Annotated in this window: 58 protein-coding genes, 1 tRNA gene and 2 pseudogenes (2 of these 61 cut by a window edge); 34 read left to right on the top strand and 27 right to left on the bottom strand. The window is 70.8% G+C overall.

What is annotated here, in order from left to right; all coding sequences use genetic code 11:
• From AB5G72_RS13725 to AB5G72_RS13740, 4 genes are all read right to left on the bottom strand, one after another.
• Positions 1-16, bottom strand: partial view of an organic hydroperoxide resistance protein gene (locus tag AB5G72_RS13725; RefSeq protein ID WP_069390463.1) — the 5' end (the start) only. 410 nt of this gene lie to the left of the window's left edge; the window shows 16 of its 426 coding nt (coding positions 1-16); it begins with the start codon at positions 14-16; its stop codon lies off the left edge, out of view.
• A 164-nt stretch (positions 17-180) separates the two neighbouring features.
• Positions 181-786: a hypothetical protein gene (locus AB5G72_RS13730; RefSeq protein ID WP_440220104.1), complete on the bottom strand. Its 606-nt coding sequence runs from the start codon at positions 784-786 to the stop codon at positions 181-183.
• A 142-nt stretch (positions 787-928) separates the two neighbouring features.
• Positions 929-2,152: an RNA polymerase sigma factor gene (locus AB5G72_RS13735; RefSeq protein ID WP_440220105.1), complete on the bottom strand. Its 1,224-nt coding sequence runs from the start codon at positions 2,150-2,152 to the stop codon at positions 929-931.
• Between the two features lie 13 nt (positions 2,153-2,165).
• Complete coding sequence (locus AB5G72_RS13740) at positions 2,166-2,456, bottom strand: DUF3072 domain-containing protein (protein WP_159147892.1); 291 nt, start codon at positions 2,454-2,456, stop codon at positions 2,166-2,168.
• A gap of 155 nt (positions 2,457-2,611) precedes the next feature.
• Here AB5G72_RS13740 and AB5G72_RS13745 point away from each other — a divergent pair, with 155 nt between their 5' ends.
• On the top strand, positions 2,612-3,004 hold the full coding sequence (locus tag AB5G72_RS13745) for a hypothetical protein (RefSeq protein WP_069388672.1): 393 nt from the start codon (positions 2,612-2,614) through the stop codon (positions 3,002-3,004).
• Between the two features lie 417 nt (positions 3,005-3,421).
• On the opposite strand, the gene AB5G72_RS13750 is transcribed toward AB5G72_RS13745, so the two are convergent.
• Positions 3,422-3,832, bottom strand: a complete 411-nt coding sequence (locus tag AB5G72_RS13750; protein ID WP_067716108.1) for a YciI family protein — start codon at positions 3,830-3,832, stop codon at positions 3,422-3,424.
• 194 nt (positions 3,833-4,026) lie between these two features.
• On the opposite strand from AB5G72_RS13750, the gene AB5G72_RS13755 reads away from it, so the two are divergent.
• Complete coding sequence (locus AB5G72_RS13755; RefSeq protein ID WP_440220106.1) at positions 4,027-4,815, top strand: SDR family NAD(P)-dependent oxidoreductase; 789 nt, start codon at positions 4,027-4,029, stop codon at positions 4,813-4,815.
• Between the two features lie 22 nt (positions 4,816-4,837).
• Here the strand turns inward: AB5G72_RS13755 and AB5G72_RS13760 are convergent, their stop codons facing one another.
• A complete protein-coding gene (locus AB5G72_RS13760) occupies positions 4,838-5,293 on the bottom strand; it encodes an ArsI/CadI family heavy metal resistance metalloenzyme (protein WP_440220107.1) in 456 nt (151 codons plus the stop codon).
• Between the two features lie 98 nt (positions 5,294-5,391).
• Between AB5G72_RS13760 and AB5G72_RS13765 the strand changes: the two genes are divergently transcribed.
• The 8 genes from AB5G72_RS13765 to AB5G72_RS13800 all read left to right on the top strand — a co-directional run bounded on the left by AB5G72_RS13765 (position 5,392) and on the right by AB5G72_RS13800 (position 10,452).
• A complete protein-coding gene (locus AB5G72_RS13765; protein ID WP_317468868.1) occupies positions 5,392-5,751 on the top strand; it encodes an Rv2640c family ArsR-like transcriptional regulator in 360 nt (119 codons plus the stop codon).
• A gap of 76 nt (positions 5,752-5,827) precedes the next feature.
• On the top strand, positions 5,828-6,757 hold the full coding sequence (locus AB5G72_RS13770; protein ID WP_440220108.1) for an RNA polymerase subunit sigma-70: 930 nt from the start codon (positions 5,828-5,830) through the stop codon (positions 6,755-6,757).
• Between the two features lie 177 nt (positions 6,758-6,934).
• Positions 6,935-7,495: a dihydrofolate reductase family protein gene (locus tag AB5G72_RS13775; RefSeq protein ID WP_440220109.1), complete on the top strand. Its 561-nt coding sequence runs from the start codon at positions 6,935-6,937 to the stop codon at positions 7,493-7,495.
• Positions 7,496-7,546: 51 nt separating this feature from the next.
• Complete coding sequence (locus tag AB5G72_RS13780) at positions 7,547-7,837, top strand: DUF4287 domain-containing protein (RefSeq protein ID WP_440220110.1); 291 nt, start codon at positions 7,547-7,549, stop codon at positions 7,835-7,837.
• A gap of 134 nt (positions 7,838-7,971) precedes the next feature.
• Positions 7,972-8,044, top strand: a tRNA-Gly gene (locus AB5G72_RS13785).
• A gap of 66 nt (positions 8,045-8,110) precedes the next feature.
• A complete protein-coding gene (locus tag AB5G72_RS13790; protein ID WP_440220111.1) occupies positions 8,111-8,995 on the top strand; it encodes a DUF1295 domain-containing protein in 885 nt (294 codons plus the stop codon).
• A gap of 30 nt (positions 8,996-9,025) precedes the next feature.
• Positions 9,026-10,159 carry an FAD-dependent oxidoreductase gene (locus AB5G72_RS13795; RefSeq protein ID WP_440220112.1) on the top strand — a complete coding sequence of 378 codons (1,134 nt, stop codon included), beginning with the start codon at positions 9,026-9,028 and terminating at the stop codon, positions 10,157-10,159.
• Positions 10,160-10,206: 47 nt separating this feature from the next.
• The gene (locus AB5G72_RS13800; protein WP_069388399.1) at positions 10,207-10,452 is read left to right on the top strand and encodes a DUF6480 family protein; all 246 of its coding nucleotides are present in this window, start codon (positions 10,207-10,209) and stop codon (positions 10,450-10,452) included.
• Positions 10,453-10,509: 57 nt separating this feature from the next.
• Here AB5G72_RS13800 and AB5G72_RS13805 read toward each other — a convergent pair whose 3' ends face one another.
• Positions 10,510-11,130, bottom strand: a complete 621-nt coding sequence (locus tag AB5G72_RS13805; RefSeq protein ID WP_156523575.1) for a hypothetical protein — start codon at positions 11,128-11,130, stop codon at positions 10,510-10,512.
• Between the two features lie 187 nt (positions 11,131-11,317).
• On the opposite strand from AB5G72_RS13805, the gene AB5G72_RS13810 reads away from it, so the two are divergent.
• The gene (locus tag AB5G72_RS13810; RefSeq protein ID WP_132063130.1) at positions 11,318-11,860 is read left to right on the top strand and encodes a Dps family protein; all 543 of its coding nucleotides are present in this window, start codon (positions 11,318-11,320) and stop codon (positions 11,858-11,860) included.
• 156 nt (positions 11,861-12,016) lie between these two features.
• The gene (locus tag AB5G72_RS13815; protein WP_440220113.1) at positions 12,017-13,060 is read left to right on the top strand and encodes an alcohol dehydrogenase catalytic domain-containing protein; all 1,044 of its coding nucleotides are present in this window, start codon (positions 12,017-12,019) and stop codon (positions 13,058-13,060) included.
• A gap of 46 nt (positions 13,061-13,106) precedes the next feature.
• On the opposite strand, the gene AB5G72_RS13820 is transcribed toward AB5G72_RS13815, so the two are convergent.
• The 3 genes from AB5G72_RS13820 to AB5G72_RS13830 form a co-directional block, all read right to left on the bottom strand.
• Positions 13,107-13,511 (bottom strand): excalibur calcium-binding domain-containing protein, encoded by a 405-nt coding sequence (locus AB5G72_RS13820; RefSeq protein ID WP_440220114.1) that lies wholly within the window; start codon positions 13,509-13,511, stop codon positions 13,107-13,109.
• Between the two features lie 73 nt (positions 13,512-13,584).
• The gene (locus AB5G72_RS13825) at positions 13,585-14,271 is read right to left on the bottom strand and encodes a hypothetical protein (protein WP_440220115.1); all 687 of its coding nucleotides are present in this window, start codon (positions 14,269-14,271) and stop codon (positions 13,585-13,587) included.
• A 27-nt stretch (positions 14,272-14,298) separates the two neighbouring features.
• Complete coding sequence (locus tag AB5G72_RS13830; protein WP_440220116.1) at positions 14,299-16,821, bottom strand: helix-turn-helix transcriptional regulator; 2,523 nt, start codon at positions 16,819-16,821, stop codon at positions 14,299-14,301.
• Between the two features lie 112 nt (positions 16,822-16,933).
• Between AB5G72_RS13830 and AB5G72_RS13835 the strand changes: the two genes are divergently transcribed.
• Positions 16,934-17,377, top strand: a complete 444-nt coding sequence (locus tag AB5G72_RS13835; RefSeq protein WP_440220117.1) for a hypothetical protein — start codon at positions 16,934-16,936, stop codon at positions 17,375-17,377.
• 35 nt (positions 17,378-17,412) lie between these two features.
• Here the strand turns inward: AB5G72_RS13835 and AB5G72_RS13840 are convergent, their stop codons facing one another.
• Complete coding sequence (locus tag AB5G72_RS13840; RefSeq protein ID WP_440220118.1) at positions 17,413-17,793, bottom strand: cupin domain-containing protein; 381 nt, start codon at positions 17,791-17,793, stop codon at positions 17,413-17,415.
• 225 nt (positions 17,794-18,018) lie between these two features.
• A complete protein-coding gene (locus AB5G72_RS13845; protein ID WP_440220119.1) occupies positions 18,019-18,297 on the bottom strand; it encodes a WhiB family transcriptional regulator in 279 nt (92 codons plus the stop codon).
• 127 nt (positions 18,298-18,424) lie between these two features.
• Between AB5G72_RS13845 and AB5G72_RS13850 the strand changes: the two genes are divergently transcribed.
• Complete coding sequence (locus AB5G72_RS13850; RefSeq protein WP_159148594.1) at positions 18,425-19,042, top strand: response regulator transcription factor; 618 nt, start codon at positions 18,425-18,427, stop codon at positions 19,040-19,042.
• A 99-nt stretch (positions 19,043-19,141) separates the two neighbouring features.
• On the opposite strand, the gene AB5G72_RS13855 is transcribed toward AB5G72_RS13850, so the two are convergent.
• Genes AB5G72_RS13855 through AB5G72_RS13870 form a run of 4 tightly spaced genes read right to left on the bottom strand, consistent with a single transcriptional unit; the run spans position 19,142 to position 20,825 of the window.
• Entirely contained in the window at positions 19,142-19,432 is a 291-nt protein-coding gene (locus AB5G72_RS13855) for a type II toxin-antitoxin system RelE/ParE family toxin (RefSeq protein WP_206473135.1), read from the bottom strand.
• Positions 19,429-19,662: a type II toxin-antitoxin system ParD family antitoxin gene (locus AB5G72_RS13860; protein ID WP_132064192.1), complete on the bottom strand. Its 234-nt coding sequence runs from the start codon at positions 19,660-19,662 to the stop codon at positions 19,429-19,431. Before AB5G72_RS13860 ends, AB5G72_RS13855 begins: the two co-directional genes overlap by 4 nt.
• Before the next feature lie 42 nt (positions 19,663-19,704).
• A complete protein-coding gene (locus tag AB5G72_RS13865; RefSeq protein ID WP_440220120.1) occupies positions 19,705-20,547 on the bottom strand; it encodes an ABC transporter ATP-binding protein in 843 nt (280 codons plus the stop codon).
• Positions 20,547-20,825 (bottom strand): hypothetical protein, encoded by a 279-nt coding sequence (locus tag AB5G72_RS13870; RefSeq protein ID WP_440220121.1) that lies wholly within the window; start codon positions 20,823-20,825, stop codon positions 20,547-20,549. The genes AB5G72_RS13865 and AB5G72_RS13870 overlap by 1 nt, the downstream gene beginning before the upstream one ends.
• Before the next feature lie 62 nt (positions 20,826-20,887).
• Between AB5G72_RS13870 and AB5G72_RS13875 the strand changes: the two genes are divergently transcribed.
• A complete protein-coding gene (locus tag AB5G72_RS13875; protein ID WP_440221502.1) occupies positions 20,888-21,586 on the top strand; it encodes an iron chelate uptake ABC transporter family permease subunit in 699 nt (232 codons plus the stop codon).
• Positions 21,579-22,454 (top strand): siderophore-interacting protein, encoded by an 876-nt coding sequence (locus tag AB5G72_RS13880; protein ID WP_440220122.1) that lies wholly within the window; start codon positions 21,579-21,581, stop codon positions 22,452-22,454. Before AB5G72_RS13875 ends, AB5G72_RS13880 begins: the two co-directional genes overlap by 8 nt.
• Positions 22,455-22,502: 48 nt before the next feature.
• Here AB5G72_RS13880 and AB5G72_RS13885 read toward each other — a convergent pair whose 3' ends face one another.
• The 3 genes from AB5G72_RS13885 to AB5G72_RS13895 form a co-directional block, all read right to left on the bottom strand.
• Positions 22,503-24,659, bottom strand: a complete 2,157-nt coding sequence (locus AB5G72_RS13885; RefSeq protein WP_440220123.1) for a YhgE/Pip family protein — start codon at positions 24,657-24,659, stop codon at positions 22,503-22,505.
• Entirely contained in the window at positions 24,656-25,393 is a 738-nt protein-coding gene (locus AB5G72_RS13890; protein WP_440220124.1) for an ATP-binding cassette domain-containing protein, read from the bottom strand. The genes AB5G72_RS13885 and AB5G72_RS13890 overlap by 4 nt, the downstream gene beginning before the upstream one ends.
• Before the next feature lie 184 nt (positions 25,394-25,577).
• Entirely contained in the window at positions 25,578-26,717 is a 1,140-nt protein-coding gene (locus tag AB5G72_RS13895; protein WP_440220125.1) for a plasmid pRiA4b ORF-3 family protein, read from the bottom strand.
• A gap of 69 nt (positions 26,718-26,786) precedes the next feature.
• Between AB5G72_RS13895 and AB5G72_RS13900 the strand changes: the two genes are divergently transcribed.
• Complete coding sequence (locus AB5G72_RS13900; protein ID WP_440220126.1) at positions 26,787-27,401, top strand: hypothetical protein; 615 nt, start codon at positions 26,787-26,789, stop codon at positions 27,399-27,401.
• Between the two features lie 51 nt (positions 27,402-27,452).
• On the opposite strand, the pseudogene AB5G72_RS13905 reads toward AB5G72_RS13900, so the two are convergent.
• A pseudogene (locus AB5G72_RS13905) lies at positions 27,453-27,602 on the bottom strand (helix-turn-helix domain-containing protein); the annotation flags it as partial.
• A gap of 147 nt (positions 27,603-27,749) precedes the next feature.
• Here AB5G72_RS13905 and AB5G72_RS13910 point away from each other — a divergent pair.
• Positions 27,750-27,941 carry a hypothetical protein gene (locus AB5G72_RS13910; protein WP_440220127.1) on the top strand — a complete coding sequence of 64 codons (192 nt, stop codon included), beginning with the start codon at positions 27,750-27,752 and terminating at the stop codon, positions 27,939-27,941.
• Positions 27,942-28,434: 493 nt separating this feature from the next.
• Here AB5G72_RS13910 and AB5G72_RS13915 read toward each other — a convergent pair whose 3' ends face one another.
• The 3 genes from AB5G72_RS13915 to AB5G72_RS13925 form a co-directional block, all read right to left on the bottom strand.
• A complete protein-coding gene (locus AB5G72_RS13915; RefSeq protein ID WP_440220128.1) occupies positions 28,435-29,535 on the bottom strand; it encodes a type IV toxin-antitoxin system AbiEi family antitoxin in 1,101 nt (366 codons plus the stop codon).
• 72 nt (positions 29,536-29,607) lie between these two features.
• A complete protein-coding gene (locus AB5G72_RS13920; protein ID WP_440220129.1) occupies positions 29,608-30,318 on the bottom strand; it encodes an SOUL family heme-binding protein in 711 nt (236 codons plus the stop codon).
• A gap of 48 nt (positions 30,319-30,366) precedes the next feature.
• A complete protein-coding gene (locus AB5G72_RS13925; protein WP_096907501.1) occupies positions 30,367-31,080 on the bottom strand; it encodes an alpha/beta fold hydrolase in 714 nt (237 codons plus the stop codon).
• A 136-nt stretch (positions 31,081-31,216) separates the two neighbouring features.
• Between AB5G72_RS13925 and AB5G72_RS13930 the strand changes: the two genes are divergently transcribed.
• The 4 genes from AB5G72_RS13930 (at position 31,217) to AB5G72_RS13945 (ending at position 36,332) form a co-directional block, all read left to right on the top strand.
• Complete coding sequence (locus AB5G72_RS13930; RefSeq protein WP_440220130.1) at positions 31,217-32,530, top strand: EAL domain-containing protein; 1,314 nt, start codon at positions 31,217-31,219, stop codon at positions 32,528-32,530.
• A 159-nt stretch (positions 32,531-32,689) separates the two neighbouring features.
• The gene (locus tag AB5G72_RS13935) at positions 32,690-33,817 is read left to right on the top strand and encodes an NAD-dependent epimerase/dehydratase family protein (RefSeq protein WP_096906887.1); all 1,128 of its coding nucleotides are present in this window, start codon (positions 32,690-32,692) and stop codon (positions 33,815-33,817) included.
• Positions 33,814-35,172, top strand: coding sequence for an exopolysaccharide biosynthesis polyprenyl glycosylphosphotransferase (locus AB5G72_RS13940; RefSeq protein ID WP_254050619.1), 1,359 nt, complete (start codon positions 33,814-33,816; stop codon positions 35,170-35,172). The genes AB5G72_RS13935 and AB5G72_RS13940 overlap by 4 nt, the downstream gene beginning before the upstream one ends.
• Positions 35,169-36,332: a GGDEF domain-containing protein gene (locus AB5G72_RS13945; RefSeq protein ID WP_096906885.1), complete on the top strand. Its 1,164-nt coding sequence runs from the start codon at positions 35,169-35,171 to the stop codon at positions 36,330-36,332. The genes AB5G72_RS13940 and AB5G72_RS13945 overlap by 4 nt, the downstream gene beginning before the upstream one ends.
• A 58-nt stretch (positions 36,333-36,390) precedes the next feature.
• Here AB5G72_RS13945 and AB5G72_RS13950 read toward each other — a convergent pair whose 3' ends face one another.
• Together AB5G72_RS13950 and AB5G72_RS13955 are read right to left on the bottom strand one after the other, a co-directional pair.
• A complete protein-coding gene (locus AB5G72_RS13950; protein WP_096906884.1) occupies positions 36,391-37,362 on the bottom strand; it encodes an LCP family protein in 972 nt (323 codons plus the stop codon).
• Positions 37,363-37,371: 9 nt separating this feature from the next.
• Entirely contained in the window at positions 37,372-38,514 is a 1,143-nt protein-coding gene (locus AB5G72_RS13955) for a glycosyltransferase family 4 protein (RefSeq protein ID WP_440220131.1), read from the bottom strand.
• 90 nt (positions 38,515-38,604) lie between these two features.
• Between AB5G72_RS13955 and AB5G72_RS13960 the strand changes: the two genes are divergently transcribed.
• From AB5G72_RS13960 to AB5G72_RS13995, 8 genes are all read left to right on the top strand, one after another.
• The gene (locus tag AB5G72_RS13960; RefSeq protein ID WP_440220132.1) at positions 38,605-40,110 is read left to right on the top strand and encodes a lipopolysaccharide biosynthesis protein; all 1,506 of its coding nucleotides are present in this window, start codon (positions 38,605-38,607) and stop codon (positions 40,108-40,110) included.
• Positions 40,107-40,883, top strand: a complete 777-nt coding sequence (locus AB5G72_RS13965; protein WP_440220133.1) for a hypothetical protein — start codon at positions 40,107-40,109, stop codon at positions 40,881-40,883. Before AB5G72_RS13960 ends, AB5G72_RS13965 begins: the two co-directional genes overlap by 4 nt.
• A 122-nt stretch (positions 40,884-41,005) precedes the next feature.
• Positions 41,006-42,952, top strand: a complete 1,947-nt coding sequence (locus AB5G72_RS13970; protein ID WP_440220134.1) for an O-antigen ligase family protein — start codon at positions 41,006-41,008, stop codon at positions 42,950-42,952.
• Complete coding sequence (locus AB5G72_RS13975; protein ID WP_440220135.1) at positions 42,949-43,884, top strand: glycosyltransferase family 4 protein; 936 nt, start codon at positions 42,949-42,951, stop codon at positions 43,882-43,884. The genes AB5G72_RS13970 and AB5G72_RS13975 overlap by 4 nt, the downstream gene beginning before the upstream one ends.
• Entirely contained in the window at positions 43,881-44,213 is a 333-nt protein-coding gene (locus tag AB5G72_RS13980) for a glycosyltransferase (protein ID WP_440220136.1), read from the top strand. Before AB5G72_RS13975 ends, AB5G72_RS13980 begins: the two co-directional genes overlap by 4 nt.
• Positions 44,210-45,187 carry a hypothetical protein gene (locus AB5G72_RS13985; protein ID WP_440220137.1) on the top strand — a complete coding sequence of 326 codons (978 nt, stop codon included), beginning with the start codon at positions 44,210-44,212 and terminating at the stop codon, positions 45,185-45,187. The genes AB5G72_RS13980 and AB5G72_RS13985 overlap by 4 nt, the downstream gene beginning before the upstream one ends.
• On the top strand, positions 45,184-46,308 hold the full coding sequence (locus AB5G72_RS13990) for a glycosyltransferase (RefSeq protein WP_440220138.1): 1,125 nt from the start codon (positions 45,184-45,186) through the stop codon (positions 46,306-46,308). The genes AB5G72_RS13985 and AB5G72_RS13990 overlap by 4 nt, the downstream gene beginning before the upstream one ends.
• A complete protein-coding gene (locus tag AB5G72_RS13995; RefSeq protein ID WP_440220139.1) occupies positions 46,305-48,668 on the top strand; it encodes a glycosyltransferase in 2,364 nt (787 codons plus the stop codon). The genes AB5G72_RS13990 and AB5G72_RS13995 overlap by 4 nt, the downstream gene beginning before the upstream one ends.
• Positions 48,669-48,875: 207 nt before the next feature.
• Here the strand turns inward: AB5G72_RS13995 and AB5G72_RS14000 are convergent.
• Positions 48,876-49,085: pseudogene (locus AB5G72_RS14000) on the bottom strand (VOC family protein); the annotation flags it as partial.
• Positions 49,086-49,173: 88 nt separating this feature from the next.
• On the opposite strand from AB5G72_RS14000, the gene AB5G72_RS14005 reads away from it, so the two are divergent.
• Both AB5G72_RS14005 and AB5G72_RS14010 read left to right on the top strand, forming a co-directional pair.
• Entirely contained in the window at positions 49,174-50,682 is a 1,509-nt protein-coding gene (locus AB5G72_RS14005) for a GMC oxidoreductase (RefSeq protein WP_440220140.1), read from the top strand.
• Positions 50,683-50,834: 152 nt separating this feature from the next.
• Positions 50,835-51,149: a response regulator transcription factor gene (locus AB5G72_RS14010; protein WP_440220141.1), complete on the top strand. Its 315-nt coding sequence runs from the start codon at positions 50,835-50,837 to the stop codon at positions 51,147-51,149.
• 340 nt (positions 51,150-51,489) lie between these two features.
• On the opposite strand, the gene AB5G72_RS14015 is transcribed toward AB5G72_RS14010, so the two are convergent.
• Positions 51,490-52,026, bottom strand: coding sequence for a hypothetical protein (locus tag AB5G72_RS14015; protein ID WP_440220142.1), 537 nt, complete (start codon positions 52,024-52,026; stop codon positions 51,490-51,492).
• Positions 52,027-52,400: 374 nt separating this feature from the next.
• Here AB5G72_RS14015 and AB5G72_RS14020 point away from each other — a divergent pair.
• A protein-coding gene (locus tag AB5G72_RS14020) for an IS5 family transposase (protein WP_440220143.1) occupies positions 52,401-53,331 on the top strand; the annotation gives its coding sequence in 2 pieces (ribosomal slippage) (positions 52,401-52,793 and positions 52,795-53,331; 930 coding nt in all).
• A gap of 433 nt (positions 53,332-53,764) precedes the next feature.
• On the top strand, positions 53,765-55,184 hold the 5' portion of the coding sequence (locus AB5G72_RS14025) for a polysaccharide biosynthesis protein (protein WP_440220144.1). It continues 446 nt past the right edge of the window; 1,420 of the gene's 1,866 nt are visible here — the first part of the coding sequence; it begins with the start codon at positions 53,765-53,767; its stop codon lies beyond the right edge, outside the window.

Genomic DNA, 55,184 nt, shown 5'->3' on the forward strand with positions numbered 1-55,184 from the left:
AGAGCGCATCGGACATTCAGAGATCTCCTCGGTCGGGGGCGTGCAGGTGTGGCCCAACGTACGCGGCGGCCGCGGGCGCTGCCGCCTGACCGCCGGGGGTCAGGCGAGTGGCCAGGCCGGCGATCAGAAGGGATTCGGAGCCACCTCCGCCGCGGACGTGTGCCCGCGCGGCCCGACCGATCAGAGCTCAGCCGCGACCGCGTATACCGCTGCGAGTTCCCGCAGGGTGGCGTGGTCCTGTCCGAGCAACCCCATGGGTGAGCGGCGGTCCGGCAGCGAGTCGGCCGGCGCTGTCCACCACGCGGTGGCGGCCTCGGGGTAGTGGCCGGCGTCGAGCATCCGGTTGATCATGGCGACGATGTTGTCCGGGTCGCGCGGGTCGAAGTGGTCGAGCTGGAACCGCGGGTAGACCCAGCGTCGGTCGCCGCGGAGCACGATGAGCCGGCCGTCCCTCGCGAAGGTCCGCAGCGCATCTGCGGGTGTGGAGCCGGGGACCACGCCCCGCTCGATGAGGATCTCGCATGCCTCGGTGGAGCAGGCGTGGGGTACCTGCAGCACGGCGCTGTGCACTGCGGAGGCGATCATCGCCCGACGGGCGGCAGCGGCGGGGTCGGCGGGCGGCCGGAACGGATCCCCAATCGGGAAGCGCGCTGCCCGGAGGGCTCCGTCGACCTGGTCGGCCACCCTGGCGAACGTCCTGCGCCGCCTCAATTCCCGCAGCATGACCTCGGTGAAGTGTCGGTCGTCGAGATCCCGCAGGGCACGCTCCGCGGTGTCCTCGGACACGGATCTCCGTGACGCCGTCCGGTTCTGAAGAGTCATCGCGGGCACCTCGCCTTCTCCAGCGAATTCTAGGCCGCGCGGTCGCCCGCAGCGAGGGGCTGGGCCGACTCGAAACATGCTGGAAACGTGGCCGCCGGTACGGGTCTCAGGACTCCGCCCGCCGCAGCTCGGCTGCCTTGCGGGCCAGGTACCGGCGCTCGGCCACCGACGTCGCCTCGGTGGCGGCGCGGCCGTACAGCCCGGCGGCCCCGCCGGTGTCCCCCGCCAGTTCGTGGAGGTACGCCTGCGCGGTGGTGCGCCGGGGCAGCGACTCCGGCAGGTCGACCAGCGCCGCCAGGCCGGCGTGCGGGCCGACGGCGTGGCCCACCGCGACGGCCCGCCCGAGCCGCGCCACGGGGTTGTCGCGCAGGGCGAGTAGCTCGTCGTACCACTCGACGATCTGGACCCAGTCGGTCTCGGCGGTGCGCGCGGCGTCGGCGTGCAGAGCGGCGATCGCGGCCTGCGCCTGGTACTCCCCCAGCTGGTCGCGTGCGAGCGCTGCCTGCAGGATCGCGACACCTTCCGCGATCGCCCGCGCGTCCCATCGGGTGCGGTCCTGCTCGGCGAGGGGGATCAGCTCGTCGTCGTCGCCGTCGTCGGCGTCCTCGCCAGCACCGGCGTCACCCCCGGCCCCGCCGCTCCTGAACCGCGCGGCGCGGCGCGCGTGGTGCAGCAGCATCAACGCGAGCAGGCCCCGCACCTCGGGGTGGTCGATGGCCGCCGACAGCTGCCGGGTCAGGCGCAGGGCCTCGGCGGCCAGGTCGACCTCGCCGGTGTAGCCCTCGTTGAACACCAGGTACAGCACCCGCAGCACGGTGGCCACGTCGCCGGGCCGGTCGAGGCGCTCGCCGGCGATGGTGCGTTTGGCGCGGCTGATTCGCTGCGCCATGGTCGCCTCGGGCACGAGGAACGCCCGCGCGATCTGGCGGGTGGTCAGCCCACCCACCGCGCGGAGGGTCAGCGCGATCGCCGACGGCATCGGCAGCGACGGGTGGGCGCACAGGAAGTAGAGCCAGAGGGTGTCGTCGGTGGGGTCCGGAGGCACGAGCAACGACGACGACAGCGACGACGAGCCCAGCCCCTGTTCCTCCGCCGCCCGCTGCTCCCGGCGCCGACGGGCGCCCTCGGAACGGACGATGTCGAGGAATCTGCGCCAGGCCACGGCCGTCAGCCAGGCGCAGGGGTCGCGCGGTGGGTCGTCAGGCCAGACGCGCAGTGCCTCGATGAGCGCCTCCTGGACGGCGTCCTCGGCCGTGGCGAAGTCGGCGCCGCGGCGGATGAGGATGCCGATGACCTGCGGCGTCAGCGTCCGGAGGTCGGGGGCGGTCATGGCACCGGCTCGTCTAGGCGTGGCCGGTGCGCGGGCTGTTCTTCTGCAGGCGGTCGATGTGCTCGGAGGCCTCGGCCTTCGTCAGCGTCGCCGGGAGTTCCTCGCCGGCCTCGCGGGCGAGGGTATCGAGGTAGCTCTTCTGCGCCTCCGTCATGGGCTCGTCGCCGGTGACCCAGTCGTCGGGGTCACGCTGCACCGAGCTGCCGTCGGTGGTCCGGCCCTCGGGGACGGGCGAACCGAGGGTCTCCTCTGCGCGGTTCTGGTTCTCGTCGGGCATCGGGGTGGTCGCGTCCGGGTTGGTCATGCCCGCACGGTACGCCCGGGCTCCCGATCGAACCACCGGCCAGTGCGGGGTGCCCGACACCAAAATGGGGATGGTCACTGGGACCTGCTGGGGATACGATGTGGGAAACAAGGTGGGATTCAGCAGTGACAGCCCACACGTCAGGGAGCATCACGATGGCGATACTTCATCGGCGGCCGGATCTCGCCGCGTACGAAGAGGCGAACCGGATGACGAACGCCGAGCTCGTCGGTGCACTCCGGCCACTCCTGGGTGATCGGTTGGTCGCCTACTTGGGGCAAGTCAAAGAAACCCGTGCGGTACGGGGATGGGCCGACGGCACCCGACAGATCGCCGGGCCGGAAACCGTGGAACGGCTTCGAATCGCCTACCGGATCGCTCGAATGATCTGCGAGCGCGATTCCCCGGCGGTCGCCCAGGCGTGGATGCAAGGACTCAATCCGCTTCTCGATGACAGGGCCCCGGCTCTGCTGCTCCGCGATGGTGACGTCGGAGAAACCGGCCCGATGGTGCTCGCCGCCGCGCGTCAATTCGTATCGGTCGGATGAGCCGCGAGACGGTAGTCCGTACCGACGCCGGCAACATAGTCGTCCGGAGACACACCGCCATAACAGTTCACCGCGTGGGATTCGCTCCCACACCGTGGCAGTGGGCCGATTGGGCTTACGCAGAGGACGGCCGATTCGATGGACGGTGGGACGACCCCGGAGGCTCCAGAATCGCCTCCTGGCTCCACGGGGTCACAGACGTAGACGACGTCCCACTCGACGGAATCGAATTCGCCTCCCGACACGGGGACGACCTCACCTTGTGGGCGATCTTCGAACGCTCCCGAGATGGGGACGTGTCAGCCATCCTGGCGCCGCGCTTCGACAACGCGGGTCTCGGAACGGGTGACGCGGACCTCAACCGCGCGATGGAATTGCTCGGCCTGCGCTGGGCCGACTGAGGCGGACCGGCCGCGGTCAATCCTCGATCTCGGTCGGAGCGGTGAGCAGCGGCCGCAGTTCGAGCCACTCACGAATCGGTTCGCCGCCCGGCCCCGGGGCCGCGGACAGTTCGGACGCCAGCGCCAGGGCCCGGTCGTAGTCGGCCACATCGATGATCATCCAGCCGGCGATCAGGTCCTTGGTCTCGGCGAAGGGGCCGTCGGTCAGCGGCGGGCGGCCCTCGCCGTCGTACCGCACCCACGTCCCCGACTCCGACAGTGCGTGGGAGTCCACGTACTCCCCGGAGTCCCGCAACCGGTCCGCGAAGTCCTCCATGTACTGGAAGTGGGCGGCGACGTCGTCGGGGTCCCATTCGCCCAGCGGCGGATAGGTGGGCTCCTCCGGAGCGGAGCCGCGGTAGTGCTTGAGCATCAAATACTTGGCCATGACAGAACCTCCTCGTGCTGTGCGACCCAGTGTGGTCGCTTCACCGGGGAGACGGAACAGGTCGCGGGTTCTCGACATCGGGGCCGCCGCCCACCGCCATGGCCCGAGCCGTCGCCGATCCGCCGCGCCGGGCGCAGAGTTTCTAGTAGAACTTGTTCCAGTAATCAATTTAAGAAACCGACTTAGGGATGGGCATGGGAACTCTGGACGGACGGGTGGCCGTGGTGACCGGCGCCGGGATGGGCATCGGCCGGGGGATCGCCGGGGCGCTGGCCCGCGAGGGCGCCTCGGTGGTGGTGGCCGAGATCGACGAGGCCGCCGGCACGGACACCGCGCAGTGGCTGCGGGACGAGTGGGGCGCGCAGGCCGAGTTCGTGCGCACCGATGTCACCGACAAGGAGCAGGTCCAGGCCATGGTGGACGCCGCCACCGACCGCTTCGGCCGCCTGGACATCCTGGTCAACAACGCCTGGCGGGGATCGGGGTTCGCCCGCCTGGAGAACATGACCGACGACAAGCTGCGCGCCGGCTTCGACATGGCCGTGATGGCCGCGTTCTGGGCGATGCAGGCGGCCCTGCCGGAGCTGGAGAAGCGCGGGACCGGCCGGGTCATCAACCTGTGCTCGCTCAACGGCGTCAACGCGCACATGTACTCGGTGCAGTACAACGCGGCCAAGGAAGCGCTGCGGACCCTCACCCGCACGGCCGCCCGGGAGTGGGCGCCGCGTCAGGTGTGCTGCAACGTCATCTGCCCCGGCGCGCAGAGCGAGGCCTATCGGCGGGTGGCGGAGGCCGATCCGGAGATGGCGGCGGGCATGGCGGCGGCCAATCCGATGGGCCGCGTCGGCGACCCGCTCGCCGACATCGGCCCGGTGGCGGCGTTCCTCGCGGGCGACGCCAGCCGCTACCTCACCGGCAACACCCTGTTCGTCGACGGTGGGGCGCACATCAACGGTGTGCAGTGGGCGCCGTCGGTGGACTGAGGAACGACGACGACGAGGGCCTTCAGCAGCAGGACGAGCCCGCGGTCGCGGCCCCCTCGGAACGGGTCGAGTCGGCCGGGTCGTCGAGGTGCTGTGGGCTCGTGCCGAAGGTCTCGGTGTCGGCGAGGACGGTGTAGACCTCCCACTTCTCCCCCGCCGGCCCGGTGACCCACACCTTGTCCTGGGTGGCGAAGCAGCAGGTGGTGCCGATCTCCTCGTCGGTGAACAGCCCCTCGTCGGTCAGACGGGCGATCTCGGCGTGCACCTTCTCCGACGACTCGACCTCCACCCCGAGGTGGTTGATGGAGCCACCCTTGCCGGGGTTCTCGAGCAGGACGAGCTTGAGCGGCGGCTCGGCGATCGCGAAGTTCGCGTAGCCCGGCTTGAGCTTGGCGGGCTGGACGCCGAAGAGCTTCGAGTAGAACGTCACCGCCTCGTCGAGGTCGTCGACGTTGAGGGCGAGTTGGGCGCGGGACATGGCGGCCTCCACCTGTGTGATGTATATCGAATCGGATTGCTCCTGCCAGAGTGCTCTTGGTCTTCGATATATGTCAAGAGGGTTGCTAGAATCGGCTCATGCCCAGAGCGCTCCCGGTGATCGACGTCAGCGGACCCATCTGTTGCGAGCCCGTGTCGGCCGCCCCCATGAGCGATGCCGCTGCCCTCGAACTGGCGCTGCGCCTCAAGGCCCTCGCCGACCCGGTTCGCCTCAAGCTCGTGTCGATCCTGCTCACCGACAGCGGCGACGGCGTGTGCACCTGCGACCTCGCCACGGGTGTCGACCTGGCCGAATCCACCGTCAGCTACCACCTCGGGCAGTTGCGCAAGGCCGGCATGGTCGACTCGCAGCGCCGCGGCATGAACGTCTACCACCGGGCCCGCGCAGAGTCGCTCGACGCCCTGCGCGGGGTGCTCGACCCGAACTGCTGCCGCTGACCGCCCGGCAGGCTGACCACTCAGTCGACGCGCAAACCACCCCACGGCCGTCGCGCCTCGGCGGACACTGTTTTCCGTGCACACGATCGAGGCAGAGGACTACCGGCGCGAGATCCTCGGCTACTGCTACCGCTACTTCGGCTGCTTCGCCGAGGACGCGACGCAGGAGACCATGCTCCGCGCGTGGAGGGCCCGGGACGGCGCCGGGTTCCAGGGCCGGTCGTCCCTGCGCACGTGGCTGTACTCGATCGCAACCCACGTCTGCCTGGACATGACCCGGGCTCCGCAGCGCAGGGCCCTGCCCGCGGACCTCACCGGACCCGGCCGCGTGCCCGACGACCCCACGACGCTGACCACCCTGCCCGAGACCACCTGGATCGGCCCGGCGAGCGACGCACACCTGGGGATCGACCCCTCTGCGACCGCGATCGAGCGTGAGTCCGTCCGACTCGCCTTCGTCGCCGCCCTCCAGTACCTGCCACCCCGGCAGCGGGTCGTCCTGCTCCTGCGCGACGTCCTCGACCACTCGGCCGCGGAGTGCGCCGGCCTGCTCGGCATGACCCTCCCGTCCGTCAACTCCGCACTCGCCCGTGCCCGGAAGACCCTGTCCCGGCACGAGATCGCGCCTCCCGGACACGACGTCGACGCGGGCCTGCTCGAGCAGTACGTCGCGGCGTTCGAGGCCTACGACGTCGACCGCCTGGTCGCCCTGCTCACCGACGACGCCGAGTTCACCATGCCGCCGTTCGAACTCTGGCTGCGCGGAGCGGAGGAGATCGAACGGTGGTGGCGTGGTCCGGGCGAGGTCTGCCGGAACGCGCGCACGATCGTCACCTCCGCCAACGGCCGGCCAGCCGTCGCGGTCTACCACCAGGCCGGCGACCAGCGCTGGGAGCCGTTCGCGATCCACGTCCTCGACTCCGCCGCCGGCCGCATCTCGGCCATCACCCACTTCATCGGCGCGCACCACTTCGCCGAGTTCGGCCTCCCCGCACAGTTGCCGTAGTCGCGGAGCCCCTGTGCCCCCGACCCCGCCGGCGTGCTGGCCGACCGGCGCGCCGAAGAATTTCCCGCGGCACCGATCATTTCCGCCGCCCCGTCCCGTCTACCCCTGTGAAGGCAACTCCCCCGGGCCACGGGCACCCGCTCGACCGGCCCCCGAAACCCCGCAGGAGGGATCATCATGAGCCGCAGGATCACCGCGCACATGTTCTCCACGCTCAACGGCGTGTCCGAGCACGCGGAGCGCTGGCAGTTCGACGCGTTCGGCCCCGACGAGATGCAGTCCATGCAGCAGATGACCACCACCACCACGGACCTGGTGCTGGGCCGCACGCTCTGGCAGGAATGGTCCGGGTTCTGGCCCACCTACGCCGACGACCCGTTCGCCCAGTGGGTCAACCCGGTCCGCAAGCACGTGCTCACCTCGACGCTGACCGGCGACCTGCCGTGGAACAGCACGATCGTCTCCGGCGACCCGGCGGAGTACCTCGAGGAGCTGCGCACGCGGCCCGGCGGCGGCATCGCCGTGGGCGGCGGGATCGAGACGACCCGAAGACTGGTCCTGGCCGGCCTGGTCGACGAACTCACCCTGACCATCCACCCGGTGATCACCGGCGACGGTCGCAGGCTCTTCGACGACTCCGTCCCCACCACGCGGCTGCAACTGCGGAGCTCCACCCAGACCCCGGCGGGCAACATCGTCGCCACCTACTCCGTCCGCCCGGACACCCCGGCCGCCTGACCGGCCCACCCAGCACCCACACGCACATCACCCACCAGCAAGGAGAACCCCATGTCATTCCAGGCCTACCTCGACACGATCGAGACCAAGACCGGACTCACTCCCCGGCAACTGGTCGACGCCGCCACCGAGAAGGGCTTCGGCCCCGGAACCAAGGCGGGCCCGATCCTCGCGTGGCTCAAGGAGGACTACGACCTGGGCCGTGGACACGGGATGGCGCTGGGCCACGTCATCACCAAGGGTCCGACGATCGACCCGAAGCACGTGGGGTCGGGGGGCTCCCACTCCGACGCCTCCGACCCGCTGTGGCTGGACGGGGCGGCCACCAACCCCGACAGGTGACAGGACGGCCGGCCCGTGACAGGGCCGGCGGCCGACGCGGGCGCCCGAGGGGTACCTCCCCGACGGCAGCCCGGAGGCATGGTCTAGAGTTCTTTCTCGCAACGCGGTGAGCGAGCGCGAGCCTGCGGAGCGATGCGGATGTGGCGCAGCTGGTAGCGCATCACCTTGCCAAGGTGAGGGTCGCGAGTTCGAATCTCGTCATCCGCTCTCGTGAACCACATGGCATTCGCTGTTTCCTCAACCAACAGCCGGACGCCGCTCTACCCTCCTGACATGAGTAGAGGCGCGTCCCTCCTGCGAATCACCCTCGCGTACGTCATCGCCATCGCCGCCGGATTGGCGTGGCTGGTGTGGGGTCCGGGCACCGGGCAGTTGTGGCTGGACGGGCTGATCGCCGACCTCGTGGCGACACTCGTGATCTTTGCGGCCAGCCGCATCTTCGGGAACTCCAGCACGTATGACGCCTACTGGTCGGTCATCCCGCCGCTCCTGGCGTTCTACTGGTGGGTCGCCGCCGATGCCGGCGTGAACGACGTCCGCTGGTGGCTCATGATGGCGGTGCTGGTGGCGTGGGCGATCCGCCTCACCGCCAACTGGGTCCGCACCTTCCCCGGGATGCATCACGAGGACTGGCGCTACCCGCTGGTCCGCGAGCGGGCCGGGAAGTTCGGCCTCGTCGCCGACCTCATGGGGATCCACGTCTTCCCGACCCTGGTGGTGTTCGCCGGCCTCATCCCCGTCTACGTGGTGGCTACGCGCGCGGGGCAGCCGCTCGGCTGGTTGGACATCGTCGCGTTCGCCGTCGGTATCGCCGCACTGGCCCTGGAGACGATCGCCGACCTGCAGATGCACCGCTTCCTCGCCACCCGTACGCCGGGCCAGGTCATGCAGACCGGGGTGTGGTCGTGGTCGCGACACCCGAACTACGTCGGCGAGTGCGGCATCTGGCTGTCGATGGCCCTGTTCGGCCTGGCCGCCTGGCCCGGCGCATGGTGGGTGTTCGTCGGCGCCGCCGCGATGCTCGCGATGTTCCTGGGCGTGAGCATCCCGATGATGGAACGCCGCAGCCTCGAACGCCGCCCCGAGTACGACGACGTCATGCAGCGCGTGTCCCGGTTCCTCCCGCGACCGCCCAGGAAGGCCACCGCCCGCGTATGACGCGGCGCCGCATATGACCCGGCCCCGCGCGTGACCCGCCCCCGCGTCGTGATCGTCGGCCTCGGCGACACGGGCGTCCTCACCGTCATCGCGCTGCACCGGTATGCCGACGTCGTGGGAATCACCGCCACGCCGGAGTTCGTCAGCGGCCAGGAGCTCGGCCTGCGCCTGGCCCGGCCGCAGGCGTGGGAGCGGGACTACCGCATCGCCTACCGCCGGTTCCGCGGCCTCGACCGCACGCGCATCGTGCACGGCACCGCGACCGGCCTGGACACCCGCGAGCGGCTCGTGCGTGTCACCCTCGCGGACGGCACAGGGGGCGACAGCACAGTGGCCGAGGAACCGTACGACGTCGTCGTCGTCGCCACCGGGGTGACCAACGGCTTCTGGCGCCACCCCACCCTCCGGGACGCGGCGGACGTCGACGCCGACCTTGCCTCGCCGCACCAGCGCCTCGCGGCGGCCGGGTCGGTGGCGGTGATCGGCGGCGGTGCGGCGGCGGTGAGCGCGGCCGCGCAGGTGGCCGAGCGGTGGCCGGCCACGGCCGTGGGCCTCTACTTCCCCGGCGAGCGCGCGCTGCCCCATCACCACCACCGCGTCTGGCTGCGCGTGCGGTCCCGCCTCGAGCGCCTCGGCGTGGGCCTGCACCCCGGGCACCGCGCGGACCTGCCGCCCGACCACGACACCCGCCACCTCACCGGCGGGCCCGTCTCCTGGACCACGGGGCAGCCGCCGGCCGACGCCGACGTGGTGCTCTGGGCGATCGGCCGCGTCACCCCCAACACCGCGTGGCTGCCCGGCGGGATGCTCGACGAGAGCGGATTCGTCGCCGTGGAGCCGTCGCTGCAGGTCACCAGCTATCCAGGGGTGTTCGCGGTCGGGGACGTCGCGGCCACCGACCCGCTGCGCACCTCCGCCCGCAACCGCGGACACGTCCTGCTCGCGCGCAACATCCGGGCGCATCTCGCCGGCGACCCACTACGCGCCTACCGCCCGCCGCCGCGCCGATGGGGCTCGGTGCTCGGCCCGCTCCGTGACGGCCTGATCGTGTTCACGCCCACCGGCCGAGGCGTGCGCGTGCCGGCGCGGGTCAACGACGTCGTGCTCCAGCGCCTCATCACCCGCCAGAGGATCTACGGCGGGGTGCGGCGCCGACCGCGGTGACCCGCTCGCGGCGATCGCGCCCGCGGCGAATCGTGTACACACGGGCTATGACGACTACGCCCCCGGATCCGGATCCCAGCGACTCCCCCGACCTCGACGCAGGCGGCTCCCCCGTGGGCCCCATGACGCCGGACTCGGATTCCACCTCCCTCGCCTCGGACAGCGCTCGCACGGGCCAGAGCCCGACCAAGTCGAACTCCAGGGTCGGCATCGTGGTGCTGCTGGCGATCGTCGTCCTGGTGGTGCTGGTGATGGTCTTCGGGCTCGTCGGGAGGATGTTCGGACTGGGGTGACGACGACGAGGGCCGCGGCAGAGTCCGATCCTGCCGCGGCCCTCGGTGCTCCAGGGCTCAGCTCCCGGCGACGGCGCCGATCAGCTGCCCGACGTCGATGTTGTTGATGAGGTCGGCGGAGAACACGGCGGGGTCGGCGCCGATGTCGCCCAGCGCGCTCGAGCCGGAGGTCAGCGACCCCAGACCCAGTCCCTCGAGGCTGCCGGTGACGGCTTCGGCGGGGTTGGGCTCGCGGATGGTGACGCAGGTGTTGATGGGGTTGGCCACCTTGCGGCCGCTGGCCAGGACGAGGGTGGTGGCGGCGCCGGTGTTGAGCACGTCGCCGGGGGTCGCGTCGTCGGGCACGCGGTAGGTGGTCTCGAGGGTGGCCTTGGCGTTGCCGGCGGTGGTCCATCCGGCCCCGGAGTGGCGGACGGAGTTGGTGGCGGAATCGCGGATCACGTCGTCGGTGACCGTCGACCACGTCTGGCCGCCGACCAGGTACCAGACGCTCTCCCGCGCCCGGACCAGCTCGAACCCGGCCGGGTGGAAGTCGTCGATCCGGCCGACCAGGGCCCCCGCGCCGCTGACGGTGGTCCGGAACGTCACGGTCCCGCCGGGGGCGGCGGTGCCGTCGCCCACGACCTCCTTGGTGAGGTGGTAGTCGGTCCACAGGGTGGAGGCGTCGTTGAACGTCACGGTCTGCGAGGTCGCGCACTCTGTGGCGGTGGGCTCTGCGGTGACGGGCTCGGCACCGGCGACGCCGGCCCCGGTTCCCGCGGCGAGCCCGGAGGCGACGAGCAGCGCGGCCGCGCCGGTCGGCCGCCGGGCCGCACCGTAGCGGCGATCGGTCGCAACCGGCAGCCGCCGCCGCTACGGTCGAGCCATGCCTCAATTCACTGTTCCAGGATTGTCCAGCGCCGACTCCGCCACGCTCGCCGAGACGCTGCAGAAGCGCCTGACGGCGTGCAACGACCTGCACCTCACGCTCAAGCACGTGCACTGGAACGTCGTGGGTCCCAACTTCATCTCGGTGCACGAGATGCTGGACCCGCAGGTCGAGCTGGTGCGCGGCTTCGCGGACGTGCTGGCCGAGCGCATCGCCACGCTGGGCGGTTCGCCGGTGGGCACGATGGGCGCGAACGCCGATCACCGCTCGTGGGATGACTACTCCCTCGGCCGGGACACCGCGCAGGCCCACCTCGGAGCGCTCGACAAGGTCTACGACGGCATGATCTCCGACCACCGCAAGGCCATCTCGGTGGCCGGCGACGTCGACCCGGTCACCGAGGACATCCTCATCGGCCAGACCGCGGAGCTCGAGAAGTTCCAGTGGTTCGTGCGCGCGCACCTCGAGAACGCCGCCGGCAGCCTGCCCACCGCAGACGACGCCTCGGAGAAGGCCGCCGCCAGGGACGCCTCCGCCTGAGCCGGGGCACGCGCTGAGCCGTCGGGCCGGACCCCTCCCCGGGGTCCGGCCCGCTGGCGTCTCTGGACAGCCGGCGCCTCTGGACAGCCGGGGGATACTTGTGATGGGCGTCACTCGTACGGTGCGTCCTCCGGCGATTCAGCGAGGTGCGCAGCCATGAAGGCAATCGTGTTCGAGGGTTTCAAGACCTTTCCCGTACTCAAGGACGTCGATCGGCCCTCCCCGGGCCCCGGTGAGGTTCTGCTCAAGGTGGCCGGTTCCGGTGCGTGCCATTCCGACGTGGGCCTGTTCCACGACTATCCCGGCGATCCCACGGGCTTTCTCACCCCGCCGTTCACCCTGGGCCACGAGGTCTCGGGATGGGTGGAGGAGCTGGGCCCGGGCGTCACAGGACTGATGAAGGGCGATGCCTACCTGGTCTACGGACCGATCGGCTGCGGCCGGTGCAAGCCGTGTTCGCGCGGACAGGACACCTACTGCCAGGACGTGCCGTCGGTCGGATACCTGGCCACCGGCTTGGGGCGCGACGGCGGGATGGCCGAGTACATGACCACCTACGCCCGCAACCTCGTCCCCCTCGGCGACGCCGACCCCGTGGCCGCGGCCCCACTCGCCGACGCCGGCCTGACCCCGTACCACGCCATCAAACGCGCGATGCCCCACCTGACCACGCCCGGGGCGACCGCGCTGTGCATCGGCCTCGGCGGTCTGGGCCTGGTCGGGGTGCAGATCATCAGGGCGCTCACCGGGGCCACCGTCTACGCCACCGACACCAAGCCCGACGCGATCGCCGCCGCGGAGGCCGATGGCGCGATCGGTGTCCCGACCGACGGCGCCGCCGAGAAGGTCAGGGAGCTCACCGGCGGGCTCGGCGTCAACGCGGTGTTCGACTTCGTCGGCGCCGCCCCGACCCTCGAACTCGCCGCGGCCTGCGTGGCCCAGCAGGGCTCGCTGACGGTGGTGGGCCTGGCCGGCGACGACTTCGCTTGGAACGTCTTCAAGCTGCCCTACGAGGTCGACTTCTCCTCCACCTACTGGGGCACGCTCGAGGACCTCCACGAGGTGGTGGAGTTGTACCGGGCGGGCAGGATCTCACCGGAGGTCCACGTGTACCCGCTCGACCGGGCCCTGGAGGCCTACCAGCAGCTCGTCGACGGCCAGATCAGCGGGCGGGCGGTGATCGCGCCGCACGACACGTAGCCCCGCGAGGCGACCACGCCCACCCCGCCGAAGGAGCCAGCCGGCCCTAGCGGTTGTCCCGCTCGCAGGCGATGCCGTCGTTGTCGCCGTCCATCGACGGGTCGTAGTACTCGCTGCCGCGGTGGATGGGGGCCACTCCGAGGTCCCACGCCTCGCGGCACCCCGAAAGACGCCGGGCCGGCGTGGTCGCGGGCGCACTCTCGACCGGCGCGGGCATGAACTGCGGGGCCCAGACCAGCGGGAACGGCAGGAGCGGCAGGGCGTTGGCGTCGAATCCCATCGGGACCGGCACGACGATAGGCGCGATGTCCGGCACAGCGATGACCCCCGATCCGACGGGGATCTCGGCGGCGACGGCGGAGGGGGCGGCGCCGAGCGCGACGAGAGTCGCCAGGCCGAGAGCGGTGAGGGAACGACGGATCATGGTGAGAACCTCGAGGGGGAAGGCCATGGGAGTGGCGTTGAATAGTGAGCTCAGATTAACCGAGTCATGTTCACGTCGCTGACCGTTTCGCGCGGACGCATCACACGAGCATGCGCCGGGAATGCGACCGCGAGAGTTCGTAGGTCTTGACGATCCAGAACGTCGCGAAGGCGTAGAGCGCGGCGGTCTCGACCAGGAACAGCCACAGGGTGGACTCCATCAGCCAGGCGATGAGCAGCGCGACGGCCGGGAAGAGCAGGACCAGCACCACGAGAATCCAATAACCCAGGCGATAGCTACGCTGCAGCTGCGCGTTCGGGATGGAGGCGATCGTCTCCTGCCCGTAGAAGAAGATCGACAGTGCCGCCAGCACGAAGAAGGACGTGGCCGCCACCGCGTGGGTGACGCTCACCGCGTTCAGCCCGGGCAGGGCCGGGTCCTCCGTCGGGAAGAGGGCGACGACGATCACGAGCGTCCCGGCGGCGTTGAGCAGCCAGTTCTCACCGCGCGTGTAGCCGCGGTACGCCACCAGAGCGACCCCGATCGCCACCAGCGTGCCCACGAACAGCCCGCGGGCCGGCGTGTAGTAGAAGGAGCTCAGTGAGTCCATCATCGGAAAATCGGGGTCGAGGGTGACCCACACCAGAAGTGCCACGGGAAGGCCGATGGCGGCGCCGGCGATCACCATCCGGAGCACGAAGTACGTCTCCACGATGTAGGCCGCCGGGGCCTCACAGAAGGTCGCCCGATCGCCCGGGGCTTGCCGGTCGCTCTCTGACTGCTGCACGCGCACACCTCGAATCCGTCGCCGGTCTCAGCCTCGCAGTCGGGTGCCCGTCTTGGTGTAGATCCGGTTGAGGTGCCCCTCGACCGTCCGCTTGGACAGGTGCAGCTCGGCGGCGATCTCGGCGTTGGTCAGCCCCTGGCCGACCAGGTCGGCGATCTGGGATTCGCGGCGGGTCAGCGAGACCCCGGCCGGGACCGAGACGGTCGGGGCACCGACGCGGGTGAGGCCAGCCAGTGGCCCGCCCAGCTCTGTGGTCGCGAGCATCCGCTCGGCCTGGGAGTGGAACTTCGATCCCGGCGACGCCGCGTCGCGGGCACGGTCCGCGGCGACCGCCGCCACCATGTGCAGCCCGTACGTCCGGGCCCGGCGGGCCGCGTCCAGCAACAGCCGGGGGTTGCGGGCAGACATCGCCACCGCCAGGTCGCGGACCAGCACCGGCACGTCGCCGGTGACGTCCACCTCGGTCAGCGCCCGACAGATCTCCGGGTCCGCGGTGAGGACCCCGGCCATGGCGGCGCGGGTGGCTGCGCCGTTCAGACCCTCGTCGATCAGCGACCGGACGACCTCGCCCGCCTCACCAGGGCGACCCAGGCAGATCAAGACGCCCGCCTCCACGCCGCGGATCTCCGGACCCACCGGCGAGTTGGTGTACCCCGGGATGGCGCGCATCCGCTGCAGGTACTCCTCCGCGGTGGCGGCCTGTCCGGACATCGCGGCGGCCAGTGCGTACAAGGACAGCGCACGGGAGTGGAAGTCCTCGGGACCGTCCACCTCGATGATCGCGACCGCGTCGGATGCCGCCCCCACCGCGGCCGGGAGGTCCCCGGCGGCGAGCGCGATCTCGGCGTCGACCAGCCGCCGCACGCCGTGATCGACGCGCACGTGGTCATCCTGCTCGACCGCGATGACGGGCGCGAGCTCGGCGAGCAGCGCAGTGATCCCGAAGCCGTGCAGCATCACCGACACCAGCGCCGCCAGGAACTCCTCCGACGCCCACGTCTGGTTGCCCATCGAGCGGGACCGGCGGGCCACGCGTCGGATGACCGCCAGGGCCGCATCGGACTGCCCCATGGCGTCCAGCGCGAGGGCGTGGATCGGCTCCAGGCGGCGCGCCCACTCGGCCGGAAGATCAGCGGTGAGCTCGCCGTAGGCGCGGGCCGCCTCGCGGTAACGGCCCGAGTAGCTCAGGTGCACCACGGCCAGCGCGTCGAGCACCGCGTGCCCCGGGTGGCCGGCGGGGAGCCACTGATGCGCTGAGGCGATCAGCGGCAGCGACTGCTCGGGACCCCGGTCCCGGTAGTGCGCGAGGTCCGCCCGGGCCGTGACGTTCTCGATGAGCACCCGGGTGTGGTCGGCCCCGCCGGGATCGTCCTGCAGGCAGGCCAGCGAGCGGTCGAACATCGCGGAGGCGTCGGGCAGCCGGTCGAGCAGGCGCAGGCACGAGCCCGCGATCAGCGACAGCTCGGCCTGCTGCAGCGACGCTGTGGTGAGCGCGGAGCGCTGGGCGGCGTCGTGGAGCTCCACCCCGGTGCGGTAGTCGTGGCCGTCGAGGGCGGCGCGCGCGGCGGCCACCACACATCCCGCGTCGACGGGGCGGGCGTTGACCAGCGCCCACAGGACGATTCGCGGGTCCGGCTGGAAGGGAGCCGCCATGCCGGTGATCTCGCCTGACGCCCGCCCGCCGGCCCGGTCGTCGGCCCGCTCGCTGGCCCGGCCTGCGTCACGGCATGCAGCGCGAGCGAGCACGGCCGCGTAGACCTCGCGGCGCCGCCGGTGATCGGCGCCGGCCCGCAGCGTCCTGGCCAGGACCGGCGGCTGCACCGACAGCACCTCGACGCCGCCCTCGTGCCGCTCGAACAGCAGCCCACGGGCGAGGAGATCGCTCACCACGTCGTCATCGTGCAGCCGAGCCAGGTCGTCGAGCGGGATACGTCGGGCGAGGGCCGCGGTGGTGAGGGGGCCGAGGTCCGCGGCGGCGGTGCGGGGGTCGATCCACAGGTGCGGGTCGACGGCGACGCCGGCGATCGCGGTGGCGGGATCCTCGACCAACTCCAGCCGGTCGCGGGTGCGGCGGGTCAGCCGGCGGGCGGCCAGGTCGTCGTAGGTGGCGCGCAGCGCCGTGAGATTGCCGTGCGAGGACGCCCACAGTGCCTCGACCAGCCGCGCCGACACGGGCATCCCGACGGCCGCCGAGACCACCTTCTCCGATTCGCCGCGTGTCAGCAGGCGTAGTGGAAGCCGGGTGGTGCGGGTGCTCACCTCGTCGTCGTATCCGGGAGGCAGTGCCGCACCCACCCTGGCCGAAGCCACCAGGACCGCACCATCGGGGACCTTGCGGGGCGGCGCACTCAGGCGATCCAGGTCGTCCCACACCACCACGGGGACCCCGGCGGCGCGGAGACCTGCGGCGATGTCGGCCGCGCACCGGCTGGCGCCTGCGCCCGGAGGCCCCACCACGAGCACGCCCCGCCGCGTGTCGACGCATCGTGCGGTCGCGCGTGCCACGGTGTCGGACCGCACCGCCGCACGGGTCGTGTTCCACGCGGGCACGGGGCCCTCCTAGCTGCGCCGGAAAAATCAGGTGTGACGCACTCTATCGACACCTGTCTGCGGCGGTACACGCTATAGGCAATCTGTTCCGTTCTCGTGGAGAGGTAACCGCATGACCCGCCCGTCGACCGTCACCGCCGCGTCGTGGATCTGGCTGTTCTGCGGCCTGTTCAGCACGCTCACCATCACAGGCGTGCTGGCGGCGACCGACCTGCTCGCGTTCGTCGTGCCGCTCGGCGGCACCGAGGACGCGTCGACCACCGCCCCGGGGGCCGCATGGATCGGCGCTCTCATCGCGATGGGCGTGGTGTCGGCGATAGCCCTGCAGGTGGTGTCGGCGGTGAAACTGCGCGAAGGCGAGCGGTGGGCGCGGGCGCTGCTGACGATCGCGGCGGGCCTCACGCTGGTCACCGCGCTCTGGGATATCACCCTGTGGTCGGCGTGGGTGCTGCTCGGGGCCCACCTGGTGGCGTTCGTCCTGGCGTACACCGATTCCGCCACCGCGTACCTCGAGGTCCGGTCCCCCGACCCGGCGTGGGCGCCGGTCTACGCGTAACCTGGGCAACGAGGGCCGCTGGTCACACCGGCTGCCTACTGCTCACATTTCGCGAGATCCGTCTCCTCCGTCGACATTCCCTCCGGGGTGAAGTGCGTGACCATCACTACCAGGTCCTCTGACCCCTCATTGACGGTCTCGTGCACGTACCGAGAGTCTTCGACGACCGAATCGCCGGCGCGGTAGACGCGGACGCCGCCGGGGTGGGCGTCGGCGTAGTGGGTGAGCTCGCCCTGCTCCACCACCACGACGAGTTGCCCGTGGTGGCAATGCGGGCCGGTGCCGACCCCGGGCGCGAGGGTGATACTGCGGTGCGTCACCGTCACCCCGTCGGCGCCGCCGTCCACAGCCAGCTCGATGGGTTCGTCCTGCTTGCCTTCGACGATGTCCAGGGCGCGGATGGTATCCCGCTCCACTACAGGAGGCTCGGTCGATTGCGGGCTGCACGCGGCCGTCGCCAGCACGGGTACTGCGACGGCGAGTGCGACGCCGCCTCGGATCGATGGGCGCGTCATGGTCACTCCCCCGCGTCCGCTCGGACGGTCTCGACTCACAGGCTCGGCTCCACGCTAACGCAGGTCGGACTCAGAGTGAAGGAACAATCACGAAAGCGGCCGGGGACCGCCGAGCGCCCCCGAGACCTACCCAGTCCGCTGCCGCCCCGCCAGCTTGTGCCGGTCGAGTTCACTCATCCCGCCCCAGACGCCGTAGAGCTCGCCCGCCTCGATCGCGAACTGCCGGCAGGTCTTGAGCACCGGGCAGGTGGCGCAGATCGCCTTGGCTGCGTCCTCCTTGCGACGGCGCACACCCTTGGGCTCGTCCTCGGCGCTGTAGAAGAGGTCGGGGTCCCCGATGCACGCTCCGTCGTCCCTCCAAGCCCAGTACTCCGATGTGGGTTTCAGATTCCTGAACCGTGGCACTCGTACTCCTGTCGCGGAAGGCGGAAGATCAACGACGAAGTGTCTCCCGGGACCACCCGGGCGCGCCTCACCCTTAGGGGTGTAATCGCTGGCGCGGCCGGTTGTCGTCCGTTGCTAGGCTCTGCCCATGCCGATCAGGGTCACAGTGGTCAATGACTACCTCGTCGTCGTCGCTGGGGTGAACGCCTTCCTGGCCCCCTACTCCGACCGGATCGAGATGGTGGAGAAGGAGATGGTCTCCAGCGGATCGGCCACGGTGGACGTGGCCCTGTACGACTCCTTCGCCTCATCCCTGGGCAAGGACGACCGCCTCGAGAACCTCCTGCAGGATCCGACCATCGGGGCGGTCGCCGTCTACTCGTTCACATCGGACCCGGCCGCGGTCCGAGACAGCCTCGACGCGGGCGCCCACGGGTTCCTGTCCAAGTCCCTGACCGCTCCTGAGCTGGTGAGCGGCATCGAGCAGATCGCCGCCGGGAACCGCGTCACCCTGACGGGAACGGGCCTGCCGATCATGGGTCCCGACAAGTGGCCTGCCAAGGAGGCCGGCCTCTCACACCGTGAGGCCGAGGTGGTCAGCCTGATCGTGCAGGGGCTGTCCAATGATCAGATCGCCGAGCAGTGCTACCTCTCGCTCAACACGGTCAAGACCTACGTGCGTTCGGCCTACCGCAAGATGGACGTGACCACCCGGGCTCAGGCGGTCGCGTGGGGCATCGAGAACGGCCTCAAGCCGGACCGGTAAGACTGGGGGCGAGGACGACGACAAGAACGACGACGACGACAAGGTCACCTGCCCGCCCCACCGACGCAGATGCCGGGTCGGGCGCCGGAGCCGTCTATCTCACACGTGACGGGACGGATCCATTCGCTGGTGGAGGAGCCGGATGACATCCACAGTGCCTTCCGTCTCCACATAGAACACGACGTGGCTGCCGATCGCGTAGCGACGGTACCCGGGGCGGATCTCGTCGCAGTCGCGTCCACGCGCCGGCTCCTCGGCGACGCGTTCGATTGCCGCTCGTATCTCCGATATGTACGTCTCGGCTTGCTGGATATCCCAGCGTTCCCGGGTGAAATCCCAGATCTCGGACAAGTCGCTCTGGGCTGCGGGGGTGAGCCGATAGCTCTTCATGCCCGCTTGGTCGCGATGAACGCGTCGAAGTCGAATTCCTCCGGTGCACCGCTCTCCTCGCCGGCAATGAGCGCGCGGCGCAGCGCGGCGAGCTGGGTTTCGTGGTCCTCGAGGAGCCGGAGCCCTGCTCGGACGACCTCGCTGGCTGAACGGTAGCGCCCGGAATCGACCTCGCGAGCGAGGAAGTCGATGAAGTGTTGGTCCAAGCTGATGGAGGTGTTCTGACCCATGCGGCAACGATACCAAGAATTGGTAACACCGCGGCTCCGGATTCAGCTCCGGCCACGCCGATCGAGCGGGACCACGGTGGGCGTGCCCGTCACCGGGTCGGCCGTGATCAGGCACGGGAGTCCGAAGACCTCCTCCACAAGATCTGCGGTGAGGACCTCGGCCGGGGCGCCGGTGGCCACCACCCGCCCGTCCTTCATCACGACCAGGTGCGTCGCGTAGCGGGCGGCCTGGTTGAGATCGTGGAGCACGGCGATCACCGCGCGCCCGGCCTCGTGCTGGTCTCGGAGCAGGTCCAGCACGTCGTACTGGTGCGCGATGTCGAGGTACGTGGTGGGCTCGTCCAGCAGGAGGATCGGTGTCTCCTGGGCCAGCAGCATGGCGACCCACACGCGTTGCCGCTGGCCGCCGGAGAGTTCGTCGACGAACCGGGTCGCCAGATCGGACACCCCGGTGGAGGCCATCGCGGCGGTCACGGCGGTGTCGTCGGCGCGGCTCCACTGGCGTAGTGAGCTGTGGTGCGGGTGCCGGCCACGCGCCACCAGGTCGTCGACCCGGATCCCCTCCGGAGTGACGGCGCCCTGCGGCAGGAGCCCGATCCGGCGGGCGACCGCCTTGGTCCGCAGCTTGTGCAGGTCGTGGCCGTCCAGCAGGATCCGCCCCTCGCCGGGGGCGATCACGCGCGCCAGCGCCTTGAGCAGCGTGGACTTGCCGCAGGCGTTGGGGCCGACGATCACCGTGAACGCGTCCTCGGGCAGTTCCAGGTCGAGGTCGGTGGCCACGACCCGCCGTTCGTAGGCGAGCCGCGCCCCCTCCACCGTGAACCCGCGCCCGCGCTCGAACTGGGCGCCGGCGCGGGCATCACGGTCGAGGGAGGTGCGGCGCATCAGCCCAGGATCTCCTGGACGTCGTCGAGGATCTCGCCGGCGCCCAGGACGCCGATGCCGACCATCCAGGTCTCGTCCTCGACCTCGTAGGTCTGGCCGGACTTCACGGCGGGCAGGTCGCCCCAGAGCCCGGTCACGGTCGCCATGGTCGTCGCCGACGGGTCGCCGCCGGGGTTGGTGAAGAACACGATGTCGCCGGTGATCTGCTCGTACAGCTCCGGGGAGAGCTCGGCCATGGAGTACTCGTTCCACTCGCGCTCGCCCAGGTCGAAGCCCATCTGGGACAGGATCGAGCCGGAGAACGTCTCGGGTTCCGCTGGCCAGCCCGGACATCATCGGCATCACCCAGGGCGCGTCGGCGGGCGGCGCGACGGTGATCCTCGTGCTGGGCGGCGGAATGGCGCAGGTCGCCACGGGCGCACTCGCGGGCGCGGCGCTCACCACCGGGTTCATCCTGGCCCTGACGTGGTGGCGCGGGCTCAGCGGCGCCCGCCTGGTCCTGCTCGGCGTGGCCCTGGGCGCCCTGGCGATGGCGTACGTGGCGCACCTGCTCTCCCGCGGCTTCGTGGCGAGCGCGGTCACCGCCCAGATCTGGCTCACCGGCTCGCTGCAGGGTCGCGGCTGGTCCGAGCTCTGGCCGCTGGCGTGGGTGCTGCTTGTGGCGTCGGTGGTCATCGCGAGTCGGTCCCGGGCCATGCGCGCGCTCGCGCTGGGCGACGACGTCGCGGTGGCCCTGGGCGTGCGACTGCGGAGCACGCGGTTGGTCCTGGTGGCGGCGGCCACCGTCCTGGCCGGGGCGGCGGTGGCGACGGCCGGGCCGATCTCGTTCGTGGCGCTGGTGGCTCCGCACCTGTCGCGGCTGCTCACCCGCAGTGATCGCGTCCTGCCGGCGGCGCTGCTGGGCGGGGTGCTGCTCCTGGCCTCGGACCTGGTGGCCCAGCGCGCATTCGCCCTGCCGCTCCCGGTGGGTGTGGTGACGGTGGTGCTCGGCGGGCTGTTCTTCCTGGGCCTGCTGTGGCAGGAGGGGCGTCGTGCCTGAGCAGGCGGTCCGGCGCCCGCGCAACCCCCACCGGGCGGAGAGCCGGCAGCCGACTGCACTGCGCCGGGTCCGAGTACGCGCCGTCGAACCCCTCGCTCCCGAGCTGGTGCGCGTGACGCTCGAGGGCGACGAGCTCGGGGAGTTCGCCGCCGCCAGCTCCGCATGCGCCACCGCCTCCGCCGCGGCCGGCGACACCGGCCTCGTGCCCGCCGTGCGCAGCCCGTCCTTCGACGACGTCGTGGTCTTCTGCCTGCCCGATCCCGTGACGGGCGAGGTCACCCTCCCCGTTCCCGCGCCGGGTGGCGGGCTGGGCCACCCACCGGGCAGCGCCGCGCTGGTGCGGGAGTACACCGTGCGGTCCTTGCGAGACGGCGCCCTCGCCGTGGACCTGGTCCGCCACGCCTCGGGCGCGGGCGTGCGCTGGCTCGAGACGGTCCGGCCGGGTGACGCGCTGACGATCGTCGGCCCGCGCGTGAGCCGCGCGCTCCCCGCGGTGGACCGCATGCTCGCCGTCGGGGACGCCACCGCCCTGCCCGCGCTGGCGCGGCTGATCGAGGAGCGACCGCCGACGTTGGCGCTCGACGCGCTGGCCGCGGTGCCCGACCCGTCCGCCCTCCCCCGCACGGTTCTGCCCGCGGTCTCCCCCGCCGACGCCGACCGCGTCCGGGTCCGGGTGGTGGCGGCGGCGCCCGGCTCGGCGGATGAGCTCATCAACGCGATGGCCGCGGTCGAGCTCCCCGCCGGGTTCGCGTGGGTGGCCGGCGAGTCCGGGATGGTCACGGCCGTCCGCCGGCATCTCCTCGCCCGCGGCCAGGAGCCCGACCGCGTCCAGTTCACCGGCTACTGGCGCCTCGGCGGGCCGCTATAGGCCCCGAGTCGCTCGCCCAGTTCATCACGACGGAGGAGTAACTCCGCGCTACACGGCCACCGGCGGGTGCAACCGCTCCAGGGTCCACACTCGATTGCGGTGCGCCGCCCACGTACTGATGCCGATCGCGCCCACCGTCACCAACGTCAGCACCAACACCGGAATCCACATCTGCGAGGGGCTCCCACCCATGATGGTCTGCCGTAGCCCCTGCACGGTGTAGGTCATGGGGTTGAACGGGTGGATCCAGCGGAAGAACGCGGGCTCCACCTCGGTCGGATAGATGCCGTCCGCTGAGGTCAGCTGCAGCATCAGCAGTGCCATGGACAGCACTCTGCCGACCGACGGGCCGAACACCACGTTGAGCATCTGGATGAGTGAGATGAACGCCACCGCCGACAGCGCCATGATGGCCAGTGCGCCCATCGGGTGAACCGGCATCATGCCCAGGCCGAAGCGCAGCACCAGCAGGATCACCACCGCCTGCCCGAGCGCCAACAGCAGCGCCGGCTGCAGCGAGGCCATCACGACCCGCAGCGGGTGCAGCCGGGTGGCCACGGCGCGCGGCTGGAGTGGCGTGAGCAGCAGCCAGATCATGATGCCGCCCACGAACAGTGCCAGCGGTACGAAGAACGGGGCGAACCCGTAGCCGAACGTCTCCGCCGGGTTGTCGTACATCGACGTGAGCGTGATCGGGTCGCCGATCGTGCGCGACATGTCCTCGCGGTGCTGGTCACTCCACTCCGGCACCCGGTCGGCGCCGGCGGCCAGTTCGCTCGACAACCGGCCGGTGCCGTCTTTGAGGGTGTGCGAGCCGTCGGCGAGCCGGTTCGTGCCCTCCACCAGGCGGCCGGTGCCGTCTGTGAGGTCGCCGGTGCCCTCGGCCAGGGTGGCCGCGCCCTCGTCCAAGCGCGCGGCGCCCTCGTCGAGCTGGCGCACGCCGTCGACCAGTGTGGTGGCGCCCGTGCCGAGTCGCTGCAACCCGTTGTCGAGCTGCGCCGCGCCGGCGCCCAGGGCGTTGATCCCGGTGAGGAACTCGCCCGAGGGATCGTTGAGTGCCGACGACAACTCGCGGGCGCCGTCGCGCAGCCGGTGCAGGTCCGACAGCTGCGAGGAGCCGGCGCCGAGGCCCTGCGATTCGAGTTGGTCGGCCAGCGTCTCCAACTGCACGGAGACCGGTACCCCGGCCGATCCGGCGGAGCTCCCCGATCCCGCGGACCCCTGACCGGTGGCCAGGCCGGTGGTGGCCTCGACCTGCCTCATCTGCGCGGCGGCCTGCCGCAGCGGGGCGATCGCGGCGTTCGGTGCCTGCGAGAGCTGATCCAGGACACCGGCGAGCTGGTCGACTCCGCCGCTGACCTGCGCGGCCCCGTTCCCGAGCCGCTGCACTCCGCCGTCGAGGCGCTGGACGCCCTCGTTGAGCTGCGTCGCGCCGTCGGCGGCAGTGCCGATCCCGCCGGCCAACTGGTCGACCCCGGAGCGGGCCTCGTGGATCTTGGTGGCCAGCTGGTGGTTGCCGTCCGCGAGCCTGGCGGCGCCCTGGTCGAGGGTGCGGGCGCCGGCGTCGAGTTCGGCGGACTTTTCGCTCAGCTCGGTGATGCCGTCGTCGAGTGTGCCCGCGCCGTCGTCGAGCTGCGCGGCACCGTCGGCGGCCTCGCGCAGCCCGGCGCCGGCATCCTGAACACCCACGAGGACTTTGTCGACGGCCTGCGCTGAGATGGCCGAGCCCACCGCGTTGTGCAGTTCGGCTGTGGCGCTGCGCCCGATGAGGCTGGACAGGTAGTTACCGGATTGGTCGTAGGTGACGGTGATCGCGGCCTGCCGCGGGTCGTCCCCGGTGGGTGAGGCGACGGATTCGCTGAACTCCGGGGTCAGCCGAACCACGAAGTTGTACTCGTGATCGGACAGCCCGGCTTCGGCCTCGGCGGCGTCGACCAACCGCCAGTCGAGCTGGTCGTTCTGCAGGAGTTCGTCCACCACCTGGTCGCCGGCGCGCAGTGGTTCGCCGTCGACCTGCGTCCCGGTGTCGTCGTTGACCAACGCGACCGGCAACTGGGAGGTCCGGCCGAACGGGTCCCAGAAGGCGGCGAGGTACAGGGCGCTGTAGAGCAGGGGCATGAGCACCAGCACGACTATCGCCACGCGCGGTAGCCGTCCGCGGCCGAAGCGTTTGAGCTCACTGCCGATGGACAGTCCGGAGATCATGCAAGGCCTTCCTTGGTGGCGGGGACGGTGACCATGTGGTGCTCGGGCGAACCCGCGGGCAGGGAATCCACGGAGGACAGGATGACGGTGCTCTGGTCGGCGTCGGCGATCTCGGCCAGGCGCTGCAGCGCTCGTGCGCGTTCCGCGGGGACGCGGACCTGTTCGATGTCGTCCACCACCAGTATCGGCGTGCCCTCGTAGCGGGCCAGCGCTATGCGCAGCAGCAGGCGATCCAGTTCGGTGAGGTCGCCGACGTAGGTGCGCAGCCCGGGCAGGCGGAGGTCCCCGTACACCGGGCCGAGGAGCTCCTCGAGTTGGGCTGGGCCGGTGCGGCCACGCGGGCGCCACCACGGGCTCATCCACGCGCGCTGCTCCGCCACGACCGTGCGGACCGTGACCGCCGGGTCCAGCTCGTCGATGCCCGAGAATCCGGCGATCGCCGACCGGGTGAAGATCTCGCGTTTGCCGGTGTGACCGAGTACCTCGAGCCGTCCCTCGGTGGGCGCCATTCGACCGGCCAGGGTGAGCAGGAGGCATGTGCGTCCGTTGCCGGGGTGGCCGCGCAGGACGGTGATTCCGCCGCGGTCGATATCCAGATCCAGGGGGCCGAAGACCCGGCCGTGGTCGCCCACCAGCCCGAGGCCGCGAGCCAGCACCGCTGGTTCCGGGACTTCAGGTGGCTCAGCGCTTTCGGCGGGCTCAGCGTTGTCGGGGTTCTCGCGTGCAGTGGTCATGGTGACGTCCCGGGTGGGTGAGGTCTTCATTGTTGGCGGGAGCGACCGGTGGCCGCGGCCGCGCGCTTCGTTGCGTACGCGGCGATCTCCAAAGCGGACTAGACTCCACTTTATACGTCGTTGCCGACTGCACCGAATGGCAGCTGGCCACGCCCCCCATACGGGCGGGTCACCCTCCAGTACCTCAGAACCAGTCGAGCGGTGTGCCGTAGAGCCGGTCGTGCGGGATGCTGCGGGCGATGAGGTCGGCGAGAGCCTCGCGGTCGTTCATCAGCGCCGCGCCCCGGCGGGTCGGCCGCAGCTCGCCCTTGTACTTGCGCACCAGCCCCAGCGCCCGGGCCCAGTCCCGCAGCTGCCAGATCGGGAACGTGAGGTCCTCGCGGTTGTTCTTCCCGATCCACTGGCGGTCCCAGCCGGTGTCGATCATCAGTTGCTCGACCATCGCCGGCGGCAGGTACCCGGCCGAGGTGAGCTTGACGCCGTCCCCGATCCGCTCCAGCAGGATCTGCAGCTTGGACGCCTCATCCTGCTGGACTTCCCGGAGGGTGGCGGGCATGTCAGCGATCTCTACCACGCGCTGTTGCGCATCGTCGAGGTCGAACGCTTCCGCGTCCCACCCCGCCCAGAACTCGAGGGTGTGCGGGTCCCAGCCGTCCGGGTCGGCGTCCCCGGCTATCCACTCGTTGTATGACCAGATCCCTCCGCAGTCCTCCGGTGGGCATGCCCGGCGGCCGGCCACCACGGTTGCATCCGGGGACTCGCCGTCGTCGTCGTCGGGCTCCAGGACCTTCTCCACGGTGACGCGATGCCACCAACTGTCACCGAAGTCGTACAGGTAGAGAAATCTGTCGCCCGCACTGTGCGCCAGCTCGTCGAGCCGTACGTCAGCCTCGTCGAGCTCGCCCATCTCCCCGGCGTCGGGGTAGTCCATGGAGGCGAAGCGCTCGGCGTCGCGGTCTCGGCGCGAGGATGCGTGGACGAACTCGTGCAAGTGGCTGTTCGTCCAGCCCATGGCTTCCTGCAGGATCAGGTGCAGGCGCGGCAACTCCAGGTCGCTGCGCAGGTCCAGGCGCCGCCAGATGGGCGGGGACGAGTCCAGCAGCTCGACCTTGACGCGGTAGATCACCGGCGCCTCGCGCCTCGGGTGCCGCCGGTTGACGGCCGGGCGCTCCCACGGGGACTGGTAGGCAGCCCCGGCCGCCAATGAGGCCATCAACTCGGTCTGCGGGACTCCCGCGCTCGCCAATGCGTCGAGAACCGCGTGCTTCAACTCGTCTGCGGTGAGGTCGCCTGGTCCGTAGGGGCGATCTATCGAAGGCGTCACCTCACCGACGATACGAGATGCGAGTGGCGTGCTGGGACGCCCCCGTTCGGGAAAGTAGGCTCAGCCGCCATGGACACCGACGAGCCCGGGCTGTTCGACCTACCTGAGCTCAAGCCCGAGCCTGAGCCCACCTCGCAACCCTCGCCTGCGCGGCCCCGTCCCGGCAGGAACCGCGAGACATGGTCCTGCACTGTGTCCGCGGAGGTCGCCATCGTCGATGCGGCGGCGGTGACGGCGGCACTGGCTCAGTACCGTGAGGACACGGTGGTGGTCGATGCGTTCTCCGGTGCGGTGATCGAGGACCCGGCGAGTGAGGAGGCGGGGCCCGATCCCACCCTGCCGCCGCTGCCTCAACTGAACTGGCTGATCTGGCCTACGGGCGGTGTGGAGGAACTCCTCGAAGAGGGCGCGTTCCGGGTTCTCGATGTTGAGAGCGCTGTAACCACCGAGACCTACGACCGGGGCACGATCACGTGGACGGTCACGGTCAAGCTCACCGACGTCCAGCTCCTGCGTCGCGTCGCCACGCGAGCCCACCCCGCCGACGCCGTCCTTATCGCGAGCAGTCTTTCCGTCGCGTGGCAGCGCGCTGCCGACTTGTTCGCTCCCCTGCGTTCGATCCCCGGGATCTCGTGGCGGCCGGTGTCCGTCGAGGTCGAGCACGTGTCGGCGCGGAAGCCATGACGACGACGAGGAGGTCAACCAACGCCACGGGCGGCCCGTCTCGGAGAGCCTCCGGAGCGTATCGAGCTTCACCCGATCACGTTCTCCACGTTCGATATCCGATACCCGGTTCTGCCCAACGTGCAGCTTGTGCGCGACGTCTTCTTGCGTGAGCTCACGTGCCCAGCGCAGGCGTCGCGAAATTGCCGGTCCACCCGCTATCGAAAGTTACGGGTCGGATGTCGGTCGCTCACCCAATTCGAGTAGCAGGTCCCGAGCGAGGAAGTATGCAGCAACTGCGACTTGTTCAGGTTCCCCAATCCCCTCCTCGGCGCGCCCCGCCATTGCCGATCCGAGAGCCTCCGGGCTATGAGCGAACAATTCATCGAGGAACCCGAGGGCGTCTTCTGTTGCGGCCGCGCTGAGTTCATGGGTTCGGAGCTGCGAGAACACTATGGCCAACTCATGTGTACCGAACGCCTGGAGGAGCCGGTAGGCGTCGTGCGCGTCTTTGTCGTTCAGTCGGTGCGGGGCATCAACACGCTCGGCGATCTTATGTAGTTTGGCAACCGGCAATGCTGCAGGTCCAGCTACCCGGAGGCGGGCCCGACGCTTGTCTCGCGGATCGAGCGCAGGTACATCCATTTGTTCGTTGTCGACTAAGCATGCCTCCAGTCTTCGTGCCCGGCGGGCTGCGTGCTTCGAATGCGGCGGTATCCGAGCACCTCGCGCACCGCGACCGCCTCCACCGGCAAGCTCTTCTGGGACCATGAGGTCAACCGGTATCCCTTCTCGATTGAGCCAGGATCCCGGTTGATCGGAGCGGTAGAAGCCCGCTCGCGTCATGGCGTCGTCGATGAGCGGCTCGTCTGCGACCGTGCGAGGGTCGAGCGCGACGTCACTGTCTTTCGTTGCCTCCGCGAGTGCCACCCGGAGACCGCCGGTTCGAAGGTAGACCGCTTGCGCCCCGATCAGGACGAGAGACTCCCGGTGCTCGGACAACGCCTCGGCCGCGTCCAGAAGCGCAGACCGGGCACTGACGAGCAGATCGCCACTACCCCCTCCAGGACTGTTCATGTGCCCTCATCCATTCGATCAACTCGTTCGCCTCTGCGGGTGCCCGGCCCGGCCCGGTCATGAGGTCCACAGCCACCTGGGCCGGGCGGGCGACCGTGAGCCCTTCCAACGCGGTCATGGCGCGTTCCATGACGACGGGGTAAGTGGGTTCGATCAGCAGCACGTTCGCTCCCGCTTCGGTCGCGCGCAAGCCCCAGTTCGCCGCTGCACGTTCGACGTTTCGGACGTACACCATCGCCGACCTGGCTGGTGCGTAGGCAGCCCACGCTGCTGCTGCGACGGACCCGGTCAGCGCGTAGTCGACGTCCTCTTCCTCGCGCACCGCATCGAGAAGGTCCGACAGGCCCCGGGGAGCGATCCAATGGGACACGGCATTGGACCGGAGTAACTGATAGTCGTCGCTCCATCTGCGCAGAAGAGCTGCCCAATCGGACACCAGGAATCGCCGGTCAGGCAGCCGCTGCGCAAGTTCCTGATCTTCGAGAAACTGCATCACACGGTATACCGACCCCACCGAGGCATTGGCGACGTCGGCGAGTTCCCGCACACGCCATGGCCCGGGAAGATCGAGTAGCGCTCTGACTACCTTCGCTGCGGGTTCTCCCTTGAGGGTGCCCCTCGGGCGCCCTGGCCCCCGCCAGGGATCTCTTTCGGCACCACGATCCGAGACGAAGAGTGCGGGAACGGGGGATGAAACCCTCATATTGCCGGTCGCATCGATATATGAAATGCCAGCCGCGTCGAGCCGCGCACGGTCGGCGGGCGCGAGATAGCGAGTCAAGACCAGGCACCCACTGTCCGGCACCTGGGCCATAGTGTCGCCGCACCTCTTCCGAAGCGCAGGTATGTCGCGAGCTACGACGGCGCTCTTGACGGTGACACAGAATGTTGCGGCACTACCATCGGGAGCCTCGGCGATCATCAGAGAATCTGCGCCGCCAGATGTCGACGATGTAGCGCCCTGCCTGGTATCGATCTTCCACTCCGGCGGGAGTCTCTCGCGAAGTGCCTGGGACGCGGCATCGACGAGTTCCGCCTCCGAAGGGGGTCTCGAATCTATCGTCTTGCCGTTTATCATGTTCGGATAATAGCGCCGTTCCGCAGCCAACGGAAGCGGACAATTTGCCGAACACCGCCAGCGCGACGCGAGTCAGCCGCCTTCGGGCCACACCACGTCCTGCACCACCTCGTTGCGCCGTAGAAACCACGGCGTGAAGGGCGGGTCGAATCTGGCGTACCTGGGCGGCCCGGTGGCGACCAGCCCGGCCCGGGCGATCGCGGCCTCGAGGTCGGCCAGGTGACGTCGATAGGCCAACTCGCTCCACCGTCCGGAGTAGCGCACCGCTGCCGCAACACGGCCGGGCACCTGCCTGACCCGCACCCGAGGATCGGCGGGCACCGGCGCGGTCGCGGCGGTGAGCGAGGCGGGCAGGACAAAGGCGACCACGTGCTCGCCGCCGTCGGCCTCGGTCTGGACCACGGGCGCGGTCATGGCGACCTTCTCGGAGCCGGAGGCCTCCTGGACGACCGGTGCCGTCATGGCGATGGACCCGGCGGACTTATTGTGACCGGTGATGTACCTGAAGAGAGCCCTGAACGCCTGGTTGCCGGCACTGCCGAAGGACCCGCGAACGGACACCTCCGCCGCGGCGTGGGAGGGGTACCGCCGCAGCTCGAACTCCGGGTGATGCTCGAGCACCTCGTAGGGCTGCTGCTCGGTCATGAATCGACGGTACGCGCGCGAGCGGTCAGTGGCGGCGCCGCGCGTCCAGTCACCGGAGACCGCCAGGCGGGCATGCCACTGGGCGACGTGGTGCGGGTGGAAGATCGCGACGACGACGATGACGACGACGAGGCCCACCTCCACCCGCCGGGCCCGCGGCTGCCGGGTGGCGCGGAACCGGCCGGGTCAGCCCGAGAGTCCGCGGAGCCAGTCGACGATCGCGCCGGCCAGCTCGTCCGGGGCCTCCACCGGCAGCATGTGTCCGGTCTCCGGGATCTCGACGTAGGTGACGCGACCATCCCCGGCACCATTCACCTCAGCCCACCGCCGCTGCTCCTCGGTAGGCACCACCTGGTCGTCCGACGCCCCCACGATCAGCACCGGGACACCAGCCTGCGCGGGAAACTCGCCGCGATCCGGCCGGCCGCCGATCGCCACCGAATGGGCAGCGAACCGCTCCGGCCCGTACACCCGCGCCGCGCGCAGCCGCTCGGCCCGGACCTGCGGATCGTGGCCGCGGTCGCCGTAGTACACCGCCTCCATACCGTCGAGCGCAATCTCCTCGTACGCCTCCGGGCTCAGTCCCGCGGCGCGGTCCGCCCGCGCCTTCGCCGACTCCGGATTTTCGGCACCCACCGGGGCGGTGACCAGGACGAGCCCGGCCAGCAGCGACGGGTGCCGCTCGGCCAGATGCATCGCCACCACGCCGCCGAGCGAATGCCCCACAACGACGCTGCCGGGCGCAACCCGGCCCGCCACCTCGTCGACGAGTGCATCGAGGTCGGCCACGGCCGGAAGATCCAGCGGCGTGGCGTGGACGCCGTCCGGCAGCGCGCGCATGACCGGCGCCCACGTCTGTGCGTCACCGTGGAGGCCGGGGAGGAGGACGAAGTCGGTCATGGCCGCGAGGCTACCCATCCGGCACTCGGCACCGAGTCGATCGACCTCACCCCGGGGTACGCCACGCCCGGCAGCGCTGCGTGTCGGACGGAAAATAGCTGATCGAACGGCCAGTTTCGGCTGTATGGTCATTCCGATGGTGTTACGTCTGTCGAGACTGCCGCAGGAGGCCGGGGCGCCCGGCTCCCGTGCCGATGATGTCTGCCCGGCGAACGGACTCTCGGACGCAGACCCCGAGGAGAGGATCGAGGCAGGCGCTCCGGGTCGGGCGCAGGGACCGAGTTCTGCAGGCGTCATCGTCGTGGGACTGGATCTCTCCGGCGGCTTCCTGGCAGCACACGGTTTCGCCACCTCGGCCCTGATCACGACCGCTGCACAGTCATCTATTCGCGCCGCCCTGGGGGGCCATGCCATCGTCGAGCCCGGACCCGTCGACCGCACCGTGGTGATCCGGTTCGACGCGGGCACCCACTCCGTGGACGACCTCACCGCCGAGCTGAAGGAACACCTCTCCCACCCGCTCCTCCTCGCCGACCGGGAGCACTTCGTGCAGTCACAGGTCGGTTCCGCCACTGCGGCGTCGGTGGGTACAGACGACCCGGACCTCCTGATGCGGGCGGCGTTCGCGGCCGCGCATCTCGCCATGGAGACCGGGTCGCATCTGCACGCGGCCACGCAGTCCATGCTCGAGGAACTCGCCAACGCCTCAGAGCTGAGGACTGCGATGGCGCGCGCTGCCTCCTCGGATTTCGAGATGCACTACCAGCCCATCGTCGACCTGGCCGACGCCCGCGTGCTCGGCTACGAGTCCTTGATCCGGTGGCGGAGAGGCGATGACCTACTCACCCCGCCGGCGTTCCTCCCCGCCGCCGAGGAGACCTCGCTCATCCTGCCGATCGGTAGAGCAGGGACGCGTTCCGCGCTGGAGCAGCTCGCCCGGTGGAGTCCCCATAGTGTGACCACGCCGCTGTTCATGTCCGTCAACTACTCCGCACGACAGCTCGCGGATTCGCGGCTCCTGCCGTACGTACGACGAACCCTGGACGAGTTGTCGCTGAGCGCGTCCGACGTCTGGATCGAGATCACGGAGCAGGCCCTCATCGATGTCGCCTCCCCGGCGATGCGGACTATCGAGGGGTTGGCGGAGATGGGCTGCGTCATCTGCGTCGATGACCTGGGGACGGGGTTCGCGGCACTGCGCTACCTCGCCGACCTCCCGGTGAGCGTGGTCAAGGTGGACCGCTCCCTGGTGCGCTCGGTCTCGGACCCCTCCATCCGCAAGATCATCGGCGCCGTCTGCGACATCTCCCAGACGCTCGGGATAGCGTCCGTCGCCGAGGGCGTGGAGGACGAGGGCCAGATTCCCGTCCTACGAGACCTGGGCTTCACGCATGCGCAGGGATACTTCTACGGCCGTCCGGCGCCCGCATCCCAGATCCGTATTCCTTAATAAAAGCTAAAAGGATTCCTTCGGCGAAGCGCCGAGGTCCGGACGCTCTAGGGAAGTTAAAAACTTGCACATCTCGTTAATCAAGCTACGCTTATCATGAACGCGTCGAGGCGGGCACTAGGGGACCCGCTCCGGCGACTGAGGTAGCGGAGCACTCTTATGGACAGGACAGTCATCAGCAGGCCCGGCACCGAGTCGACGTTCGCCAGGGGGACGGGATCTTTGAGGGTCCTGGTCACGGGTAATCAGGGGTACCTGGGGACCGTGGTGGCAGACGAGATCTCGGCCGCCGGCCATGAGGTCACCGGGCTCGATACAGGGGTGTACGCCGCCCGTGTCCTGGGGCCGATCCCACACGATCCGCCCACCCTCTGCGCGGATCTGCGTGAGGTCTCGGCAAAGGATCTCGTGGGATTCGACGCCGTGGTCCATCTCGCCGCCGCGCCGGACGGGGGTGGCCTCGGAACCCTCCAACGATCCGTCGGCGAGTCCGACCACCTCGTCTCGGTTCGCCTGGCGCGGGAGGCCAGGGCTGCGGGGGTGAGTCGATTCCTCTTCGCCTCGACATGCGCGGTGTACGCGCCCGGGGACGGGGACCCGGCGACCGAGTCCAGCCCCCTGCATCCGACCACCCCGTGGGCGGCGTCCAAGCTGCGGGTCGAGGAGGACATCGCGGCGCTAGCCGACAGCGGTTTCAGCCCGGCATCCCTCCGATTGGCTACGGCGTTCGGGGTCTCCCCGCGGCTGCGCTCGGATCTGCCGGTCAACCGCATGGTGGCCACCGCGGCCTTCGACGGCCGGGTCGTGCCGACGGGAGCCACCGCCACCCTGGGGCCATCGATCCACGTGAGGGACGTCGCGGACGCCTTCGTGCGGTGCCTGGAGGCGCCGGCGGAGACCGTGCGCGCAGCGTCGTTCAATGTCGGCGGCCATCCGGACTCGGTGACGAAGACCGAACTCGCCCGCATGGTGGCCGAGGCCGTGCCGGGAACATCCATCGGAGTCGCCCACCACTCCGGGAGTGCGCGCGAGCCGCGCCGAGTGGACTCCGGGGAGATCCTGCGGGCTGTCGGCTTCGAGGCCCGTCGCGGGCTCGCCGAGGGAATCGCCGAGCTCCTGCGCGCCTACACCGCCGCCGGCATGGACGCGGGCGTGCACGCGCAGGCGGCCGCGGGTGTGACCACGGACGAGTTCCTCGCCACCTTCTCCAGGACGCATCAGCAGGGCACCCCACCAGCCTTGTTCGGCTTCGGCACTGCACACCACATCGAGAGCATCGCGTCGTGACAGTTCGGGAAGTCGCTGTAGGCCAGAAGACCCGACGTCGGATGCCGCGGCACCGGTCCGACCATTTCCTGGCCGGGCTCGACGCGGTCGTCCAGACCGCGGTGATCTCCGCGCTCGTCGACTCCCCGGCAGGTGCCGTGGTGGCCGCGATTCTCGTGGTGCTGGCGGTGGAGTTCTCCGGGAACTATCGCTCCCTCCTCACGCTGTCGGCGCTCAACGACGCCCCACGTCTGGCCGCGGCTTCCATCGTCGCAGCCCTGGTCGTGGAGTTCGCCCGGGGCGGGCACGACTCCATCCGGGATCTGCTCGTGATGATCGCGGCAATCTTCGGCGCCCTCGTCCTCACACGCGTGATCTATTACGCGATCGTGCGCCGCCGGCGGCGCCGCAATCCCGCCGCCCGTCGACGCACGATCATCGTCGGGGGCGGTGTGGTCGCCGGTGAGCTTCTCGACAGCATGGACGAGTTCCCCGAGTTGGGCCTGAAACCCGTGGCGGTGATCGACTGCGACCCGCTGCTGGGCGCGGGCCGGCTCCCGGTCCCCGTCCTCGATCGCCCGTTGCACGAGGCGGTGGTGGAGCTGGACGTCGAGACCGTGATCGTGGCGTTCCAGCACCGCCCGGACTCCTCCCTCATCTCTCCACTGCGGCAGTGCGACACCCTGGACTGTGAGATCTTCCTGGTGCCCCGGTTGTTCGAGTTCGTGCACCTCAACGCGGACATGGACCGGATCCACACCATTCCGCTGATCAGGGTCCGGCGCCACATCCATCGCACGTGGTACTGGCAGGCCAAGCGGGTGTTCGACGTGGTGGTCGCCGGGAGCGCGCTGGTCCTGTTGTCGCCGCTGCTGGCCCTCACCGCCGCGGCGGTGGCGCTGTCCGACCGGGGTGCGCCGATCCTGTTCCGCCAGGTGCGCGTCGGTCGCGGCGGACGCGAGTTCGTGCTCTACAAGTTCCGCTCCATGCGGCCCGTGGATCCCGGGGCGTCGGACACCGACTGGCATCCGGAGGACCGGATCGGTCCGCTGGGGCGGATCCTGCGGGCTTCCTCGATCGACGAGTTGCCCCAGCTGTGGAACGTCGTGCGCGGGGACATGTCGCTCGTCGGCCCGAGACCCGAACGGCCGCACTTCGTCGAGCAGTTCGCCCGCAGTGTCCCGTCCTACGTGGACCGACACCGGGCCACGGTGGGACTGACGGGGTGGTCCGCGGTCCACGGCCTGCGCGGCGACACGAGCATCGACGACCGGGCACTGTACGACAACTTCTACATCCAGAACTGGTCGGTGTGGCTCGACATCAAGATCCTCCTGCTCACCGTCAGGGCGGTAGTTGCCGGCACGGGTTCATGAGCGTGCCCGCCCGCTTCTGGGAGAGATTCGACGCCAGGTCGGCCGCGATCCTCGTCAGCAGCGGGTGCGGGGCGGTCCTCCCGGTGCTCGCCCTCGGCAGTCCCACGTTCGTCCGCCCGGGAATGATGCCGGCGTTCATCGCCATCTGGGTGATCGGGGTCGCGCTGCTGCTGTTCACCGCCCGCGTCGGTCGCCTCACGGATCGCCAGTTCGCGGTCGTGGGGGTGGGCGCGATGGTCTGCATCGCGTTCTCGGCGACCATCGTGACGGATCCGGCGGCCTCACGGGCGATCGTCGCCCTGCTGGCCACGGCCCCCGCCATCGCCGCGATGGCCTCGACGATCCGGGCGACCATCGGGTTCAGCCTGACGGCCATCCTGCTCGCCTCGGCCTTCTCCGCCGTGTCGTCCACCTCGGTCATCGGCGGGCTCGTCGCGGCGGGCGCATCGATCCTCACCGTCTGCATCCCGGTCTTCATGGTGGTGGTGCTGCGGAGTTCCCTCGAGTTCGCGATGGAGAGGGTCGCGCTCGTCGGCGAGATCGACCCGCTGACCAGAGCGCTGAACCGGCGGGGACTGATCCGACGCCACGCCCGCGTGTTCGGTCACTGCGCCGATCACCGCCGGCCGGTCGGTTTCCTGCTGATCGACATCGACCACTTCAAGGAAGTCAACGACACGTTCGGGCATACCGCCGGGGACATCGTGCTCGTCAACGCGGTGCGCGTCATCACCACCGCCGCCCCGGCCGGCAGCCTGGTGAGCAGGATCGGGGGCGAGGAGTTCGTGGTGATGTTCCCGGTCGACAGCGTCGCGGAGATCAGTGCGGCGGCCTCACGCATCCGGGGAGCCGTCGCCGCCGAGGGCGAGGTGACGGTGAGCGTGGGCGCGGTCCTCGGCCCGATCGAGACGAGCGACTCGGGCCCCCCGAACGCCTCGGAGATCATGGACCAGCTCACCCGGACCGCCGACCGCTGCGTGTACCGGGCCAAGTCCCTCGGCCGCGACCGCGTGGTGATGCAGACCTCCACGCTCATCCGGTGGCGACCCGGTGTCGCCGACGAGAGCGCGGAGTTTCCTCAGGATCCGCCGAACGGTTTCGGCCTGGCGACCATCGTGGGTCGCGAGATCGTGCGCCACCGGCGCGGCACGGCCGCGTAGGTGCGGCTGCTCGCGGAGCCGCGTAGGTGCGGCTGCTCGCGGAGCCGCGTGGCACCGGTCAGGGCACGCTCGGGGCGAGGGCGACACCGGACTGCTCCACCCATTCCGGGCCCCAGTCCTCCCGGATCGCCGTCCACAGTTCGGCGGCGCGCGCCCGGTCCAGCCGGACCACGCTCTGCCCGCCCACCTGGTCGAGGCCGGCGACCGGGACCGTGGTGAACGTCAGGCCCGACTGTCCCAGGTACTGCAGGGACCGTGCGAGTTCCCTCATCTCGTCGGCACTCCACTCCTCGTCCACGACGATCGAGTCGGTGGCCGCGCCGACCAGCCGGTGGACGGTCCGCGGATCTGCGAGCGCGTCGAGGCCGAGCAGCTCGGTGGCCATCGCCCGCAGCACGTTCTGGTGGCGACGCACCCGGTCCAGGTCACCGCCGTCGAGTCCGTACCGCTGGCCGACGTAGTCGAGTGCCGCGGCGCCGTCGAGCCGGTGGGTGCCGGCGGTCCACGTGACCCCGCGTGCGCTGTCGTGGACGGTCTCCGGGATCTCGACCGTCACCCCGCCGAGCGCGTCGGTGAGCGCACGGAATCCGTCGCCGTCGATCATCGCGACGTGGTCGACGCGGATCCCGGTGAGGTCTTCCACGGTGGCCACCGCCAACGGGGGTCCTCCCAGGGGAAGCGCCGAGTTGATCTTGGCCTCGCCATATCCGGGCAGGGTCACCCAGGAGTCCCGCGGGATCGAGACGATGGTCACGGTGGATCGGTGCCAGGGGATCCGGACGAGCAGGATGGCGTCGCTGCGGCCGTGCTGCTCAGCCTCGGGCGACCAGTCCTGGCCGAGCAGGAGGAGTGTCAGGTCCTCCGAGGGCGTGGCCGGCGGGCGCGTGTCCTCGGCGGGGAAGGCGGAGACGCGGGCGACGTCCCTGCCCACCCCGTCGTGCAGCAGGAGGAACCCCCCGACGGCCGCGACGGCCAGCACGGCGGCGGTTGCGACGAACCGGATGACGACGACGACTACGTGGCGGGACATACTGCGGCCCTACTTTCCCGCGAATGCGCGGTCGTAGCGTCCCAGCGCCGCGTCGCGGGAGTACGCGCGGGCGAAGTGGCCGGCGGCGGCCTGCGAGTGGGCGGCGTTTGCGGCGGGGTCCGCCAGGTCCAGCAGGTGGGTGGCGAACTCCTCCGGTGAGTCGGCCACCAGCACCCCGGAGGTCCCGGAGAGGTCTATCCCGTGCGCCCTGATCCCGGTGGACACCACGGGGAGGTCGTGGCCGAGGGCCTCGATCACCTTGAGTTTGATGCCGGAGCCGAAGCGGAGGTGGTTGACCATGGCGGTGGCCGTGGCCAGCGCCTCGGCGAGGTCGGGGACGTAGCCCTCGAGGACGACCGAGTCGGCGTGGGCCGCCACCGCCTCCGTCAGCCCCGGGCGCGGTGATCGTCCGATGATCCGCAGTCGCGCCCTCGGCTCGGCTGCGAGCACCAGGGGCCACACGGTGGCGAGGAAGTAGCGTAAACCGTCGTCGTTGTGCGGGAGGGACAGCTGACCGAGGAAGACGTACTCGGGGCGCCCCGACGGCCGGCGGGTCCGCCGGGTGGGCTCGGCCAGCAGGGGTGGGACCGACATGATCCGGTCCTCCCCCAGCCCGGTCCGGGCACGCAGGACCTCCGCCTCGGGCTCGCTGATGAGCAGTGCCCGGTCGACGTCGTGGGCGACGCGGTCCTCGCCGCGCCGGATCAGATGCCGTTCCACGGTCAACAGGGACTGCCATCCGCGCCGGTGTGCGGCGATCGGTCGCAGGGGGGCCGGGACGAACCCGGCGAAGTTGCCCAGCGGCGCGATGTCGATGTCGGGGTGCAGCCGTGCGGTCCGCAGCATGGTGGCGTACCGCTCCGAGAACAGGTCGTCGAGGTAGCAGATCTGCAGGGCCGCGCCGCTCTGCCCGGCGTATTGCGCCATCCGGACGGTGTCGTAGACCACCGTGTCGGGACGCACCCGGTCCAGCGCCCGGCGGATCCCCTCCCCGGTCCGCGGTGAACGCAGGAGCGACTCCTGGAGGCTGGAGCGACCGGTGGTCGTGCGGGTGAGGACCTGCCGCACGGCCTCGTGCGTCCGCGGGGCGGGGACCGCGCTCGCGGCCGTGGGCCAGTCGGGCGGGGGAAACGAGCCGTCGTCGGCGCCCACGTGGACGTAGTGGACCGCCTCCGGGCCGTATCGCTCCGCGAAGTACGAGAGGAGCCCGGCGAGGACGACTTTCTTCCCCCCGGAGGCCCCATGGATCAGCCGTCCACCGCCGCCACCGCCACCCCGGACACCGGGCGGCAGTCCGCGTGGAACTACGCCGTGTTCTCCCTGAGCAAGTCCTCGACCCTCATCATGATGGTCGTCCTGGCCCGGCTGCTCGAGCCCGCCGAGTTCGGCCTGTTCGCCTTCGCCCTGCTGGTGGTCAACCTCTTCGACTACGTCAAGGACCTCGGCTTCGGCGCCTCGGTGGTGCAGTCCCGCCGCCCCTGGTCCGTCATCGCCCCCACCGGTCTGCTCGTCACCACCGTGACCGGGGTCCTGGCCGCCGCCGTGCTGGTGGTGGCCGCGCCCGTCCTCGCCGAGGTGGCCGACAGGCCTGATCTCGCGTCGCCGGTCCGGGCTCTCGCGGTCGCCCTGGTCATCTCGGCGCTCGGGGTGGTCCCCCAGTCCGCGCTGCGGCGCCGCCTGGACTTCCGGGCGCGGCTCGTCCCCGAGGCGGCCGGGGCCGCGGTCAAGACCGTCACCGCGATCTCCCTGGCGGTCGCCGGTCAGGGCGTCTGGAGCCTGGTCTACGCCCAGATCCTGGGGGTCGCGGTGACCACGGCCCTGTACTGGCGGGCCGGGGGCGCCGGGTTGCGGTTCGGCTTCGACCGCGGCGTCTTCGCAGAACTCCTGCGGTTCGGGCTGCCGGTGTCGGCGGTGACGCTCCTCGCGTACGGGATCTACAACGTCGACTACCTCGCGATCGGCGCGCGCGCCGGGGACGAGGCGCTGGGGATGTACACCCTGGCCTACCGCGTGCCGGAACTCATCGTGCTCAACCTGTGCATCGTGGTCAGCGACGTGCTCTTCAGCGCCCTGTCCCGGTTGCAGGACGATGCCGAGGAGCTGACCCGGCACTACCGCGTCGTGGTCGCCTGGGTGGTGGGCCTGACCGCGCCGGTGGCCCTGGGGCTGGCGGTGGTGGCCGACCCGCTCATCCGGACGCTGTACGGCGAGCGATATGCCGACGCGGCGCCGATGCTGGCCCTGATCAGCCTGTTCGCGCTCGTCTACGCCACCTCGTTCCACTCCGGCGACGTCTTCAAGGCCCTCGGGCGGCCGGGGATCCTCACCGCGCTCAACGCCGGCAAGCTCGCGGTGATGGCCGTGCCGGTGTGGTGGGCGGCGGGCCACGGCGCGGTCGCGGTGGCCGCCGTGCTGGTCGCGATCGAGCTGGTGAGTTCGGCCGTGCGACTGTGGGTGGTCACCCGGGTCACCGGCACGGCGGCGGGCCCGCTGCTGGCGTCGATCCTGCGTCCGCTGGCCGCGGCCGGGGTCATGGCGGGCGTCGTCTGGGCGCTGTCACTCGTCACCGGCACCCTGCACCCCGCGGCCGAGCTGGCCGTCCTCGTCGGCACCGGAGCCGTGGTCTACCCGCTGCTCGTGCGCCTGACCGCCCCCGATCTGTTCTCCTCCGGGGCCGCGCTGCTGTCGCGGGCCCGCACCACCACGACCGGCCGCACGCGCGCCGTACCCACAGGGAGCCCGAAATGACGTCACGGACACGCCGCGCCTGGATCGTCGCCGCCACCACGGTGCTGGGTGCGCTCACCGGCGCCGGGGCGGGGACCGCGTTGGCGGACGCCCCCGCCCGGTACGAATCGACCGCCACCGTCGCGGTCGTCCCCGCGGCGGGCCTGCCCGACGACCTCGCGGCCGACTTCTGGCAGGTCCTCAGCGAGGAGCAGGTGGTCCGCACCGCGGCGACCATCTACGGCAGCGACCAGTGGGCTCTCGAGGCGGCCCGGGCGCTGGACGTGCCGCCCTCGGAGGTCGTGCTGTCGGCGAGCGCGCTCGTGGACACGACGCTCGTCGAGGTCACCGTGGAGACCGATTCGGCAGCCACCTCCGACGCCGCGCTGGCGACGGTGCTGGGGTCGGCGAGCACGGCGGCGTCGACGATCCTGGCGCCCTTCGTCATCAGCGAGGCCGCCGTCCGTCCGGCGGAGACCGCGCGCGGGGCCTCGCCGGCGCAGCTGGTCGGCGTGGCGACCGTCGCCGGAGCACTGGTGGGGGCCGGCATCGGGCTGGTGATCAGCGCGATCGGGCGGCGCGGGCGCGGCGACGGGCCCGCCGCGGACGAGGGTGTCGGGGCCCCGGGAGCAGACCGTGGGACGCCCGGGACCGGGGGCGACGACGACGAGGTCGGCCGCGGACCCGACCAGTGGCGGCCCGCCGACGATCTGGCCCACGCCTCGACCCGGGAGTCCGCTGAGGGGCGACATTCCGCGGGGCAGGGCCCCGCCGCCTGGATGAGCCCGCCGTGACCGCGGCCGGCGCGCGCCCGACGCACACGGGCCAGACGCGCTCGTTGCCCACCCGTTCAGAGCCCACCCGCCCAGTGCCCACCCGCTCAGGGCCCACCCGCTCCGGGCCGACGCCCACGGGGGTGGCGACCGGTGCCGCGCTGGTGGGCGGCGGGGCGGCGGGATTCGCGGCGCTCGCCGTGCTGGGCCTGTCGCCGGCACTCGCCGGAGCGGTGGGAGCCTTCGCGGCGGTGGCCGTGTGGTGCGCGGTCGCCCGGCCGGTGGCGATGCTCGTGCTGGCGGTGGTGGCCGAGGTCGTCAACCTGCCCGGCGTCGCGGCCGGGCTCGGCGTGCCCGGTGTTTTCCAGGCCCTGCTCCTGCTGGTGACCGTGGCGCTGCTCTCGGCCCTGCGAAACGAGGAGGCCAGGGCGCGGATCAGCAGGCCCGCCTGGTGGTTCGCCGCCCTGCTACTGGTGTACCTCGCCTCCCAGGCGCTCAGCTTCCTGATCACCACAGACCTCGCGGCCACCGTGACGACGGTCGACCGGCGGGCGGTGGATGTCCTCGTCGTCGTCGTCGTCCTGCTCCTCACCGTCGCCACCGACAGCGTGTGGCGCGTCGCGGCGGCCGTCGCGGCGCCCCTGGCGGTCCTCGCCGCGCTGACGGTGATCAACCTCGCCCTGACCGGCGGCACGTGGGACATGCTCGGGTTCTCGGTGGTCACCCAGGCCTCCGGCGAGCTCACCACCACGGTGCGGTTCGGCGGGCCCCTCCCCGACTCCAACTTCTGGGGCCGGCACCTCGTGATCGGGCTGCCGCTGGCGGTCGCCCTGGCCCTGCGCGCCCACCGGCACCGGCACCGGGCGGCCACCGCCGGCTGGGTCGCGGCGGTGATCGTCCTGCTGGCGGGGATGTACCTCACCCAGTCCCGCGGCACGTACCTCGCGGCGGCGGTGGGGATCGCGGTGTTCCTCGTGCTGGCCGACCGCGCCGTGCGCCTGCGGGGACTGTGGCTCGTGCCGGTGGGGATCGGCGTGGCCCTGCTGCCGGGGATCGGGGAACGCTTCCTGTCACTCGTGGAGGACCTGGGCTCGGACGCCACCACCGGGGTGGACCCCTCGGTCCTCGGCCGGTCGGCCGCGCTGGAGATCGCGTGGCAGATGTTCACCGAACGCCCCCTCACCGGCTACGGCGCGGGAAGCTACGCCGGGCTCGTCACCGAATACGCCGACCGCGTGCCCACGCCCGTGGCCGACCCCACCGATGCGACCCACAACCTCTACGCCGAGCTCGCCGCCGAGACCGGCGTGCTCGGCCTTCTCGGTTGGGCGGTGCTCGTCACCGGCATCGGCGGGCTCGTCCTGCACCGGCTGCTCACCACCCGCGACCTCGACCAGCGCCGCCTCGCCGCCGCCGTGCTGGCCGGGCTCGTGGCCTGGTCGATCGCCAGCGTGTTCCTCCACCTGGCCTACTTCCGCACGTTCGGGCTGCTCGCGGTCCTCGCGGCCGCCCTGTGCTGCCGCCCCGAACCCCACCCGAAGCGGATCGACGGACCCCGCACGCTGCGCCGGCTCGCGGGCGCCGGGGCCGTGGTGGCACTGGCGGTCCTCGCCGCCGCCGGGACCGCCTCGGCGCTCGCCACGGACCGCGCGCGGGCGACCACGCAGCTGGTGGTGACGCCGCGCAGCACGCCCGGCACGCTGTCCGCCTGGCCGATGGACGTGCGCTCACGCGAGATCGTCATGCCCACGCTCGCCGCCCTGGTCGACCCGGGCACGCCCGACACCCGGTACCGCGGCGACCCCGTGCGCGGCCTGGTGACCGTGGACGCCACCGCCGCCGACCCCGACGCCGCCCGCGCGCTGCTCGTCGCCGCCGAGGGCTCCGCCCGCGCCCGGCTGGAGGAGTTCGGCCTCACCTCCACGTTCCAGGTCGTGGCCCTGGGCGACCCGGCCGTCACCCCGGAGCGTCACCTCACCCCCACGGCGCTGGCCGCCTGCGCCGCGGTCGGCGCGGGCGTGGCCGCGCTGGGCTGGATCGTCGTGCGTCGCCGCACACCCACACCCCCACAGCCGAGGAGCACTACATGACGTCACGAACGATCGTCCTGGTGGAGTTCTCACCGTCCGGGGGCCTCTTCCAGTTCGCCGTGCGCCTGGGCACCTCGCTGGCCGAACGCGGCGAGCACGTGATCCTGCTGACCGGCCCCGACCCCGAGATCCGCACCAGCGTCCCCGGCCTGGAGATCCGCTCGGTGCTGCCCACCTGGCATCCGGCCGAGGGGCCGCCCGACACGGCCGGGCCGCCCGGGTCGCCCGGCACGGCCGGGTCGTCCGGCACGGCCGGGTCGGCGCGCGCCGCTGTCACGAGGGCGGCGACGCTCGTGCGCCGCGGCACCCGCGCGGCCCGGCTGGTCGCCGCGTGGGTCGTGCTGGCCGCCACCCTGGCCCGCCTGCGGCCCGACGTGGTGCTGTGGTCCAACTGGCGCTTCGGATTCGAGCCCCTGTTCGTCGTCGCCATCACCCGCCTGCTGCCGCGGTCGACCTACGGGATCGTCGCCCACGAGCCGCTCCCCCGCTCCGACGCCCGCGACACGAGCACCCCGCGCGAGGGCCGGGCCCTGCGCGCGGCGTTCGCCGCCGCGTGGCGACGCATGGACATCGTGTACGTCCTGGGCACCTCCGCCCGCCGAGAGGTGCTGGAGAACTGGCGGCCCCGCGGCGAGGTGGTGGTGATCCCGCACGGGCCCGTCGAGGCGTTCGGCGACCACGACCCCGGTGCCCCCGCCGCCGCCACCGGCCCGGAGATCCTGTTCTTCGGCACCTGGACCCGCTACAAGGGCCTCGAGCAGTTGCTCGAAGCGTTCGCCGAGGTGCGCCGGACCGTCCCCGACGCCCGGCTGGTCGTGGCGGGGGCGGTGAGCGCCGACCTGGACCTCGCCGCCGTGACCGCGCTCGCCCACCGGGTGGGCGGGGTGGACCTGCGCCCCGGGTATGTGGACGCCTCCGACGTGCCGGGATGATCCGCTCGGCGCGGGTGGTGGTGACCCCGTACCTGCGCGCCAGCCAGAGCGGGGTGATCCACCTGGCGTACACGCACGCCCGCCCCGTGGTGAGCACCGACGTCGGCGACCTCGCCGAGGCGGTCCGCGACGGCGAGACCGGGCTGCTCGTGCCCCCGGGTGCGGTGTTGGCGCTGGCGGGGGCGCTGGAGCGCCTGCTGCTGGACCCGGCCCTCGCCGCCCGCCTGGGCGCCCGGGGCCAGGAGGAGCTGGCCGGGACCGGTGAGGACGCGGCGCGGTTGGTGTCCGAGGCGCTGGACCGCTGCGTCACCGCCGGGAGCGACCGGTGACGACGACGAGGCCCCGGTGGCCGGCCAGGGTGGCTGTGGCCGGTGTCGCACTCGCGCTCGTGGCGGTGCTCGCGGTGGTCGCGGCGATGTGGGCGGGTTCCGAGCCTGCCCACCGGGCGACGGCGGCGGAGCCGTTCGCCCCCGACAGCCCGTTCCGCACCCCGGTCCCCGCCGACGCCCGCGTCGACCCCGCCAGCGACCTGGTGACCGCCCACCTCACCGGCGAGGGGCGGGTCTACGCCGGGCTGGTGGAGTTCGGCATCCCCGTCTACACCGCCACCGCCGACACCCCGCGGTACCGCGTGCAATGCCTGCGGACCCAGTGGGGGCCCTGCCCCTTCGACGGGGTGGACACGCCGATCCCGGACGGGGCCCGGCCGCACACCGGCTCCGACGGCGCGATGGTCGTGGTGGACGAGGGCGCGCAACTGTCGTACGAGTTCTGGCAGGCCGCGCGGACCGTGCCGGGGTGGGTGACCTCGTTCGGCGCGATCAACCCCCTGGCGGGCAGCGGGTGGGGTGGCGCGGCCACCGGGGCGGGCGCCTCCCGGCTGGCAGGCGTGGTGCGGGTGGCCGAGATCGAGCGCGGGGAGATCGAGCACGCCCTGGTCCTGCAGTCGGACAACACGTGCGCCCGCATGTACCGGGCGCCGGCGATCAAGACCGACGGCCGCTCGGACCGCCCGGACTGCGTACCGCAGGGCTCGCGGCTCCGGCTGGACCCGGCCCTCGACCTGGACGCGCTCGGCCTGCCCGCCGCGCACCTTGCGGTGGCGCGGGCGATGCAGCGGTACGGCGGGTACGTGGTGGACCGGGGCGGGTCGCCGCTGAGCATCAGCTTCGAGCTCGCGCCGGACGCCGACGGTATCTACCCGGGCGCCGTGTACCGGCAGGCCGGCCTGGACTGGGACTACGACGGGCTCGAGCAGATCCCGTGGGACCGACTGCAGCTGCTGGAGGGGGAGACCCGATGAAGGTGCTCGTACTGATAGACGGGTTCCGGCTCGGCGGCGCGGAGACCCTGCTCATCCCCTTTGCCGCCGCCGCCCGCGAGGCCGGCGTGGAGGTGGACCTGGTGAGCCTCGTCCCGATGGAGGACGCCGCGCCCGGGTTGCTGGAGCAGTACCGGGCCGCGGGCCTGACGCCGCGCGCGGTGGGGATGCGCCGCCTCCTGCGCCCGGACGCGGTCCCGCGCCTGGTCCGGTTCATCCGCGCCGGCGGGTACGACGTGGTCCACGCCCACCTGGCGACGGCGATCACCCTCGGTGTGCCCGCCGCCCGCCTGGCCCGCCGGCCGGTGGTGACCACCTTCCACACCCTGGCCCCGGTGTTCGAGGGGCGCGCCCGGCTGAAGGAGCGGCTGGCGGTCCTCACCGCCTCCCGGTCGGACGCCGCGCTGTTCGCCTCCCGCGCCTCCCTGGACACCTACGCCGACCTGCACTACGCGGGCCGACCGCCGGGGAACTGGCGGGTGGTGCACAACGGCATCGATGTCTCCGGCTACGAGCCCGGGCCGGCGGACCCAGCAGTGCGGGCGGAGCTGGGCGGCGGCCACGACGGGTTTCTGGCCGTGCTGCCCGCGGCGTTCCGGGAGCAGAAGGGCATCCCGCACGCGATCGCGGCATGGTCGTGCGTGGTCGCGGAGCAGCCGGGCGCGGTGCTCGCGCTGGTGGGCGGCGGCGACGAGGAGCCCGTGCTGCGGGCCGCGGTGCGCGAGCACGGTCTGGACGACTCGGTAATGTTCGCCGGCGTCCGCACGGACATGGCGGCGGTGTACCGCGCCGCAGACGTGGTGGTGCTGCCCTCGCTGGTGGAGAACCTGCCGACGGTGCTCATCGAGGCCGGCGCGACGTGCCGCCCGGTGGTGGCCACCACGGTGGGCGGCATCGGCGAGATCGTGGACGACGGCGTCACCGGCCTGCTGTGCCCGCCCGCCGACCCGGAGGCGATGGCCGAGCAGCTCCTGCGCCTGGCCCGCGACCCGCGGCTGCGGGAGGCGATGGGCGCGGCGGCCACGGAGCGGATCCGGTCCTCGTTCTCCGCCCAGGTGTGGGTTGCGCGGCTGGTCGCGATCTACTGCGAGGCCGCCCGATGACCCCGACCCGCATCGACTACCTGGTCTCGCGCTTCCCGCGGACCTCGGAGACGTTCATCGTCCGCGAGATCGACGCGCTCGCCAGTGCCGGTGCCGGTGCCGGTGCCGGTGCCGGTGCCGGTGCCGGGGCCCCGATCGGCACCATCCGGTCCTTGTTCGCCTCCCCCGACACCACCGTGCACCCGGTGGCGGCCCGCTGGTCGGGCCGCGCGTGTCGGCCGGGCGCCCGCGACGTCGCCGCCGGCCTGGGGTGGGCGCTACGCCACCGGCCCGGGCCCCTGGCCCGGCTGCTGGGCGAGGTCGCGGTGGACTTCCGCCGCTCCCCCGCCCTACTGGTGCGCGCGCTCGCGGCCCTGGTGGTGGCCACCGCGCACGCCCGGGACCTTTCGCGCACGAGCGGCGTCCACGTGCACGCGCACTACGCGACCTTCCCGCTGCTCGCCGCGTGGGCCTGCCACCGACTGACCGGAGTTACGTACAGCGTCACCACCCACGCGCACGACATCTACGTGGACACCTCCGGGCTCGCCCGGCGCTGCGCCGGGGCGCAGTTCGTGGTGGCCATCTCCCGGCACAATCAGGATTTGCTGCGCAACTTGCTCGGCCCCGCCGCACCGATCGAGTTGGTGCACTGCGGCATCGACACCACGGGCTACGAGTTCCGCCCGCGCCGGCTTCCCGCAACCGGCCCGATCCGCGCCCTGTGCGTAGCGTCCCTGCAGGAGTACAAGGGGCACCGGCACCTGCTCCAGGCGATGGCCGTGGCGGGCCCGGCGACCGCGCGCCTGGAGCTGGACCTCATCGGGGACGGTCCCCTGCGCGGCGAATTGAGCGCCTTGGCCGGCGAGCTGGGCATCGCCGACCGGGTCCGGTTCCGGGGCTCGTGCCCGGAGTCGGAGGTCGCCGCGGCGCTGGCCGCGGCGGACCTGTTCGTCCTGCCCAGCATGATGGCCGCGGACGGCCAGATGGAGGGACTACCCGTGGCCCTGATGGAATCGCTGGCGAGCGGGGTGCCCACCGTCTCCACCCGCCTGTCCGGCATCGGCGAGATCGTGGTGGACGGCCACACCGGGCTGCTGTGCGAGCCGGGCGATCCGGCGGACCTGGCCGGGGCCGTGGAGAAACTCGCGGCCGATCCGGGGGCGACCCTGCGGATGAGCCGCGCCGGTCGGGAGCTCGTCGAGGAGCAGTTCGAGCTCCGACGCAGCGCGGCGGCGCTCCTCGGGCTCCTCGACCGGGTCGACCCGCCGGCCGCCGCCCCTGCGGGGCCCGCGCCTACGGAGCCCAGCCCTGCGGCCGACGCCTTTCCCTCGCGGGACGCGCAGTGGCGGCGGCCGCGCCTCTGGGTGGTCTACCTCCTCGCTCTGGGCGGCCACTACCTGGGCGTGGACGAACTGGTCCGGCGGCGGCAGGGCCCGGGTCTGGTGGTGCTCATGTTCCATCGGTTCAGCGAGGTGCCGGACCCGCACCCGATCACCGTCACGCCGCGGACGTTCCGGAGGATGGCGGCGTGGTGCCGGGACCGCGCGCTGCTGGTGGACCTGGACTCCGGCCTGCGTGCGCTGGACGAGGGCCGCGCCGGCACCCGCTACGCGATCACGGTGGACGACGGCTACCACGACAATCTCCAGGCACTGGCGGCCTTGGGGGCGCCGGTGCCCGCCACGCTGTACGTGACCACCGGCCACATCGGTGGCGCGACCCTGTGGCCGTATGCCCTGTCCGATGCGATCGCCCACAGCCCCCACGACTCGGTGGTGGTGGAGCTCCTCGGTCCGGAGGCGGTGCTGCTGGACTCCCCCGCCGCTCGCCAGCAAGCGCTCGAGCGCCTCGTCGCAGTGCTCAAGTCGGTGCCCTTCGCCCGGTTCGACGCCGCCCTGGCCGAGGTGCTGGCCGCGCTGGGCGCTGACGTGCCGGGGCGGGTCGGGGACATGCTGAGCTGGGATGACGTGCGGCGCCTGCACCGCTGGGGGGTGGAGATCGGGGCCCACACGGTGCACCACCCCATCCTGGCCAACGCCGACGACGCCACGGCCGAGGCGGAGATCGTCGGCTCTCGGGACCGGATCGCCTCCGAACTTGGTGGCCGCCCCTGGCACTTCGCGTACCCCAACGGCGGGCCGACCGACTTCGGCGGCCGCGAGGTCGCGACGGTCGTCGCCGCCGGCTTCTCCAGCGCCGTGACCACCATCGAGGGGATCAACCGCCCGGACACCGACCGGTTCCGGTTGTTGCGGTTCAACGTGCACGAAGACCGCTTCCGCGCCCCCACGGGCCTGCAGTCGCGGGCGCTGTTCTTCAGCTCCACGAGCGGGCTGGTGTGGTGGCTGCAGTCGAGAGGTGGACCGGACAGTCGATGATCGGTGGGCGGCGCTTGACCTGCCCTGCCTCACTCCTCGCACAGGCAGAACGGATGCCCCACCGGGTCGAGGTACACAACGAACCGCCCATCGGGGCTGGGCTGGTGCTCGTGTCGGCGGGCGGAACGCGGGGACGGCCGGCTCGGAGTCGGAGATCGAGTCCACGTAGAAGTCGAGGTGCACCTGCGTGGGGACCGGGCCCTCGGGCCACGTCGGGGCGCGGAAAGCGGGGACGGTCTGGCACGCGAGGGCGACCGCGCCCGGCTCGCCCTCCGGCGGCACGACGTCGACCCAGTCCGAGTACTCGGCGTCGTCGCGAATCCGCCAGCCGAGCATCGCTGCGTAGAACTCGGCGAGCTCTCGAGCGTCGGGGCAGTCGAGTGCGACGACCACACGCCGCGCGGTGATCCCAGCCATGGCACCGCGCTACGACCTGCACTCCAGGCGCCTCAAGCATTCATGGACCGAGGCTCCTCCCAGCGGCCGGAGCTGGAGCGCTTGCACGGTGCGCTCTGAGAATCGGCGACGACGACGAGGGCCCGCCGCCGCCCGAAGCGACCCGCACCTGGCGGCGCTGCGCCTGACGCAGGCGGGGATCGCGACCCACATCGTGGAGATGGGCCGCAGCTGGGACACGCCGGGCCCAGACGGCAAGATCTTCTCGGGGATGCTCAATCCGGACAAGCGCTCCACCTGGCTGTCGGACACCACCAGCCAGCCGGTCAGCAATTTCATGGGCTTCGGGATCGACAAGAAGGTGGAGCGCTACGTCGGGGTCCTCGACGCCGAGGAGTTCTCGGGGGTCAAGGTCTACCAGGGCCGCGGTGTCGGCGGCGGTTCGCTGGTCAACGGCGGCATGGCCATCACGCCCAAGCGCAGCCACTTCGAGCACATCCTCCCGAACGTCGACTCGGCCCAGATGTACGGCACCTACTTCCCCCGCGCGAACGCCGCGCTCGGCGTGAACGACATCGACCAGGCGTGGTTCGAGTCGAGCCCCTGGTACCAGTTCGCCCGCGTGGGCCGGAAGACCGCGCACCGCTCCGGGTTCGCCACGACCTTCGTGCCCAACGTCTACGACTTCGACCACATGAAGCGCGAGGCAGCGGGTACCGCGCAGGCTTCCGCGCTGGGCGGTGAGGTGATCTACGGCAACAACGCCGGCAAGAAGTCGCTGGACAAGACCTACCTCGCCCAGGCCGCCGCCACCGGCCGGCTCACCATCTCGCCGCTGCACCGGGTCACGGCCGTCACCCCGGCCACCGGGGGCGGCTACCGCGTGACGATCGAGCAGATCGACGAGCAGGGCACGGTGATCGCCACCAAGAACGTCACTGCCGACAAGGTGTTCTTCGCCGCCGGCAGTATCGGGACCAGCAAGCTGCTCGTGTCGATGAAGGCGCAGGGCCTCCTGCCCAACCTGTCCAGCCAGGTGGGCGAGGGCTGGGGCAACAACGGCAACGTCATGGTCGGGCGCGCGAACCACATGTGGGATGCCACCGGCTCCAAGCAGTCGACCATCCCCACCCTCGGGATCGACAACTGGGCCGACCCCACCGCGTCGATCTTCGCCGAGATCGCTCCCCTGCCGGCCGGGCTCGAGACCTACGTGAGCCTGTACCTGGCGATCGCCAACAACCCCGAGCGGGCCCGCTTCCAGTTCAACTCCGCCACGGGCAAGGTCGACCTGACCTGGAGCGTGTCCCAGAACCAGCCGGGCATCGCCATGGCCAAGAGAGTCTTCGACAAGATCAACAAGAAGGAAGGCACCATCTACCGCACCGACCTGTTCGGTGTGTACAAGACCTGGGGCGACGACTTCACCTACCACCCCCTGGGCGGCTGCCTGCTCGGCAAGGCCACCGACAACCACGGACGCCTCCACGAATACCCCGGCCTCTACGTGGTGGACGGCTCCCTCGTCCCGGGCAACGTGGGCGTGAACCCGTTCGTCACCATCACCGCGCTCGCGGAGCGCAACATGGACGCGATCGTCGCAAGCGATCTGCAGTAGCGGGTCCGCGTCCGCGCGGGTTCGGTGCGCACGAGGGAAGACGACGGGCCGGGCTCCCCACCGGGGTCCGGCCCGCCCGCGCGTGGTGGTGCAGGTGTGGAACGGCACGACGACGAGGCCTGACTCCCTTCCGGCCGGCCCGCTGCCCCCGGGTGGCGCGGAACCGGGGCAAGAGGGCTATTCAGCCGGAACCCCTGGAGGCGGAGAGTCGGAGAAGGGAAAGGGCTCCAATCGTTCGGTCGCGGTGGACGTGGCCCGCCAAGGAGGCTGGCCTATCACCCCGGGAAGGCGAGATGAGCGGAATGATCGAGCAGGGTCTGTCCAACGAGGAGGTCGCCGAAAGGTGTTACCTCTCGCCCAATAGCGTCAAGACCTACGTGAGCTCGGCCTGCCAGGAGATGGACGTGTCCACCCGCGCGCAGGCTGTGACGTGGGGCATCGGGAACGGCATCAAACTGGACCGGTAGCGCTGGGAACGGGGACGACGACAAAGCCCGCCGACGCCCGGATCGACGCGCACCCACCGGGCTGCGCGGAACCAGCCGGGTCAGCCCGATAGGCCGCGGAGCCAGGCGCCGCGCCGATCTCGTCGGCCAACTCGTCCGGTGCCTCCACCGGCAGTTTGTGTCCGGTCTCCGAGATCTCGACGTAGATCACGCCGTCCGCCTACGGTCTCGCTTCGGGCGTCCGCGAGATATGGCGCTACGCGATGACTCGCCGACGCAGCAGAACAGTGGTTAGCGGGCACGACGGAGGCCCGCCCCTGCGAGCAGGGACGGGCCTCGAGTATGTCGTGGGGCCTTCCGCTCAGCCCCTGCCGTTGTTGGCGTCGGGGCCGGGCGCGGCTGCTGCCTGATTGACGGCGGGCATCCCCGGGATCGACGAACCGGCCGGGAGCTCGGGAAGGGGCGGAAGTTCGGGCAGGGGCGGGAGGACGACGCCCATGTTTGCGAGGGCGTCGGAGATCATCGGGGCGCCGATGACGGCCGCGGCGACCGAGCCACTAATGGCGACAACCGGCAGGAGCGCGCCGACAGACGCGGAGGGTGACGAGCCCGCCGAACCAAGGATAGTGGTCAGACCATCGTCGATGCCGAGTGAACCCGCGACCGGGGCATATGTAGAGGCGAGCGACCCCGTGGTCGGCTCACCGATCAGAGAGCCGGTTGTGTCGACCGAACCGGTGCCCGGTGCGGGATTGGAGAAGTCGGCTGAGCCCGAGGACGCATCGGCCACCGAGGCGAGCGAACCGGTAGTCGGCTCTCCGATCAATGACCCCTCGGTGTCAAGCGAGCCGAGCCCGGTAGCGTTAGCCGGCGGACGAACAGAACCGTCCTCGCCCAAGGAACCCAGGCTTCCCGGAGTAGACTCGGCACTGCCCGTGCTTCCGAGGATGCTTGAGGAGAGCGTACCGCCCTCATCCTCCGCGGACTGGGCACCGGCAACAGCCGTGCCGCCGGAAAGCGCAAGAGCGGAGGCAGCCGCAACGGCGGCAACTCGGGAAATTGTGGACGACATGAGTCGGTCTCCTCGTTTAGCGGTATGAACTGTCGGGACGCCCCGCAGTAGTCACCCGGATCGGGTCGGCGGACGCGTGGGGCCGCCCCTAAGACGCGGCCCCACGGTTCCAGTGTTGGACGTTAACACGCCGCTAAGGTAACTGTCAGACTAGGGCGTGTCTCCCATAGCTGAGCGGTGACCCGCGAGACCGTGGCCGTATGGGACAGACGAAGTCACGATTTCGCCAGTTCACCGACGAGCAGTGGGAGCGGATAGAGCCCCTGCTGCCCTCCAATGAAGGGCGGCAGGGGCATCGGTTTCGCGACAATCGCAAAGTCGTCGAGGGGATCATCTACCGCTACCGAGCAGGTATTCCCTGGCGGGACCTACCCAGCGAGGAGTTCGGTGCGTGGCAGACCGTGTGGAAGCGTCACGCCCGCTACGCCCGGGACGGGACCTGGGATCGCATCCTGCACGTGATCCTGGCCGATGCCGACGCAGCCGGAAAGATCGACTGGAACGTCTCGGACGACGCCACCATCTGCCGCGCTCATCAGCACAGCACAAATACAACGCGCCCTGAGCAGGACACAGGGGGCAGGGTCGAATCACAAGAACCGGCCCTTCCGGGACTGTGAACCCGCAGGTCACGGCATCGGTCGCTCGCGAGGAGGGCTGACCACCAAGATTCACAGTGCTGTCGATGGCCGCGGCCGACCGCTGGCGAACGTGATCACCGGTGGGCAACGAAACGACGGCGCGATGCTGGCCGAAGTCCTGGCCGACATCCACGTCCCACGCCACGGCAAGGGCCGACCCCGCACCCGCCCCGACGCGGTGATCGCAGACAAGGCCTACTCGTCCGGCACGATCCGCCGCCAGCTCCGCAGTCGCGGTATCGCCGCTGTCATCCCGGAGAAAAGCGACACCATCGCCGCTCGCGAACGCCGCGGCAGCCGCGGTGGCCGACCCCCGAAACTCGACACTGGCCTCTACAAAGACCGAAACGTCGTTGAACGTTCCTTCGCTCTGGCCAAGCAATGGCGAGCGCTGGCCACCCGCTACGACAAACTCGCGATAACCTACCGCGCCGCCGTCACCCTCTGTGCAATTCTCACCTGGCTACGCCGATTGGGAGACACGCCCTAGAGGATCCCACTGTCCGAACTGCTATCAGCCCCAACTCCCTCCCAGGCGAGCTGGCCTATCAGACGCCGGCGCCAGATTTTGCACTGTCGCGCTTGGACATCACGGGCACATCCCCAGCGATCGAGTACTCGCCGAACGGCCCGGAGATACTCCTGTGCACACAGGGCGCAGCCGTCGTGAGGTCCAATGGAACGCGTGACGACATCATCACTGCAGGCAGCGCGACATGGCTCCCCGCATCGACCCGGCGGGCAACCTTGTCGACCAAGGACGAAGCGACGCTCTTCCGAGTCCGAGTCGGTACGACGTAAAGCTCAAACCCCGTGATGCACAACTGCTCCGAGACTCTTGGACGCCCCATGTTCGCCGATTCGCCGAACGGGTTTTCCGACCGCGCGCGACCAGTCCGGTCCGCCACCATATAGTTGCTGAGATGCCCGCTATGAAGTGGTCGCCGCGCAACGGCGCAAGTGTGGAGCCCGGACGCCGGGCTCGCGGGCATTTCCACTATCGGATCTCCCCGTGGATCCTGATCGATGCTGTTCTCCTGACCGTCTGCGCGACGGTGGCGTTCCTCCTCCGGTTCGACCTCGACCTCGACCTCACGATGGCTGCCGAAGAGCTGCCCCGCGCACCGGCGTCCGTCACCATCGCTGGATTGATTCTTCTGGTCTGGACGCTGGGCTTGGGGTCGGGTCTCTATCGGGGGCGCTACGTCCCTGGGAGCATTCACGAGACCACCACGCTGCTCGCGGTGTTCATGGGCGCGTCCCTGATCGGCTTCATCACCATTGCAGTGATCGGTGCGCCGTTCAGCGTCCCGAAATCGATCCCTCTGAGCACCTGCGCCTTCACGTCGACCGCTGCGCTCATCCTCCGCTTCCTCGTGCGCCGGAACGAGTTGTTCGGTGCCGGTGTCAAGGAGAAGGGCGTCAAGGCGATCGTCTTCGGCGCCGGATCGGGCGGGCACTGGCTCGTCAACCTGCTCCGTCGCTCGTCGGCCACGCCGTATATTCCGGTGGCGATTCTCGACGACGACAGGGCGAAGACCGGGATGCTGGTAGACGGCATCAAGGTCGTCGGCAACCGTCATCATCTCGCTGCCGTGGCGAAACGCACGTCGGCGACCTCGCTGCTGATCGCAGCCCCGAGCATTCCCGACAAGGAGCTTCGCGAGATCAAGGACGAGGCTGCCGCCCTGGGGCTCGAGGTCGTCGTGATGCCGGCGATCGGCTCGATCATGAGCAACCGGTCCGACTCCGGCGAGCTGACCCACATCGACGTCGACGAGCTGCTGGGGCGCCCGCCGGCGCACCTCAACTCCACGCAGATCGCCGATTCCATTCGCGGCAAGAAGGTCCTCATCACAGGTGCCGGCGGATCGATCGGGTCCGAGCTCGCCCGCCAGATCTCCCGGTTCCGCCCCTCCGACCTGGTCCTCCTCGACCGTGACGAGTCGGGGCTCCACCGGGTCAAGCTGACGATCGACCGCGAAGCGATGCTCGACGGCGAAGACACCGTCCTTCTTTCCATTCGCGATACCGACGCCCTGGTCGAGGCATTCTCCCGCATCGCGCCCGACATCATCTTCCATGCGGCCGCGCTCAAGCATCTCCCCCTCCTCGAGCGGTTCCCGCTCGAGGCCGTCAAGACCAACGTCCTGGGTACACACAATGTCCTCGCCGCCGCGATGAGCGCCGGAGTTCAGACCGTGGTCAACATCTCCACGGACAAAGCTGCCAACCCCACCTCCGTGCTCGGCTCGTCGAAGCGGGTCGCCGAGCGGATCACCGCGGCCTTCGCTCGCGACCACCCGGACCGCTGCATCGTCTCGGTGCGGTTCGGCAACGTCC

This window comes from Dietzia sp. MNB45, assembly GCF_051994785.1.
In the GTDB taxonomy this organism is placed as follows: Bacteria; Actinomycetota; Actinomycetes; order Mycobacteriales; family Mycobacteriaceae; genus Dietzia; species Dietzia kunjamensis.

Bases quoted from the DNA above. Each gene is read 5' to 3' on its own strand.
- AB5G72_RS13890 (WP_440220124.1), bottom strand. From the start codon at position 25,393: ATGACCACTGCACGCGAGAACCCCGACAACGCTGAGCCCGCCGAAAGC.
- AB5G72_RS13885 (WP_440220123.1), bottom strand. From the start codon at position 24,659: ATGATCTCCGGACTGTCCATCGGCAGTGAGCTCAAACGCTTCGGCCGC.
- AB5G72_RS13755 (WP_440220106.1), top strand. From the start codon at position 4,027: ATGGGAACTCTGGACGGACGGGTGGCCGTGGTGACCGGCGCCGGGATG.
- AB5G72_RS13960 (WP_440220132.1), top strand. From the start codon at position 38,605: ATGGATCAGCCGTCCACCGCCGCCACCGCCACCCCGGACACCGGGCGG.
- AB5G72_RS13860 (WP_132064192.1), bottom strand. From the start codon at position 19,662: ATGGGTCAGAACACCTCCATCAGCTTGGACCAACACTTCATCGACTTC.
- AB5G72_RS13775 (WP_440220109.1), top strand. From the start codon at position 6,935: ATGAGCCGCAGGATCACCGCGCACATGTTCTCCACGCTCAACGGCGTG.
- AB5G72_RS13810 (WP_132063130.1), top strand. From the start codon at position 11,318: ATGCCTCAATTCACTGTTCCAGGATTGTCCAGCGCCGACTCCGCCACG.
- AB5G72_RS13995 (WP_440220139.1), top strand. From the start codon at position 46,305: ATGACCCCGACCCGCATCGACTACCTGGTCTCGCGCTTCCCGCGGACC.
- AB5G72_RS13965 (WP_440220133.1), top strand. From the start codon at position 40,107: ATGACGTCACGGACACGCCGCGCCTGGATCGTCGCCGCCACCACGGTG.
- AB5G72_RS13820 (WP_440220114.1), bottom strand. From the start codon at position 13,511: ATGGCCTTCCCCCTCGAGGTTCTCACCATGATCCGTCGTTCCCTCACC.
- AB5G72_RS13735 (WP_440220105.1), bottom strand. From the start codon at position 2,152: ATGACCGCCCCCGACCTCCGGACGCTGACGCCGCAGGTCATCGGCATC.
- AB5G72_RS13800 (WP_069388399.1), top strand. From the start codon at position 10,207: ATGACGACTACGCCCCCGGATCCGGATCCCAGCGACTCCCCCGACCTC.
- AB5G72_RS13855 (WP_206473135.1), bottom strand. From the start codon at position 19,432: ATGAAGAGCTATCGGCTCACCCCCGCAGCCCAGAGCGACTTGTCCGAG.
- AB5G72_RS13760 (WP_440220107.1), bottom strand. From the start codon at position 5,293: ATGTCCCGCGCCCAACTCGCCCTCAACGTCGACGACCTCGACGAGGCG.
- AB5G72_RS13865 (WP_440220120.1), bottom strand. From the start codon at position 20,547: ATGCGCCGCACCTCCCTCGACCGTGATGCCCGCGCCGGCGCCCAGTTC.
- AB5G72_RS13745 (WP_069388672.1), top strand. From the start codon at position 2,612: ATGGCGATACTTCATCGGCGGCCGGATCTCGCCGCGTACGAAGAGGCG.
- AB5G72_RS13780 (WP_440220110.1), top strand. From the start codon at position 7,547: ATGTCATTCCAGGCCTACCTCGACACGATCGAGACCAAGACCGGACTC.
- AB5G72_RS13910 (WP_440220127.1), top strand. From the start codon at position 27,750: ATGAGCGAACAATTCATCGAGGAACCCGAGGGCGTCTTCTGTTGCGGC.
- AB5G72_RS13990 (WP_440220138.1), top strand. From the start codon at position 45,184: ATGAAGGTGCTCGTACTGATAGACGGGTTCCGGCTCGGCGGCGCGGAG.
- AB5G72_RS13935 (WP_096906887.1), top strand. From the start codon at position 32,690: ATGGACAGGACAGTCATCAGCAGGCCCGGCACCGAGTCGACGTTCGCC.
- AB5G72_RS13815 (WP_440220113.1), top strand. From the start codon at position 12,017: ATGAAGGCAATCGTGTTCGAGGGTTTCAAGACCTTTCCCGTACTCAAG.
- AB5G72_RS13930 (WP_440220130.1), top strand. From the start codon at position 31,217: ATGGTGTTACGTCTGTCGAGACTGCCGCAGGAGGCCGGGGCGCCCGGC.
- AB5G72_RS13915 (WP_440220128.1), bottom strand. From the start codon at position 29,535: ATGATAAACGGCAAGACGATAGATTCGAGACCCCCTTCGGAGGCGGAA.
- AB5G72_RS13870 (WP_440220121.1), bottom strand. From the start codon at position 20,825: ATGGGCTTCGACCTGGGCGAGCGCGAGTGGAACGAGTACTCCATGGCC.
- AB5G72_RS13925 (WP_096907501.1), bottom strand. From the start codon at position 31,080: ATGACCGACTTCGTCCTCCTCCCCGGCCTCCACGGTGACGCACAGACG.
- AB5G72_RS13945 (WP_096906885.1), top strand. From the start codon at position 35,169: ATGAGCGTGCCCGCCCGCTTCTGGGAGAGATTCGACGCCAGGTCGGCC.
- AB5G72_RS13950 (WP_096906884.1), bottom strand. From the start codon at position 37,362: ATGTCCCGCCACGTAGTCGTCGTCGTCATCCGGTTCGTCGCAACCGCC.
- AB5G72_RS13975 (WP_440220135.1), top strand. From the start codon at position 42,949: ATGACGTCACGAACGATCGTCCTGGTGGAGTTCTCACCGTCCGGGGGC.
- AB5G72_RS13835 (WP_440220117.1), top strand. From the start codon at position 16,934: ATGACCCGCCCGTCGACCGTCACCGCCGCGTCGTGGATCTGGCTGTTC.
- AB5G72_RS13900 (WP_440220126.1), top strand. From the start codon at position 26,787: ATGGACACCGACGAGCCCGGGCTGTTCGACCTACCTGAGCTCAAGCCC.
- AB5G72_RS13850 (WP_159148594.1), top strand. From the start codon at position 18,425: ATGCCGATCAGGGTCACAGTGGTCAATGACTACCTCGTCGTCGTCGCT.
- AB5G72_RS13740 (WP_159147892.1), bottom strand. From the start codon at position 2,456: ATGACCAACCCGGACGCGACCACCCCGATGCCCGACGAGAACCAGAAC.
- AB5G72_RS13980 (WP_440220136.1), top strand. From the start codon at position 43,881: ATGATCCGCTCGGCGCGGGTGGTGGTGACCCCGTACCTGCGCGCCAGC.
- AB5G72_RS13750 (WP_067716108.1), bottom strand. From the start codon at position 3,832: ATGGCCAAGTATTTGATGCTCAAGCACTACCGCGGCTCCGCTCCGGAG.
- AB5G72_RS13790 (WP_440220111.1), top strand. From the start codon at position 8,111: ATGAGTAGAGGCGCGTCCCTCCTGCGAATCACCCTCGCGTACGTCATC.
- AB5G72_RS13765 (WP_317468868.1), top strand. From the start codon at position 5,392: ATGCCCAGAGCGCTCCCGGTGATCGACGTCAGCGGACCCATCTGTTGC.